Genomic DNA, 57,671 nt, shown 5'->3' with positions numbered 1-57,671 from the left:
GTCCGATCCCGGCGATCTTCGCGGAGCACGGCGAGGAGCACTTCCGCGACCTGGAGCGTGCGGCCGTGGCTGCCGCTCTGGCGGAGGGCGGCGTGATCTCGCTCGGCGGGGGAGCAGTCACCGATGCGGGCACGCGCGAACTGCTGCGCGCGCACCCCGTCGTGTTCCTGACCGTCTCCGCCGACGCGGTCGCGGATCGGATCCGTGGCAGCAGCCGGCCGTTGCTCGCGGGTGAGGACCCGCTGGCGCGCTGGCAGGCGATCTTCGAGGAGCGTCGCGGCTGGTACGACGAGGTCTCGTCGACGACATTCGACACGTCCCGCAGACCGATGCAGAGGATCGCGGACGAGATCGTGGCATGGAGGAGAGAGCAGCGATGAGCACGACGACCATCAGTGTCACCGGGAACGATCCCTACGACATCACCATCGGACGGGACATCCTGGACCGCGTCTCCGCGGCGCTCTCGCCGACGGTGCGCAAGATCCTGGTCGTGCACCCGCCGACCCTGGCGGCGCGCGCCGGCGAGCTGCGCGATCGTCTGCTCGCCGACACGGCGAACGGCCCCCGCGAGGTGCTGCTCGCCGAGATCCCCGACGCCGAGCAGGGCAAGCGCATCGAGGTCGCCGCGTTCTGCTGGCAGGTCATGGGGCAGGCCGACTTCACCCGCACCGACGCGGTCATCGGCTACGGAGGAGGCGCGGTCACGGACCTCGCCGGCTTCGTCGCGGCGACCTGGCTGCGCGGCATCGAGGTCGTGCAGGTGCCCACCACGGTCCTCGGACTCGTCGACGCGTCCGTCGGCGGCAAGACCGGTGTGAACACGGCCGAAGGGAAGAACCTCGTCGGTGCCTTCTGGGCTCCGCGCGCCGTGATCGGCGACCTCGACGAGCTCGCCAGCCTGAGCCCGAACGAGGCCACCGCCGGATTCGCCGAGGTGGTCAAGGCCGGGTTCATCTGGGCGCCGGAGATCCTCGACATCATCGAGGCCGACCCGGCGCGCGCGATCGACACGACGACCGACGAGTTCCGCCGCGCGGTCGAGCTCGCGATCGACATGAAGGCACGTGTCGTCTCCGACGACTTCCGCGAGGCCGGCCAGCGCGAGATCCTCAACTACGGACACACGCTCGGGCACGCGATCGAGCACTCCGAGCGCTACAAGTGGCGTCACGGCGCGGCGATCTCCGTCGGCATGCTGTTCGCCGCCGAGCTCTCGCGCCTCGCCGGAAGGCTTCCGGATGAGGCGGCCCTCCGACACCGCTCGATCCTCGAATCGCTCGGACTGCCCACCTCGTACCGGGCGGGGGCATGGCCGGCGCTGCTGGCCACGATGCAGCGAGACAAGAAGAGCCGCGGCGGCATGCTGCGATTCATCCTGCTCGATGACATCGCCAAGCCGACCGTGCTGCAGGCGCCGGACGAGTCCCTGTTGTTCGCGGCCTACCAGGAGGTCGGGGCATGACGCGCCGCCTCCTGCTCGTGAACGGCCCCAACCTCAACCTGCTCGGCACCAGGGAGCCGGACGTGTACGGCACGGCCACGCTGTCGGATGTCGAACGGATCACCGCGGACGCCGCGGTCGAAGGCGGCTTCGAGGTGCGTGCGGTGCAGAGCAACCACGAGGGGGTGCTGATCGACGCGATCCACGACGCCCGCGCGGACTGCGAGGGCATCGTGATCAACCCCGGCGGGCTCACGCACACCTCGGTCGTGCTGCGCGACGCACTCACCGGGGTGAGTCTGCCCTTCGCGGAGGTACACATCTCCGACGTCTACGCGCGCGAGGAGTTCCGGCACCATTCCTACCTGCACGACGTCGCCGCGGTGCGCGTGATCGGCGAGGGCGTGGACGGCTACGCGAACGCCGTGCGACAGCTGCTCGCGCTCATCCCGTAGAATCGACTGTCGGTCCACCCTGTCCTCGGGGAAGGGACGACCGAGAAAACCACACACGAACGGAACCCGCAGCGCATGGCATCTACCGCAGACATCAAGAACGGCGTCGTCCTCAGCATCGACGGTCAGCTCTGGAGCGTCATCGAGTTCCAGCACGTCAAGCCTGGCAAGGGCGGAGCCTTCGTGCGGACGAAGCTCAAGAACGTCGTCTCGGGCAAGGTCGTCGACCGCACCTACAACGCCGGTGCGAAGATCGATATCGAGAACGTCGACCGTCGTGACTACACCTACCTGTACACGGACGGCGACGGCTACGTCTTCATGGACGCCACGGACTTCGACCAGATCACGGTCGGCGCCGCCACCGTCGGCGACGCGAAGAACTTCCTCCTGGAGAACCAGCAGGTCACGATCGCGCTCAACAACGGCAACCCGCTGTACATCGACCTTCCTGCCTCCGTCGTGCTCGAGGTGACCTACACCGAGCCCGGTCTGCAGGGCGACCGCTCCTCCGCAGGAACGAAGCCTGCGACGCTGGAGACCGGCTACGAGATGCAGGTTCCGCTGTTCCTCGAGGCCGGCACCAAGGTCAAGGTCGACACGCGCACGGGTGGCTACCTCGGCCGCGAGAAGTAAGGCGTGGGCGCCCGCACGAAGGCGCGCAAGCGCGCTCTCGACATCCTGTTCTCCGCCGATGTCCGTGGCGACGAGGTCACTGTGGCCCTCGCGGCGGAGGCGAAGCGCGCCGCGAGTGAACCCGCCCGTGAGGCCTCCTGGCTGTATGCCCGCGAGGTCGTCGACGGCATCGTCGATCACCGCGACGAGATCGACGAGCAGATCACGACGCACAGTCGCGACTGGAAGCTCGAGCGCATGCCCGCCGTCGATCGTGCCCTGCTGCGCATCGGCGTGTGGGAGATCCTCTACAACGACGAGGTGCCCACGGCCGTAGCCATCGACGAGGCGGTCGAACTCGCCAAGGAGTTCTCGACCGACGATTCGGGCGCGTTCGTGCACGGCGTGCTCGCGCGCGTCTCCCGCTCCGCCTGACGCTTCTCGTGCGGGCCCTCGCGCCCATGTCGGACACCGCGGGAAGGATGGTGGCATGCCCGCACCCCACGTCGACCTCCGTCATCTCATGCAGATCACGGACGCCGGAGGCTACGCGCGCGGGCTGGCGTACTTCCGCGAAGGGAACGTTCTGGACATCGTCTGGGACGAGGAGCGGCACGAACTCGAAGCCCATGTCCGTGGCAGCCATGATGCGACCTACCTGGTCGAGGTCGGATTCGTGTCGTCGAACGGCAAGAGCCACGCACGCTCCACCCGGTGCACGTGCCCTGTGCGTTCCGGATGCAAACACGTCGTCGCGGCGCTCCTGGCCTCGAACGTGCAGGAGTATTCGCAGCAGAACGGCGCGGTGACGACGGCGCCCGTCACCGCGACTCCGCCGGCCGAGCCCCCCGCCGCGCCGTCGTGGCGGGCACTGGTCGATCAGACCGCCGCCGCCCAGACGCGCCCTCTGGCTCTGGGCGTCGAGCTGCGTCATCGCGAGCCACGCGGCGACAATCACTGGGGGCCCCGGGCGGTCCGACCGGCGACGCCCCGCGACCTGGCCAGAGCGTCGGGCGATCTCCTCCTGGCCATCCGTCCGCTGATGCGCAGCCATCAGAGCGGAGCGTGGATCCAGGGACACGCCACGTGGGATCTCGTGAGGCGGGACGCGTCGCAGTTCGGCCGCGTGCAGAACCGCTGGTTCGGCGACCTGCTCAGCATCTCGCGCGACTCGTTGCTCTCGGGCAACGCCGGCGACTGGCTGGTGCTCGACCAGATCGAGTCCGGGCTCCTGTGGGGGCATCTGCGCGCTGGGGCGGCTCTCGGCATCCCACTGGTGGCCAGTCAGAAGAGTTCCACCGTGCGCCTCGCCGACTCGGCGGAGATCTCCGCGCGCATCACCCGGGATGACGAGAGGGCGCTGGCTGTCGCCGCCACCGTGTCCATCGATGGCACGGAGGTGGCCGCGGCAGACGTGCATCCGATCGGTCGCTCCGGGGTGTACGCGGCCTCCCTGTTCGGCAGCAGGATCCAGATCACACTCGCAGAGGCACCGCTGAGTGCGCAGGTGCGGGCGCTGCTCGAGGCGCGGCGCCCGATCATCGTGCCGGCGCAGGAGGAGGAGGCCTTCGTCGCCGAGGCCTATCCGCTGCTCGCGCGCCGCACTGCCGTGCAGACGGTCGGCGATGTCGCTCTGCCTGCCATCCCGTCGCCGGAACCGGTGCTGAACGTCGCCTTCGAGCGTGGAGACGTGGTCAGCTATTCGTTCGTGTGGTCGTATCGCGGATTCGGCACGGTGCCGTTCCTGCCCAGCCAGGCCGCAGTGCGCGATCCTGAGGCCGAGGAGGTGCGCGGCGCGGAGCTCGAGACCGTGTGGCAGGAGCACATGTCGACCCGGTTCCGACCGTCCGGCTCGTTCCACGACATCGACGCGGCGGCCTTCATCGCCCAGGTCGTGCCCGCATTCGAACGCGTGGGCGTCGCGGTCGTCACGACCGGCACGCGCAAGGAGTACCGCGAGCTCACCGGAACGCCGGAGGTGGCCGTGACCACGGTCGAGACCACCGACGCGGACTGGTTCGATCTCGGCATCATCGTGAAGATCGACGGCAGGAGCATCCCCTTCGGGCCGCTGTTCTCCGCGCTCAGCAAGGGGAGGAAGAAGCTCCTGCTGTCCGATGGCGGGTACTTCACTCTGAACCACCCGGCGCTCGACCGGCTGCGGGAGCTGATCGACGAAGCGGGCGAACTCGACGAATGGGAGACCGGTCCGCGCATCAGCCGTTATCAGACCGATCTCTGGGAGGAGTTCGAGGACCTCGCGGATGAGGCGGAGCCCGCTGTGAGCTGGCGCTCGACCGCGGAAGGGCTCCGCGCGGCGACGGGGGTTCCGTCGACGCCCGTGCCGTCGGGGGTCCGCGCCGAGCTGCGTCCCTATCAGAAGACCGGATTCGACTGGCTCGCCTTCCTGTGGAGGCACCGGCTCGGAGGCATCCTGGCCGACGACATGGGGCTCGGCAAGACGCTGCAGCTTTTGACCTTCGTGCAGCACACGCGGGACGCGGGGGAGCAGCGACCGTTCCTGGTGCTCGCCCCGACCTCCGTGCTCAGCACGTGGCGCACCGAGGCTGCTCGATTCACCCCTGGGCTCCGGGTCGCGGTCGTCGAGAGCACGAGCGGCACGCGCCGCGGAACCATGGCGGATGCCGCGGCCGGCGCTGACATCGTCGTGAGCTCGTACACGGTGGCGCGACTCGACGAGAAGCAGTTCGCGGCCGTCGAGTGGGCGGGCCTCATCCTGGACGAGGCGCAGTTCGTGAAGAATCCGAAGACGAAGCTGCATCGCGCGATCTCCACGTTCCGCGCAGATGTGACGTACGCCGTGACCGGCACGCCGATGGAGAACAGCCTCTCGGAGCTGTGGTCGCTGCTGAAGCTGGCTGCTCCCGGACTGTTCCCCTCGGCGCGGAAGTTCCGTGATCGCTACATCCAGCCGATCGAGAAGGGCAAGGTCCCCGAGAACGAAGAGGGCGGGGAGTACCGCCAGCGCCGCCTCGCGCAGCTGCGGCGCCGCATCCGACCGCTCATGCTGCGTCGCACGAAGGAACTCGTCGCGCCGGAGCTGCCGCCCAAGCAGGAGCAGGTGCTCGAAGTCGAGCTGAGCACGGCCCATCGTGCGCTCTACGACGTGGTGCTCCAGCGCGAGCGGCAGAAGGTGCTCGGCCTGCTCGACGATCTCGATCGCAACCGCTTCATCGTGTTCCGCTCCCTGACCCTGCTGCGCATGCTGAGCCTGGCGCCGGGGCTCGTCGACGAGAACGACGCCGACATCGGCTCCAGCAAGCTCGACACGCTCCTCGAGCGGGTCGCGGAGCTGCAGGCCGAGGGACACCGCGCGCTGGTGTTCAGCCAGTTCACGTCGTTCCTCGACCTGGCTGCCGCGCGGCTCGAGGAGGCGGGGATTCCCTATGCCCACCTCGACGGCACGACGCGGCGTCGGCAGGACGTCGTCGAGGGGTTCCGTGCAGGGGAGCAGCCGGTGTTCCTCATCAGCCTGAAGGCGGGCGGGTTCGGACTCACCCTGACCGAGGCGGACTACGTCTTCCTGCTCGACCCCTGGTGGAACCCGGCCGCCGAGGCACAGGCGATCGACCGCACGCATCGCATCGGCCAGACCAGTCAGGTCTTCGTGTACCGCATGATCTCGGCGGGGACGATCGAGGAGAAGGTCCGCGAGCTGCAGCAGCGCAAGGCACGCCTGTTCACCGCCGTCATGGACGACGAGGCGCTGTTCGCGCAGTCGCTCACGGCCGACGACATCCGCGGACTGTTCGACGACTGAGCGTTTTTGTCACGGCCGGTCAGACGGCCCGTCCAGCGAGCCGCCGGTAGAATCGAGCGCGTCCAATCGAGGCATCCCCATCGGGTGCCGGGCATGCACAGGAGGAGCGCAATGCGGATCACGGGACTCGGCCACGCCGGGATGTTCATCGAGACGGTCGGCGGCAACATCATCTGCGACCCCGTGCTCGGCCCCTCCTTCTTCGGTTCCTGGTTCCCGTTCCCCGACAACCGCGGTCTCGACTGGGAGCGCTTCGGACGCGAGGCGGACTTCCTCTACATCTCGCATCGGCACCGCGACCACTTCGACCCGAAGCTCCTGGAGCGCCACATCTCGAAGGACATCGAGGTGCTGCTCCCCGAGTATCCGATCGACGATCTCGAGCGCGACATCAGGGCACTCGGATTCGAGAACATCACGTACGCCCCCGCCGGCGAGATCATCCAGCGCGGGGACCTCAAGATCATGATCACGCCGCTGCGCGCCCCCAGCGACGGACCGATCGGCGACTCGTCGCTCAGCGTCGACGACGGCACCGGTTCGATGTTGAACCAGAACGACTCGCACCCGCTCGACCTCGACACGCTGCTCCACTTCGGCAAGCCCGACGCGTACTTCACCCAGGTCTCCGGGGCCATCTGGTGGCCCATGGTCTACGACCTGCCCCTCGACGCGAAGCAGAACTTCGCTCAGCTCAAGCGCGACTCGCAGAACAAGCGCGCGATGTACTACATCGACAAGGTGGACGCGCCGCACGTCTTCCCGATGGCCGGGCCGCCGATGTTCCTCCGCGACGACCTGTTCGACTTCAACGGACTGGGCAGGAACGGCGAGTCGATCTTCACGGATCAGAAGCAGTTCCTCGCGCACATGAACGAGCTGTCTCCGCAGTACGACGGTCACCTGTTCGTCCCCGGCACGCTCGTCACCGTGGACGGCGGCGAGGTGACGACGGAGCAGACGCTGTACAGCGAGGCCGAGCTCGCCCACATCTTCGACGAGAAGTGGGACTACCTCGAGGAGCAGCGCGCCAGCCGGCAGCAGGAGATCCTCGACGAGGAGGCGTCGCGCGCGGAGATCATCCCCCCGGAGGAGATGCTCGCGGCGATCAAGGCCTGGTGGGAGCCGCTGCTCAAGAAGTCGCGGACCATCCGGCTCGGCGTCGGTGGCAATGTGCGCTTCCGCATCGGCGAACTCGACATGGTCGTGGACTTCCCGCGCGCGAAGGTGCGCGAGTACGCGGGGGAGGAGTGCGTCTACTGGTACACGATCCCCGCTGATCTGGTCTCGACCAACATCCGCGACCACGAGATCGACTGGTCGAACTCGATCTTCCTGTCGATGCAGTTCCAGGTGGGCCGCAGCGGCAAGTTCAACGAGTTCCTCACCACGTTCCTCAAGTGCCTGTCCGTGGACCGCATCGAGTACGTCGAGAACTGGTACCAGGAGCAGACCGACCAGACCGAGGACGCTGTGATCGGCGACTGGGTCGTGCAGCGCCGCTGCCCGCACCTGCGCGCCGACCTCACGAAGACCGGAAAGGTCGACGAGGACGGTGTGCTGACGTGCAGCATGCACGACTGGAAGTGGGACCTGAAGACGGGCAGCTGCCTGTCGACGAGCGGTCACCCGATCCGTGCGGCCAAGGCCGAGAACGTCGCGGATGAGCTGCTCGAGACGGCGCGCTGACAGACAGACGCCGAGGTCGTCGCCGACGCGGCGTCTCCGATAGACTCGATCTACAAGCAACCTTTAACACCGTCCTGTGAGGCGGAGAAGGGAGCGGCCGATGAGCACGCGCACTGTGCTGCACGAAGCCGATATCTCGCGGGGATTGACCCGCATCGCGCACGAGATCCTCGAATCGAATCGTGGCGCTGAGAACCTCGTCCTGCTGGGCATTCCGACCCGCGGCGTGACTCTCGCCCACCGGTTGGGCACATTGATCAGCGAGATCGCCCAGCAGTCCGTGCCCGTCGGAGCACTCGATGTCACGCTGTTCCGCGACGATCTCTCCAAGCACCCGACGCGCTCGCCTCGGCCGACCGAGATCCCGGTCGGCGGGATCGACGGCAAGACGGTGGTGCTGGTCGACGACGTGCTCTTCTCCGGACGCAGCATCCGTGCCGCCCTCGACGCGATCCAGTCGATCGGTCGCCCCGCGGTCGTGCGTCTCGCGATCCTGGTCGATCGCGGCCACCGTGAGCTGCCGATCCGGCCCGACTTCGTCGGCAAGAACATCCCCTCCGCCCGCACCGAACGGGTCAACGTGCGCCTCTTCGAGAACGACGGCGCCGAGGAGGTGACGATCGGCGCATGAGGCACCTTCTCGACACCCACACCCTCGACAAGGACACCGCCCTGCGCATCCTCGACGTCGCCGAGGACATGGCCGACACCCAGTCCCGCGAGGTCAAGAAACTCCCCACACTCCGGGGCAAGACCGTCGTCAACCTCTTCTTCGAGGACTCGACGCGCACGCGCATCTCCTTCGAGGCCGCTGCCAAGCGCCTCTCCGCCGACGTGATCAACTTCGCGGCGAAGGGATCCAGCGTCTCCAAGGGCGAGAGCCTGAAGGACACGGCTCAGACGCTCGAGGCGATCGGGGCCGACGCGGTCGTCGTCCGTCACCCGAGCTCCGGCGCCCCGCAGACGCTCGCGACGAGCGGTTGGATCTCGGCCGGCGTGGTCAACGCCGGAGACGGCACGCACGAGCACCCCACACAGGCGCTGCTCGACGCGTTCACGATCCGCAAGCGCCGTTTCGGAGCGGACAGCCGTGGCAAGGACCTCAGCGGCGTGCGCGTCGTGATCGTCGGCGATGTGCTGCACTCGCGGGTCGCGCGTTCCAATGTCTGGCTGCTGACGACGCTCGGCGCCGAGGTCACCCTCGTCTCCCCGCCCACGCTCGTGCCGCAGAACGTGTCGCAGTGGCCTGTGCGGGTGCTCTACGACCTCGATGTCGCCCTCGCGGACGAGCCCGACGCGGTGATGATGCTGCGCATCCAGCTCGAGCGGATGAACGCCGCGTATTTCCCGACTGAGCGGGAGTATTCGCGGCGCTGGGGTCTTGACGCACTGCGTGTGGCCGGTCTGCCGGACGGTAGCATTGTGATGCACCCCGGACCCATGAACCGCGGGCTGGAGATCTCCTCCGCAGCTGCCGATTCCGCCCGCTCCACGGTGCTGGAGCAGGTCGCGAACGGGGTCTCCGTCCGGATGGCGGTGCTGTACCTGCTGCTGGCGGGAGAACGAGACGACGAACGAGGGGGAGACCTGTGAGCGAGACCCTCGTGATCACCGGTGCACAGCTGGTGGGCGCGCACAGCGCCGACATCATCATCGAGAACGGTGTGATCGCCGAGATCGGCACCGGACTCGACAGGGCCGGAGCCCGTGTGATCGACGCGAACGGTCTGGTCGCCCTTCCCGGGCTCGTCGACCTGCACACGCACCTGCGTGAGCCCGGGTACGAGGCCTCCGAGACGATCCTCACCGGCACCAGGGCCGCCGCCGCCGGCGGGTTCACCGCCGTGTTCGCGATGCCGAACACCTCGCCCGTCGCCGACACGGCCGGTGTCGTGGAGCAGGAGCTCGCGCTCGGAGAGGCCGCGGGGTACGCGACCGTGCAGCCGATCGGCGCCGTGACCGTCGGACAGAAGGGCGAGCGTCTCGCCGAGCTGGGCGCGATGGCGTCGTCTCGGGCGAAAGTGCGCGTCTTCAGCGACGACGGCTTCTGCGTGTTCGACCCGCTGATCATGCGCCGGGCACTCGAATACGTGAAGTCGTTCGGCGGCGTGATCGCCCAGCATGCGCAGGACCCCCGTCTGACCGAGGGCGCCCAGATGAACGAGGGTATCGTGTCGGCCGAGCTCGGCCTCGCTGGCTGGCCGGCCGTCGCGGAGGAGTCGATCATCGCCCGCGACGTACTGCTCGCCGAGCACGTGGGCTCGAAGCTGCACGTGTGCCACCTGTCCACCGCCGGCTCGGTCGACATCATCCGCTGGGCGAAGAAGCGCGGTATCGCGGTCACGGCCGAAGTCACTCCGCACCACCTGCTGCTGACGGACGAGCTCGTGCGCGGCTACGACGCACGCTTCAAGGTGAATCCTCCGCTGCGCCGCGAGGAGGACGTGCTCGCCGTGCGCGAGGGCCTCGCCGACGGCACCATCGACATCGTCGCCACGGATCACGCCCCGCACCCCAGCGAGCACAAGGCCTGCGAGTGGCAGGCCGCGGCGAACGGCATGGTGGGCCTGGAGAGCGCGCTGCGGGTGGTGCACCAGTCGATGGTGCAGACCGGCCTGATCGGCTGGGAGGACGTCGCCCGCGTCATGAGCGCCGCTCCCGCCCGGATCGGTCAGCTCGCCGGGCACGGTACGCCGCTCGCGGTCGGACAGCCCGGCCACCTCGCGCTCTACGACGCCTCGGTCGACGGTGTCTTCACGGAGGCCGACCTGCACGGACGCAGCGTGAACTCGCCGTACCTCGGGCGCGCGCTGCCGGGGCGGGTGGAGTTCACCGTGCACGGCGGCGTCGTCACGGTCGACTCCGGTTCCGTCGTCGAGGAGCTGAACGCATGAGCACACGCGATCTCGCGATCGCGATCACTATCCTCGTGGCGCTCCTGGTGCTGCTGACGATGCTGTTCGCCTGGCGACGACGACTCCGACGCGACTCCGCGCTCAGCGCTCCGCTGGGAGTGCCCGAGCACGCCGAGGTCGCCCGCCGCGACGAGGTGCTCTACGTCTCGACCACCCGGCACGAGCAGCCGCTCGAGCGGGTGGCGGTGTCGCCGCTGGAGTACCGCGCCCGCGGTGAGCTGGCCGTGACGGACCGCGGCGTCGCGCTCTGCCTCGACGGCGCTCCCACCGTGTTCCTGGCCTCCTCGCGACTCGTCTCGGTGGATCGAGCCACGGTCACGATCGACCGGGTCGTCGAACCCGGCGGCCTCATCCGCATCGCCTGGAACGCGGACGACGAGACGATCGTCGACTCGTACCTCCGCCTCGCCACGGGCGATCCCCGAACCCTCATCTCTGATCTGCAGCGGCTCGTCCCCGCTGCCCCCGACACAGGAGCCACACGATGACCGCTCTGCCCGAACCCGCCGTACTCGTCCTCGAGGACGGCACCCGCCACGTCGGACGCGCCTACGGCGCCCGCGGAACCACCCTGGGCGAGGTCGTCTTCGCCACCGGCATGTCCGGCTATCAGGAGACGCTGACCGATCCGTCCTACGCCGGCCAGATCGTGCTGCAGACCGCACCGCACATCGGCAACACCGGTATGAACGACGAGGACACCGAGTCCCGACGCATCTGGGTCGCCGGCTACATCGTGCGCGATCCCTCACGCGTGGTGTCGAACTGGCGGGCGAACGCCTCGCTGGACGAGATCCTCGTGCAGGACGGCATCGTCGGCATCAGCGGCATCGACACCCGTGCCATCACGCGTCACATCCGCTCGGCCGGGTCGATGCGTGGCGGGATCTTCTCGGGCGACGCCGCGGCGCTCGACGCGGAGGAGCAGGTGCGCATCGTGCGCGAGGCCCCGCAGATGGCGGGTCGCAACCTGTCCTCCGAGGTCTCGGTGGACGTCGCCACCATCACCACCGGGATCGGCGAGCGCGTGGGCAACCTCGCGGTGCTGGATCTCGGCGTGAAGCAGGCGACCATCGACAACCTCGCCGCACGCGGGTTCGACGTGCACGTGCTGCCGCAGAACGTCACGATCGACGAGATCCGCGCGATCGACCCCGTCGCCGTCTTCTACTCCAACGGCCCCGGCGACCCCGCCGCGTCCGATGGGCACGTCGAGCTGCTGCGTGCGGTGCTCGACGACGGACTGCCTTTCTTCGGGATCTGCTTCGGAAACCAGCTGCTCGGTCGTGCGCTGGGCCTCGGCACGTACAAGCTGCCGTTCGGACACCGCGGGATCAACCAGCCGGTGCTCGACAAGACCACCGGCCGAGTCGAGATCACCGCGCACAACCACGGGTTCGCCGTCGAGGCTCCGCTCGAGGGGGCTTTCGACAGCCCGAACGGCTACGGCAAGGTCGAGGTGAGCCACGTCGGTCTGAACGACAACGTGGTGGAGGGACTGCGAGCCCTCGACATCCCCGCCTTCTCCGTGCAGTACCACCCCGAGGCCGCCGCAGGCCCCCACGACGCCAACTACCTCTTCGACCGGTTCCGTGACCTGGTCGTGGCCACCAAGAAGGACGCCAAGTAATGCCCAAGCGCGACGACATCCGCTCCGTCCTCGTCATCGGCTCCGGCCCGATCGTCATCGGTCAGGCCTGCGAGTTCGACTACTCCGGCACCCAGGCGTGCCGCGTCCTCCGTGAGGAGGGCGTGCGCGTGATCCTGGTGAACTCCAACCCCGCCACCATCATGACCGACCCCGATTTCGCCGACGCGACGTACGTGGAGCCGATCACCTGGCAGGTCATCGAGTCGATCATCGCGAAGGAGCGCCCCGACGCGATCCTTCCGACACTCGGTGGTCAGACGGCCCTGAACGCGGCTATCCAGCTGCACAACCACGGGATCCTCGAGAAGTACGATGTCGAGCTCATCGGCGCCAGCTTCGAGGCGATCAACAAGGGCGAGGACCGCCAGATCTTCAAGCAGCTGGTGCTCGACGCCGGCGCCGACGTGGCCGACTCGCGCATCGCGCACACCATGGACGAGGTGCTCGCCGCGGCGAGCGAACTCGGCTACCCGCTGGTGGTGCGCCCCAGCTTCACGATGGGCGGTCTGGGTTCAGGCTTCGCCTACGACGAGGAGGACCTGCGCCGTATCGCCGGCGCCGGCCTGCACGACTCGCCGACCAACGAGGTGCTCCTGGAGGAGTCGATCCTCGGATGGAAGGAATACGAGCTCGAGCTCATGCGCGACACCGCCGACAACACGGTCGTCGTCTGCTCGATCGAGAACGTCGACCCCGTGGGCGTGCACACGGGCGACTCGATCACCGTCGCCCCCGCACTGACGCTCACGGACCGCGAGTACCAGAAGCTGCGCGACATCGGCATCGACATCATCCGCGCCGTGGGCGTGGACACGGGTGGCTGCAACATCCAGTTCGCGGTCAACCCCGAGAACGGCCGCATCATCGTGATCGAGATGAACCCGCGCGTCTCGCGTTCGAGCGCCCTGGCCTCGAAGGCCACCGGCTTCCCGATCGCGAAGCTCGCGGCCAAGCTGGCGCTCGGTTACCGGCTCGACGAGATCCCCAACGACATCACGGGCGTCACCCCGGCGAGCTTCGAGCCCACGCTCGACTACGTCGTGGTGAAGGTTCCGCGCTTCGCGTTCGAGAAGTTCCCCGCCGCGGATCCGACCCTGACGACCACCATGAAGTCGGTCGGCGAGGCGATGGCGATCGGTCGCAACTACGCGACCGCGCTGCAGAAGGCGTTGCGTTCGCTGGAGAAGCGCGGATCGAGTTTCCACTGGGGTGCGGAGGAGCGCTCCGTGGAGGAGCTGCTCGAGGTGTCCAAGACCCCGACCGACGGCCGCATCGTGGTGCTGCAGCAGGCGCTGCGCAAGGGCGCGACCGTGGAGCAGGCGTTCGACGCCACCGCGATCGACCCGTGGTTCCTCGACCAGATCGTTCTGATCAACGAGGTGGCCGAGATCGTGCGCACCGCTCCCGAGCTGGATGCCGCGACGCTCCGCTACGCGAAGGAGCACGGTTTCTCCGATGCCCAGCTGGCCGAGATCCGCGGCATCAGCGAGGTCGAGGTCCGCGGTCTCCGCCACAGCCTGAGCATCCGTCCGGTCTACAAGACGGTCGACACCTGCGCAGGGGAGTTCCCCGCCCTCACGCCGTACCACTACTCGAGCTACGACTTCGAGACCGAGGTCACGCCGTCCGAGCGCACGAAGGTGGTCATCATCGGCTCCGGTCCGAACCGCATCGGCCAGGGTGTCGAGTTCGACTACTCGTGCGTGCACGCCTCGTTCGCGCTGTCGGATGCCGGGTTCGAGACCATCATGGTCAACTGCAACCCGGAGACGGTCTCGACCGACTACGACACCTCCGACCGGCTCTACTTCGAGCCGCTCACGCTGGAGGACGTGCTGGAGGTGCTCGATGCGGAGGCCGCGAGCGGCACCATCCTCGGCGTCGTCTGCCAGCTGGGCGGCCAGACGCCTCTCGGTCTCGCCAAGGGCATCCAGGACGCCGGCTACACGGTGCTCGGCACCAGCCCCGAGGCGATCGACCTCGCCGAGGAGCGCGAGCTCTTCAGCGGCATCCTCGACGCCGCCGGCCTCGTCGCCCCGCGCCACGGCACCGCGATCGACGTCGACGGCGCCGTGGGCATCGCCGAGGACATCGGGTACCCGGTGCTCGTGCGTCCGAGCTTCGTGCTCGGCGGACGCGGCATGGAGATCGTCTACGACTCGCCCAGCCTGCGCGACTACTTCGTGCGCACGGCCGGCGAGGTCATCATCGAGCCCGGCAAGCCGCTGCTGGTCGACCGCTTCCTCGACGACGCGATCGAGCTCGACGTCGACGCGCTCTACGACGGCAGCGAGCTCTACATCGGCGGCGTCATGGAGCACCTGGAGGAGGCGGGCATCCACTCCGGCGACTCCAGCTGCACGCTCCCTCCGATCTCGCTCGGACGTTCCGACATCGACCGGGTGCGCGTCGCGACTCTCGCGATCGCCGAGGGCGTCGGTGTGCGCGGACTGCTGAACGTGCAGTTCGCGATCAGCGCCGGAGTGCTCTACGTGATCGAGGCGAACCCGCGCGCGAGCCGCACGGTGCCGTTCGTCTCGAAGGCGTTGGGCATCCCGCTCGCGAAGGCCGCCAGCCGCATCATGGCGGGGTCCACGGTCGCCGAGCTGAAGGCCGAGGGCCTGCTCCCGGAGAACGACGGCTCGCGGGTGCCCCTGGGCGCACCGGTCGCCGTGAAGGAAGCCGTGCTCCCGTTCAAGCGGTTCCGCACGAAGGACGGCAAGATCGTCGACTCCGTGCTCGGACCGGAGATGCGCTCCACGGGCGAGGTCATGGGAATCGACAAGGACTTCCCGACTGCCTTCGCGAAGAGCCAGGCTGCAGCCTACGGCGGGATGCCCACCTCGGGCACCGTCTTCATCTCGGTCGCCGACTCGGACAAGCGTGCGGTCATCCTGCCCGCCCACCGTCTGCAGCAGCTCGGCTTCACGATCGTCGCGACCGAGGGGACGGCCGAGATCCTCTCGCGCAACGGCATCGCGGTCACGGTCGTCGAGAAGTACAGCGAGACGCAGGAGAGCGGCGCGCAGAACGTCGTGGATCTGATCAACGAGGGCGCGATCGACATCGTCGTGAACACGCCTTCGGGCGGTGCGGCGCGTGCGGACGGCTACGAGATCCGTGCCGCAGCGGTGGCGGCCGACAAGGCGCTGTTCACCACGATGGCGGTGCTCGGTGCAGCGGTCAGCGGTATGGATGCAGCCCACGAGGGCTTCGACGTCAAGAGCCTCCAGGAGTACGCGCTGGACCGGAAGGCGACGGTGTGAGCGCAGGTTTCGGTGAGCGCGTACGGGCGGCACTCCGCTCGTCCGGACCGCTCTGCGTCGGGATCGATCCGCATGCGGCTCTTCTCGATGCCTGGGGACTGACGCAGGACGCGGCAGGTGTGCGGGAGTTCGGGCTGCGCACCGTCGATGCGGCGGCCGGCCGGGTGGCGATCGTGAAGCCGCAGGTGTCGTTCTTCGAGCGCTTCGGGTCCGCGGGCTTCGTCGCACTCGAAGAGGTGCTCGCGGCCGCGCGTGCGGCCGAGCTGATCGTGATCGCCGACGCCAAGCGCGGCGACATCGGTTCGACGATGGACGCCTACGCCGCCGCCTGGCTCACTCCGGGTTCCGCGCTCGAAGCCGACGCTCTGACCGTCAGCCCGTATCTCGGCGTCGGCGCGCTCGACGGCGTCTTCTCGCTCGCGGCGCAGCACGGCAAGGGCGTCTTCGTGCTCGCCGCCACCAGCAACCCCGAGGCCGAGCCGCTGCAGCGCTCGCGCGGTGACGATCGCTCGGTCGCGGCGGGAGTGCTCGCCGAGGTGTCGCGCAGGAACGCGCAAGCGGTCGCCGCCGACGAATGGGGGAGCATCGGTGTGGTCATCGGGGCGACGGTCGACTGGTCGGCTGCCGGTATCGACGCCTTCGCTCCGGCCGCGCCCATCCTCGCCCCCGGGTTCGGCGCGCAGGGTGCGGAGCCCGCCGACCTCGCTCACCGTTTCGGCGCCATGGCGGCGTGCGTCATCGCCAGCGAGAGCCGCAGCATCCTCGGTGCCGGACCCGACGGCATCGCCGCAGCGATCGAAGCGCGCGTCGCGCAGTACCAGGAGGCCGCACGTGGCTGAGACACGAGTCATCCCCGAGGTCGATCGGGCGGCCGCCGCGCGCAAGGCGGTCGAGCGCCGACGCGCCCGCGCGTCGCTCAAGCGCGACCTGACCATGCGCGTCATCACGCCTCAGGCCGTGCTGCATCGCGCAATCGAGGACCCCGACTCCGTCGAGGGGTCCATGCGGATCACCGACTTCCTGCTGGCGCTGCCGGCGATCGGTGCGGGCAAGCGCGACCGAGTGCTGGAAGACCTCCAGATCTCTCCGGTCAAGCGGCTCGGCGGGCTCGGCGCGCGTCAGCGGGTCGTGCTCGAGCACTGGCTCGACGGACGCTTCCCTCCGCTGTCTCCGCGCGGTGCGCGCAGCCGGCTGCTCGTGCTCGCCGGACCCACCGCTGTGGGCAAGGGCACGGTGGCGGCGCACATCCGCGAGAACCACCCCGAGATCCACCTCTCGGTGTCGGCCACCACGCGGCCGCCACGCCCGGGCGAGATCGACGGCGTGCACTACTACTTCGTGGATGATGCCGAGTTCGACCGGCTCATCGCGGACGGCGAACTGCTCGAGTACGCGGTCGTTCACAACCGCTCGCGCTACGGCACGCCGCGTCCGCCGATCGACGCCGCGCTGGCCGAGGGCAAGACGGTGCTGCTCGAGATCGACCTGCAGGGTGCGCGCCAGGTGCGGGCGGCTGAACCGGCCGCCACACTGATCTTCCTGCTCCCGCCGAGCTGGGACGAACTGGTGCAGCGCTTGGTCGGCCGAGGCACCGAAGGGGCCGAGGAACGCGCCAGAAGACTGCGCACCGCGAAGGTCGAACTGGCCGCCCAGAACGAGTTCGATCACCTCATCGTGAACGAGAACGTCGCCGACGCCGCCGCCGAGGTCGTAGAATTGTCTTCAAGCTCTGCACGCTGACCCGCTGAGCGGGGTCCCTGAGCCTGTCGAAGGGCCACCTGGGTCCCTGAGCTTGTCCAAGGGTCGCGTGCCCGCAGCACCGTCTTCGCGACGATCCCGTCGCCTGATCAGGAGGTCCACCATGGCCGGACACCACAACAAGGGCATCATCGATCCCCCCATCGACAACCTGCTGGATCGAGTCGACTCCAAGTACGAGCTCGTGATCTACGCGTCCAAGCGCGCTCGTCAGATCAACGACTACTACTCCGACCTGCACGAGGGCAACCTCTTCGACAACGTGGGCCCGCTCGTCGACTCCTCGGTTGAGGACAAGCCGCTCACCATCGCTCTGCACGAGATCAACGAGGACAAGCTCCGCCTGCGTCACGCGGAGTGATATTCCAGACCGCGCCTCGCACTCTGTCCGAGGCGCGGTTCAGAATGGGTGTACCACCCCTTCTTCTCACCCACCCCGTTCTGGAGTATCGATGAGCGCCCTGCGTCTGTTCACGTCCGAGTCCGTCACCGAGGGACATCCGGACAAGATCTGCGACCAGATCTCGGACAGCATCCTCGACGGCCTCATCGCCAAGGACCCGGAGTCCCGCGTGGCGGTCGAGACGCTCGTCACCACCGGACTCGTCCATGTCGCGGGCGAGATCCGCACCGAAGCCTACGTCGACATCCCGACGATCGTCCGTCAGGTCGTGAACGGCATCGGCTACACATCCAGCGACACCGGCTTCGACGGTGACTCGTGCGGCGTGAGCGTCTCGGTGGGTGAGCAGTCCACAGACATCGCGCACGGCGTCGACAACGCCCAGGAGCACCGCGACGGATCGTCCGTCGACCCGCTCGACGGCCTCGGCGCCGGCGACCAGGGCATCATGTTCGGGTTCGCCACCAACGAGACCCCGCAGCTCATGCCGATGGCGGCCTGGACGGCGCATCGCATCGCCGAGCGCCTGACCGAGGTGCGGCGCAGTGGGCTCCTGCCCTTCCTCCGTCCCGACGGCAAGACCCAGGTCACGCTCGGCTACGACGGGTTCACCCCGAAGACGGTCGACGCTGTCGTGGTCTCCACGCAGCACAACCCCGACATCACGCAGGAAGACCTGCAGCAGCAGGTGCGCGAGCACGTCATCGCGCCGATCCTCGAGAGCACGGGACTCGACCTCGACGACGTCACGTTCTACATCAACCCGGCCGGCCCCTTCGTGACCGGCGGCCCCAAGGGCGACGCCGGACTCACCGGCCGCAAGATCATCATCGACACCTACGGGGGAGCGGCCCGACACGGCGGGGGCGCGTTCAGCGGCAAGGACCCGTCAAAGGTCGATCGCTCCGGTGCATACGCGACCCGCTGGGTCGCGAAGAACGCCGTCGCCGCAGGGCTCGCCGATCGGCTCGAGGTGCAGGTCGCCTACGCGATCGGCGTCGCCCGCCCGGTCGGGCTGTACGTCGAAACCTTCGGCACCGGCAAGGTGTCGGACGAGATCATCACGCACGCGATCAACGAGGTCTTCGATCTGCGACCCCAGGCGATCATCGATCAGCTCGACCTGCTGCGCCCGATCTACGCGCAGACCGCCGCCTACGGTCACTTCGGTCGCGAGCTCCCGGAGTTCACCTGGGAGCGCACCGACCGCGTCGAAGAGCTGCGCCGCGCTGCCGGTCTCTGATGGGGCTTCGGTTCCCATGACATCGGAGAGCCGCCGCATCGCGCGGGTGCTCCTCGACTCACCGCTGCCACAGCTCGATCGCCTCTTCGACTACGCGCTTCCCGCCGAGTTCGGCGAGGTCCCACGGGGAGCGCGGATCAAGGTCCCGCTGCGCACGGCGGGGCGCGTGATCGACGGCTACGTCGTCGAGCTCGGGGTGGAAGACGACGCGGACCGTCCTCTCTCCGAGGCAGACAGCGTCGTGTCGTCCGTGTCGGTGCTGCCGGAGCGGCTGTATCGGCTCGCCAGGCGCGTCGCCGACCGGGCAGCCGGGTCTGCGTCCGACATCCTCCGTCTCGTCATCCCCAAACGCCAGGTGCGCGTCGAGAAGGCCTGGACGGCGGATTCGCCCTCCGTCGCGCCGGATGACGCGGCACGGGAACGCGCCACGGCCCTGATCGATGGCTACGACGGCCTGCACGGCGTGCTCGAGAGCCATGGACGCGCCGCTGTGGAGGCGATCCCGGGGGTCCGCGACGACGGGCCGGCCTGGGCCGCGCTGCTCGCCGCCACCGCGGTGCGGCAGCTGGCAGCGGGAGAGTCATCGGTCCTGATCGTCCCCGACCATCGCGACCTCGATCGACTGCTCGCGGCGCTCACGCAGATCGCTCCCGAAGAGACGATCGTCCGCTTCGACTCACGGCAGACGAACCCTGCCCGCTACCGCTCCTTCCTGCGCACGCTCGAAGACGCGCCCTGCATCGTGGTCGGCAACCGGTCCGCGGTCTACGCGCCTGTCCGCGCCGGCCTCGTCGCGATCTGGGATGATGGCGACCCGCTGCTCGGCGAGCCGCTGGCGCCGTACGTCAACGCCCGCGATGCGGCGCTGCTGCGGCAGGAGCAGGAGGACAGCGCGCTGCTGTTCGTCGGACACACCCGCACCACCGATGTCGAGCGACTCGTCGCACACGGGTACCTGCAGGACGTGCGGGCGATCCGTCGCGTTCTCCCCAGAGTCGTGCTGAGCACTCCCCAGGAGATGGAGCAGCCGACTGCGCAGCGTCTGCCCTCGTCGGCGTTCCTCGCAGCGCGGTCCGCTGCTGCGGAGGGGCCGGTGCTCGTGCAGGTGTCGCGGCCGGGGTTCTCGCCGTCGCTGGTGTGCGCCGAGTGCCGTGCCCCGGCGCGGTGTGCGCACTGCGGCGGTCCGCTCGGGGCCACGCACCGCGGCGCGGTCCCGGTGTGCGGCTGGTGCGGCAGGGGAGCGCGAGCCTGGAGCTGCCCCTCCTGCTCCTCCACGCAGTTGCGGCTCGCCTCCTCGGGCAGCGAGCGCACGGCGGATGAGCTCGGGCGCGCGTTCCCCGGCGTACGAGTGATCGTCGCCGACAGCGCCCATCCCGTGGAGCGGGTCGACGCGAAGCCCGCGCTCGTGGTCGCCACCCGGGGGGCCGAACCGCTCGCTGACGGCGGATACCGCGCCGTCGTTCTCCTCGACGGACCGCGCATGCTGCAGGCCCCCGATCTGCGCGTGGGGGAATCCTGCCTGCGCTGGTGGTCGAACGCGGCCGCGCTCGCAGCTCCAGGAGCACCCGTGCATCTGGTGGGTGTCGACGGGGGCACGGCACGCGCTCTCGCGACCTGGAACCAGGCCGGCTACGCACGCAGCGAGCTCGAGAGCCGAGCCCCGCTGCACATGCCGCCCACCACACGTGTCGCCCTGGTCGAGGGGACGGCAGCGGCGGTCTCCCGTGCACTCGTCGCCTTGGGCGAGATCCCCCTGCCGCCGGACGCGGTCCTGGGGCCGGTCCCGGTCGACTCGGACGACGTGCCCGCGCGCGTGCGTGCGCTCGTGCGCTTCGAGTACGGGGCAGGAACCCGCGTGGCGACCGTGCTCCGCGCCGCCGTCGTGGCGGAAGCCGTGGCCAGCCGCCGGGGCCGCGGGCGCAATCCGAGGAGCGCTCTCTCGGTTCGCCTCGATATCCTCGATCCAGAGCTTTGATCCTTCCGGAGTACCTTCATGCGCCTCGTCTTCGCCGGCACGCCATCCGCGGCCGTTCCCACCCTGCACCGTCTGGCGCGCGACCACGACATCGTCGCGGTCGTCACCCGGCCCGATGCTCCGCTCGGACGCAAGAAGGTGCTCACGCCTTCTCCGGTGGCGCAGGCGGCCGTCGAGCTCGGCATCCCGGTCATCCGCGCCGCCCGCCTGGATGAGGAGGCGACGCAGCGCATCGCGGCCCTCCGTCCCGAACTGGGCGTGATCGTCGCTTACGGGGGACTGGTCCGAGAGCCGCTGCTGTCGACACCGGATGCCGGATGGATCAACCTGCACTTCTCGCTGCTTCCGCAGTGGCGCGGCGCGGCACCCGTGCAGCGTGCGCTGATCGCCGGTGATGCGGAACTCGGCGCGAGCGTCTTCCAGCTCGTCCCTGAGCTCGATGCGGGGGCGGTGTTCGCCTCGCGCGTGGTCGAGGTTCCCGCCGGCGCCACCGCCGACATCGCGCTGGAGGCTCTTGCGGTGGACGGTGCCGAGCTGACCGCCGAGGTCGTGGCCGGGATCGCCGCGGGTACCGCACGAGCCGTCCCGCAGCGGGGCGAGCCGACATTCGCGCCCAAGCTGACGCTGCCCGACGGCCTCCTGGACTGGGCGCTTCCCGTCGAGGAGGTGTACGCGCGGTTCCGCGGAGTGACTCCGGAACCCGGCGCGCACACCACGATCGACGGACAGCGCCTCAAGATCATCGAGGCCGCACCCGCGAGCGATACCGAGGCGATCGATCAGGGTGCCATCGTCGCCACCAAGACGGCAGTGCTGATCGGCACGGCGACCACGCCGCTCGCGGTCACCCGCGTGCAACCGGCGGGCAAGGGCGCGATGAACGCCACGGACTGGTGGCGCGGTCAGCGCGGAACTGAAGGGGTGCGTGCCGGCTCATGAGCGATGGCCAGCAGAATCGGTCGAACAGGCGTCCGCAGGGGCGCCCCGGCGGCAACCGGCGTCCCTCGTCGTCTCGGGGCCCGCGCGGTCCCGTGCGCACGGTGCAGGCCGCACGCCGCGTCGCCTTCGACGTGCTGCGGGCCGTCTCGGACTCCGACGCGTACGCGAACCTCGTGCTGCCCACCGCGATCGCGGACGCGGGTCTCGATCCCCAGGACGCGGCGCTCGCAACCGAGCTCACCTACGGCACGCTGCGCCGCCGGGGCACCTACGACGCGATCATCGCCGCGGCCGCCGACCGCAGCACGGACGACATCGACCCGGCCGTGCGGGATGCGCTGCGCCTCGGTGTGCATCAGCTGCTCGCGACGCGGGTCGCCTCGCACGCCGCAGTGAACGAGTCCGTGAACCTCGTCGCGCTGGAGGTCGGTCGTGGGGCGTCGAGCTTCGCGAACGCGGTGCTCCGGCGCGTCACCCGACAGAGTGCGGAGGAGTGGCAGGAGCAGATCGAACGTGAAGCTCGCTCCGACGACGAGAGGCTGGCGCTGCGGTCGGCGCACCCGGTCTGGATCATCCGCGCGCTCCGACGTGCCCTGGCCGCTGAGGACCGGGTCGATGAGCTCGACGCGCTCCTCGAGGCCGACAACGTCTCTCCCGAGGTCACGCTCGTTGCGCTGCCCGGTCTCGCGGAACCGGGAGAACCGCGACGCCCCTACGCCGCCACGGCGTACGGATCGCCCGGCGGAGACCCGCATCGCATCGTCGCCGGATCCGGTGGCGCGGTGCGGGTGCAGGACGAGGGGTCCCAGCTCGTGGCGCTCGCTCTCGCCGCCGCAGCCCCGATCGGCGAGGGCGAGCGCTGGCTCGACCTCTGCGCGGGGCCCGGCGGCAAGACCGCGCTGCTCGCGGCGATCGCACACCAGCACGGCGTGACCGTCGAGGCGAACGAGGTCGTCCCGACGCGTGCGCGACTGGTGCGCAATGCGCTGCGCGCGGTTCCGGGCGACGTGGTCGTGCACGAGCAGGACGGGCGGGAGCTCGCGGCGTCGCGACCGGGGGAGTTCGATCGCATCCTGGTCGATGCACCCTGCACGGGTCTCGGCGCGCTGCGTCGACGTCCGGAAGCCCGGTGGCGGAAGAGCCCGGCCGACGTCGCCGAGCTCGTGCCGTTGCAGGGGGAGCTCCTGTCCGCCGCGGTCGAGGCTCTCGCCCCTGGCGGCATCGTCGCCTACGTGACGTGCTCTCCTCATCTGGCGGAGACCGCGGGAGTGGTGCAGGACGTGCTCCGTTCCCGCGACGACCTGCGTGTCATCGACGCGCGCGCGGTCGTCTCCGAGGTGGCACTCGCCCCCATCGATCTGGCCGACGACGGCCGTTCCGAGTCCGGCACCGTGCAGCTCTGGCCGCACCGCCATGGCACCGACGCCATGTTCCTCGCGCTGCTGCAGCGCACACCACAGGGAGAGTAGAACCATGGATCTGCCCCGCGCGCCCCGCATCAACCCCAGCATCCTCGCTGCGGACTTCGTCAACATGCAGGCGGAACTCGCCCGCATCGCGACGGCGGACTTCGCTCACGTCGACGTCATGGACAACCACTTCGTGCCGAATCTGACCTTCGGGCCGCAGATGGTCGATCGCATCCAGGCGACCAGCCCTATCCCGCTCGACGTGCATCTGATGATCACCGATCCGGACCGCTGGGCACCGGAGTATGCGGAGATCGGTGCGGCGAGCGTGACCTTCCACCTCGAAGCCGCCGCGGACCCCGTGTCGCTCGCTCGTCGTCTGCGTGGCATCGGGGCGCGTGCGGGGGTCGCCATCAAGCCGGGCACCCCTGTCGAGGGACTGTACAGCGTGCTGGACGAGTTCGACCAGATCCTGGTGATGACGGTGGAACCGGGTTTCGGCGGGCAGGGTTTCATGCCCGAGACCATGCCGAAGCTGCGCGCCCTCGCCGACGAGGCTCGGCGCCGGGGATCGCAGGTCTGGCTGCAGGTCGACGGCGGCATCTCCGACGCCACGATCGAGCAGGCCGCCGCGGCAGGTGCCGACACGTTCGTCGCCGGATCCGCGATCTACGGCGCCGACGACATCGAGGCGGCCGTCACTCGGCTCAGGGACCTCGCCCGAGCCGCTAGCCTGGAGGGGTGAAGACTTTCGACGAGCTGTTCGCTGAGCTCAGCGTCAAGGCCGAGACCCGCCCCGAGGGATCCGGCACGGTCGCCGAGCTCGACGGCGGCGTGCACACGATCGGCAAGAAGATAGTCGAAGAGGCCGCCGAGGTCTGGATGGCATCCGAGTACGAGTCCGATGAGGCAGCCGCTGAGGAGATCTCCCAGCTGCTGTACCACCTGCAGGTGATGATGATCGCGAAGGGTCTCAGCCTGCAGGACGTCTACCGACATCTGTGACGCGCTCCGTTCCTTCTCCTTCGAACTGAAAGCTGTTCATGCTGCGCATCGCCGTTCCCAACAAGGGCTCTCTCTCCGAGACCGCCGCTGAGATGCTCGCGGAGGCCGGTTACGCCGGTCGACGCGATCCCAAGACCCTCCACGTCATCGACGCCGACAACGACGTCGAATTCTTCTTCCTGCGCCCCAAGGACATCGCGACCTACGTCGGCTCCGGCGCGATCGACGTCGGCATCACCGGTCGCGACCTGCTGCTGGACGCGCGGATGCCGGGAGCCCGCGAGATCGAGGCGCTGGGATTCGCCGGCTCGACCTTCCGCTTCGCCGCCCCATCCGGACGCTACACCGACGTGTCCGAGCTCGACGGGCTGCGCATCGCCACGTCCTACCCGGGTCTCGTCGACGCGTTCCTCGATGAACGCGGTATCGCGGTCGACCTGGTGCCGCTCGACGGCGCGGTCGAGTCGGCCGTGCGCCTCGGTGTGGCGGATGCCGTCGCCGACGTGGTCGAGACCGGCACCACGCTGCGTCAGGCAGGGCTCGACGTCTTCGGCCCCGTGATCCTGCAGTCCGAAGCCGTGCTCATCGCCGGTCCGGTGGATGCGGATGGCTCCGAGACGCTGCTGCGCCGTCTGCGCGGAGTCATGGTCGCCCGACGTTTCGTGATGATCGACTACGACCTCCCACTCGCCCTGCTCGACGACGCCGTGAAGATCGCGGGTGGCGTCGAGTCGCCGACCGTCTCTCCGCTGCGTGACCCCGACTGGGTCGCCGTGCGCGTCATGGTGGCGCGGGCACGCGTCAATCCGGTGATGGACGCGCTGTACGCGCTCGGCGCGCGGGCCATCCTGGTCACCGCCATCCACAACGCGAGGCTCTGATGACTCTCGCCAGCCGGGTCATCCCGTGCCTCGACGTGGCCGACGGCCGCGTGGTCAAGGGCGTCAACTTCGAGAACCTCCGTGACATGGGCGACCCCGTCGAGCTCGCCAGGCACTACGCCGCACAGGGCGCCGATGAGATCACGTTCCTCGATGTCACCGCCACGGTCGACGCCCGCGCCACGACCTACGACGTGGTGCAGCGCACCGCCGAGCAGGTCTTCGTGCCGCTGACCGTCGGCGGGGGAGTGCGCAGCGTCGACGACGTCGCCCGTCTGCTCGCGGTCGGTGCAGACAAGGTGGGCGTCAACTCCGCGGCGATCGCGCGCCCGGAGCTGATCGGAGAGATCGCCGATCGGTTCGGCGCGCAGGTGCTCGTGCTCTCACTCGACGTCAAGCGCGCGGACACGACACCGTCCGGGTTCGTCGTCACGACGCACGGCGGCCGCACGCAGACGACCTTGGACGCCGTGGAATGGGCGCGCGAGGCGACGGAGCGCGGGGCCGGAGAGCTCCTCGTGAACTCGATCGACGCGGACGGCACCCGTGACGGCTTCGACCTCGAGCTGGTCAGGCTCATGCGGGAAGCCGCATCGGTTCCGGTGATCGCCTCGGGCGGCGCAGGCGACGTCTCGCACTTCGCCCCGGCCATCAAGGCGGGTGCAGATGCCGTGCTCGCGGCCAGCGTGTTCCACACCGGCGCACTCACGGTCGGCGATGTCAAGAACGCGCTGCGCGCGGCGGGAGTGGTCGTCCGGGGCGGCGCACTGAGCGAGCGGAGCGAGACGAAGTGAGTGACATCGAGACGCGGATCGCACAGGTCGCGTGGAACTCCGACGGCCTGGCGCCGGTGATCGTGCAGCAGTGGGACACGCTCGAGGTGCTGATGCTGGCATGGGTCGACGCCGAAGCGCTGCGTCGAACGCTGACCACCGGCCGCGTCACGTACTGGTCGCGCTCGCGCCAGGAGTACTGGCGCAAGGGTGACACCTCCGGCAACATCCAGGTCGTGCACGACGCCCGACTCGACTGCGACGGAGACGCCATCCTGCTCCGCGTCGATCAGACCGGACCCGCCTGTCACACCGGCACGCGCACCTGCTTCGACACGACGGACCTCGAAGCCGTCGCCGGGAGCGCCACGGCATGAACATCGCGCGACGCGGCCGTTCGCTCTCGGTGTCCGGATTCCTGCTCGCCGGGGCGATCGGGATCATCTCGTCCACGCAGACCTGGGTCACAGTGGAGCGAGCGGATGCCGGCGAGGCGATCCTCGTCCCCGGCGCATCCGCCCTGGTGCTGCTCGCCCCGCTCAGTCTCGCGGTGCTCGCTCTCGGAGCGGCGTTGTCGATCGCGGGGCGCCCTGTGCGTCTGGTGTTCGGGGTGCTCGCCGCCGCGTGCGCGGTCTTCCTCGGCTGGACGACGCTGCAGCTGCTCATCTCCGTCCCGGAGTCCGCGATCGGCCCGACTGTCACCGAGGCGACAGGACTCGCCGGCAGCACCGCGCTGGCCGACATCGTGCAGTCCGCCGTGCCGACCGCATGGCCCGCGATCGCACTGGTCGGCTGGGCGATCCTGCTGTGCGCTTCGCTCCTGGTGCTCGCCACGTGGAGCAGGTGGAAGGCGGGCGGTCGGCGCTATCGCACGGCTTCCACGGATGCGCCGGCACACGATGGTCCGATCGACGCGGTCGATTCCTGGGACGACCTGTCCCGCGGAACCGATCCCACCCGTTGACACCGATAGACTGAACCCGATCCCGTAGTCGTCCCCGGAGGAGAACATGACCAACCCGATCGCCGACCCCGGCCACGGACACTCGCCGGCGGCCTGGACCGCCGTGATCATCATGCTCGTCGGCTTCACGGTCGGCACGCTGGCGTTCTGCCTGGCGGAGTTCAGCCCCGTCTGGGTCGCCCTCATCTGGGTCTCTGCTGCTCTCATCCCGATCGGAGCGCTCGTGGGCTGGGCGCTCGCGCGCGCCGGCTACGGCGTGAAGGGCCCCAAGTACTCGCCGAAGGCGCACTAGTGGTCCTCGCCGACCTGACGGCCGGCGCAGTCGCTGACGCCGAGCGTCGCGCTCAGTCGCGCCCGTTGGCGCAGGTCGAACGCGATGCTCTCGCGCGTCCTGCGGCCAAGGATGCCCTCTCGTACCTCGCGCCGGCGGACCGCGTGAAGATCATCGCCGAGGTGAAGCGGGCCAGCCCGTCTCGGGGTGCGCTCGCGTCCATCCCCGATCCGGCGCTCCAGGCCTCGCTGTACGAGACCGGCGGCGCTTCGGCGATCAGCGTCCTCACCGAGGAACGCCGGTTCGGCGGCAGCCTGGCCGATCTGGAAGCCGTGACGGCGCGGGTCTCTCTTCCCGTGCTGCGCAAGGACTTCATCGCGACCCGCTACCAGGTGCTCGAGGCGCGTGCCGCCGGCGCCGACCTCGTGCTGCTCATCGTCGCCGGCCTCGACCGGTCGGTGCTGCAGGAGCTGTTCGGCTTCATCACCGAGCTGGGCATGACCCCGCTGGTGGAGACCCACTCCGCAGAGGAGCTGGAGGTCGCGATCGACCTCGGGGCGCCTCTGATCGGCGTGAACGCCCGCGACCTCACGACGCTCGAGCTGGACCGCGACCTCTTCGGCCGTCTCTCCGACCGCATTCCCGAGACCGCGATCAAGATCGCCGAGTCCGCGGTGCTGAGCCCGGAAGACGTCACCCACTACCGTTCCGCCGGCGCCGACGTGGTGCTGATCGGCGAGGCCCTCGTCACGGGCGACCCGGTCGCCACGCTGGCGCGGTTCCTCGACGCCGGATCCGTTGCACTTCCCGGCAGGAAGAAGACCCCGTGAGCCTGCGCGATCAGCATGGTCCCTACTTCGGCGATTTCGGGGGCCGCTTCATGCCGGAATCCCTCATCGCCGCGATCGACGAGCTCACGGCGGCGTACACCGCAGCCGTCGCGGATCCCGAGTTCCGCGCGGAGCTCGCGCATCTGCTGAGCTCCTACGCGGGGCGACCCTCTGCGATCACCGAGGTTGTCCGGTTCGCCGAGCACGCCGGTGGCGCCCGGGTCTTCCTGAAGCGCGAGGACCTCAACCACACGGGCTCGCACAAGATCAACAACGTGCTCGGACAGGCCCTTCTCACCAAGCGGCTCGGCAAGACGCGTGTGATCGCCGAGACCGGCGCCGGTCAGCACGGAGTGGCCACGGCGACCGCCGCTGCGCTGTTCGGCCTCGACTGCACCATCTACATGGGCGAGGTCGACACCGAGCGCCAGGCGCTCAACGTCGCCCGGATGCGCCTGCTCGGCGCCGAGGTCGTGGCGGTGACGTCCGGCTCGCGCACGCTCAAGGACGCGATCAACGACGCCTACCGTGACTGGGTGGCCTCGGTCGAGACCACCAACTACATCTTCGGCACGGCCGCGGGCCCGCACCCGTTCCCCGCGATGGTGCGCGACTTCCAGAAGATCATCGGCGAGGAAGCGCGCGAGCAGCTCCTCGCAGAGGTCGGACGCCTTCCTGATGCCGTGATCGCCTGCGTCGGCGGCGGCTCCAACGCCATCGGCATGTTCGATGCGTTCCTCGACGATGAGGGCGTGAAGCTCTACGGCGTCGAGGCGGCAGGCGACGGTGTGGACACCCCGAAGCACGCTGCGTCGATCGAGCGCGGACGTCCGGGTGTGCTGCACGGCTCTCGCACCTACGTCCTGCAGGACGAGGACGGGCAGACCGTCGAGTCGCACTCGATCTCCGCAGGTCTCGACTACCCGGGAGTGGGGCCCGAGCATTCCTGGCTCGCCGATATCGGTCGCGCCGAGTACATCCCCGCGACCGACGACGAGGCCATGCAGGCCCTGCGTCTGCTCAGCCGCACCGAGGGGATCATCCCCGCCATCGAGTCGGCGCACGCCCTGGCCGGCGCGCTGCGCATCGGCCGTGAGCTCGGCCCTGACGCCGTGATCGCGGTCTGCCTCTCCGGCCGCGGTGACAAGGACATGGACACGGCAGCGAAGTACTTCGACCTGTACGACGCCACGACGACCGACGGCGGCAACGCATGAGCCGCGTCGAAGCCGCGATCCTCAAGGCCGAGGCTGAGGGCCGCAGCGTGTTCGTCGGCTACCTGCCCGTCGGTTTCCCCGACCTGCAGACGAGCATCGACGCCGCGATCGCCCTCGCGCAGAACGGCGTCGACATCATCGAGCTCGGCCCGCCCTACAGCGACCCGGTGATGGACGGCGCCGTGATCCAGGAGGCGACGACTCAGGCGCTGGCTGCCGGATTCAAGACCGCCGATCTCTTCACCGCGCTGCGCGCGATCACCGCAGCCGTGGATGCTCCCGTGCTCGTGATGACGTACTGGAACCCGGTGCTGCAGTACGGCATCGATCGCTACGCCGATGACCTTCTCGCCGCCGGAGGTGCCGGGCTCATCACGCCCGACATCACGCCGGAAGAAGCGGGGGAGTGGATCGCCGCCAGCGAGCGCACCGGCCTCGACCGCGTGTTCCTCGCCGCGCCCACCTCGTCGGATGCGCGTCTCGAGCTCGTCGTGAAGGCGTCGACCGGCTTCGTGTACACGGTTTCAACGATGGGCATCACGGGTGAGCGCGCCGAGCTCGACCGCGCCGCGCGCACCCTCGTCGGTCGTCTGCGCGCGCACGGGGCGACCCGCGCCTGCGTCGGCATCGGCATCTCGACGGCCGAGCAGATCGCCGGGGTGTCGGAGTATGCGGACGGCGCCATCGTCGGCACCGCGCTGGTCCGCGCCCTGCGCGACGGCGGAATCCCAGCCCTCGCAGAAGTCACCCGAAACCTGGCCTCCGGCACGTCGTCGGCACGGCCCGTACACGAGAACTAGAATCGCACTCATGTCCCTTGCGCTCCACACCGTCAACGGCGTGCTCGCCAGCATCCCGAGCCCTCCTGTGTCCTACATCGACCTGGGCCCGATCCGCGTTCACTTCTACGCGCTCTGCATCATCGCCGGCATCATCGCCGCCGCGCTGATCACGAACCGCCGTCTCACCAAACGGGGTGCCGAGCCGTGGGTCGTGATCGACATCTCGATCCTCGCGGTTCCGCTGGCGATCATCGGAGCGCGGATCTTCCACGTGCTCACCCACCCGAACTTCTACTTCGGCGAGGGCAAGAACACCTGGAACCCCTTCGAGTTCGGCTCGGTGTGGGCCATCTGGGAGGGCGGCATCGCGATCTTCGGCGCGCTCATCGGCGGCGCCGTCGGAGCCTACCTCGGCTGCAAGTGGACGGGCATCCGCTTCTGGACGTTCGCAGACGCACTCGCGCCCGGACTGCTCCTCGCGCAGGCGATGGGCCGCGTCGGCAACTGGTTCAACCACGAGCTCTTCGGTCTGCCGACCGACCTCCCGTGGGGCCTGGAGATCGAGTCGTCGAACTCGGCGTTCCCTCCCGGCCTGCCTGAAGGCACCCTGTTCCACCCGACGTTCCTCTACGAGGTGCTGTGGAACGGTCTGGGTGTGCTGGTGCTGCTGTGGCTCGGCCGCAAGCTGTTCTTCCAGTGGGGTCGCCTGTTCGCGATCTACCTGATCTGGTACAGCGCCGGACGCGTCGTCTGGGAGTCGATCCGCATCGATCCCAGCGAGATCATCCTCGGCCTGCGCAGCAACGTCTGGGCCGCCATCATCGGCATCATCGTGGGTCTCGCGATCCTCGTCGTGCAGACACGTCGTCACCCCGGACTGGAGCCTTCGCCGTACCAGCCGGGTCGCGGACGGAAGGATGTCGACGCTGATGTAGAATCACAGGACAATCCCTCCGATTTCGTGGACGTGAGCGAGCCTCCGTCCGAAGAAGTCACCGCTGGAGCCAGCGCCACAAGCACCGCTCCCTCGGACACGGAAGGCTCTCGATAGCCTCTGGTCCGCGAGGACCCCACTGCATTCACCCGGCCAATGACGTCCCCGGGTCATCTGAAGATCTGAGGACGGTACCGCATGGCATCGAGCGACCTCCGCTCACCTGTCGGGATGGAATATCCGGCGAAACAGGGCATGTACAACCCCGCGTTCGAGAAGGACGCCTGTGGCCTCGCCATGGTGGCGACGCTGCGCGGCACGGCCGGGCACGACATCATCGCTCTCGCCCTCGAGGCGCTGCGCAACCTGGAGCACCGCGGTGCGATCGGTTCGGATGCCGGCACCGGTGATGGTGCGGGCATCCTGACGCAGATGCCCGACGAGTTCCTGCGCGCGGTCACCGGCTTCGAGCTGCCACCGGTGGGGGAGTACGCCGCGGGTCTGGCTTTCCTTCCGCGTGATTCGAGTGAGCGCCGCCAGCAGAAGGCCGGCATCGAGAAGATCGCCCGCTCCGAGGGCCTGCGCGTCCTCGGCTGGCGCGAGGTCCCGACCGTCAACGAGCACCTCGGCAAGCTGGCCGATGAGGCACGCCCTGCGTTCGAGCAGCTTTTCGTCAGCGCCGGTGGCGCCACGCACTCCGACGCTCCGCTCACCGGCATCGCCCTCGACCGGGTCGCCTACCGCCTGCGCAAGCGCGCGGGTCACGAGCTCGGTGCCTACTTCGTCTCGTTGTCGAGCCGCACGCTCGGGTACAAGGGCATGGTCACGACCCTGCAGCTGGAGCCGTTCTACCCCGACCTGCAGGACGAGCGCTTCGCCTCCGAGCTCGCGGTCGTGCACTCGCGGTACTCGACCAACACCTTCCCGTCCTGGCCGCTGGCACAGCCGCTGCGCATGCTCGCCCACAACGGTGAGATCAACACGGTCGGCGGCAACCGCAACTGGATGCGTGCGCGCCAGTCGCAGCTCGAGTCCGAGCTGCTGGGCGATGTGGCCCCGCTGCTCCCGATCTGCACGGACGGCGCCAGCGACTCGGCATCGTTCGACGAGGTGCTGGAGCTGCTGACCCTCACCGGCCGCAGCCTGCCGCACGCCATCATGATGATGGTCCCCGAGGCCTACGAGAAGCAGTCCGACATCTCGCCGGAGCTGCGCTCGTTCTACGAGTACCACTCGAACCAGATGGAGCCGTGGGACGGTCCCGCCGCGCTGATCTTCACGGACGGCACCCTGGTCGGTGCGACGCTCGATCGCAACGGTCTGCGCCCCGGGCGCTGGACCGAGACGACCGACGGCCTGATCGTCATCGGCTCCGAGACCGGTGTGCTGAAGTTCGAGCCGGAGCGCATCAAGCGCCGCGGCCGCCTTCAGCCCGGCAAGATGTTCCTCGTCGACACGGCGCAGCGCCGCATCATCAGCGACCAGGAGCTCAAGCAGGACCTGGCCACCATGCACCCGTGGCAGGAGTGGCTGGATGCGGGCGCCGTGCGCCTCGCCGATCTGCCCGAGCGCGAGCACATCGTGCACCCGCCGGCATCGATCACCCGTCGTCAGCGCACGTTCGGCTACACCGAGGAGGAAGTGCGCATCCTGCTGACCCCGATGGGGCAGAACGGCGTCGAGCCGCTCGGCGCCATGGGGTCCGACACGCCGATCGCGGTGCTCAGCAAGCGACCCCGCCTGCTCTTCGACTACTTCACGCAGCAGTTCGCGCAGGTCACCAACCCGCCGCTGGATTCGATCCGCGAAGAGGTCGTGACCAGCCTCAAGCTCGGTCTGGGTCCGGAGAGCAACCTGCTGTCCTGGGGTCCGGAACACACCCGCACGGTGTCGCTCGACTTCCCGGTGATCGACAACGACGAACTCGCGAAGATCCGACACATCGACAAGGCGCTGCCTGACCGCTCCAGTGTCACGATCCGCGGTCTGTACCACTTCGATGCCGGCCCCGAGACGCTGCAGGACCGCCTCACCGAGATGTGCGCCGAGGTCGACGAGGCCATCGAGAGCGGTGCCGAGTTCATCATCCTGTCGGATCGTGACTCGAACAAGGATCTGACGCCGATCCCGTCGCTGCTCATGGTCTCCGCGATCCACCACCACCTGATCCGCCGCGAGAACCGCATGAAGGTCGGTCTGATCGTGGAGGCCGGCGACGTCCGCGAGGTGCACCATGTCGCCACGCTGATCGGCTACGGCGCCTCGGCGATCAACCCGTACCTGGCGATGGAGACCGTGGAGCACCTGGTGCGCACCGGCTACATCACCGGCATCTCGCCCGAGAAGGCCGTCCGCAACCTGATCTACGCGCTCGGCAAGGGCGTGCTCAAGATCATGTCGAAGATGGGCATCTCCACCGTCTCGTCCTACGCCGGTGCGCAGGTCTTCGAGGCTGTCGGACTCAGCCAGGAGTTCATCGACGCCTACTTCACCCGCACGGAGTCCAAGCTCGGCGGCATCGGCATCGAGGAGATCTTCGCCGAGAACCAGGCGCGGCACGACTACGCCTACCCCGAGGATGCTGCGGCGCGGGCACATGAACGCCTGTGGACCGGTGGTGAGTACCAGTGGCGGCGCGACGGCTCCCCGCACCTCTTCAGCCCGGAGACGGTGTTCAAGCTGCAGCACGCGACCCGCACCCGGCGCTACGACATCTTCCGCGAATACACCAAGCTCGTCGACGATCAGGCCGCGGAGCTCAAGACGCTGCGCGGACTCTTCACCCTGCGCACGGGGACGCGCAAGCCGGTTCCGCTCGACGAGGTCGAGTCGGTCTCCGACATCGTGAAGCGCTTCTCGACCGGTGCGATGAGCTACGGCTCGATCTCGCGCGAGGCGCACGAGACGCTGGCGATCGCGATGAACCGCATCGGCGGCAAGTCGAACACGGGGGAGGGCGGTGAGGACCCGGACCGTCTGGTCGACCCCGAGCGCCGCAGCTCGATCAAGCAGGTCGCCTCCGGTCGATTCGGTGTCACGAGCCTGTACCTCACCGAGGCGGACGACATCCAGATCAAGCTCGCGCAGGGCGCCAAGCCCGGTGAAGGCGGGCAGCTGCCGCCGACCAAGGTGTACCCGTGGGTGGCGCGCACACGTCACGCGACCGCCGGCGTCGGTCTCATCTCGCCGCCTCCGCACCACGACATCTACTCGATCGAAGACCTCAAGCAGCTCATCTTCGACCTGAAGCGGGCGAACCCCGAGGCACGCATCCACACCAAGCTGGTCAGCCAGTCCGGCATCGGTGCGGTCTCGGCCGGTGTGGCCAAGGCGCTCAGCGATGTCATCCTGGTCTCCGGCCACGATGGCGGAACCGGTGCCAGCCCGCTCAACTCGCTCAAGCACGCGGGCACGCCCTGGGAGCTCGGTCTCGCCGAGACCCAGCAGACCCTCATGCTCAACGGCATGCGCGACCGCGTGGTCGTGCAGGTCGACGGTCAGCTGAAGACCGGACGCGACGTGGTCATCGGTGCTCTGCTCGGTGCGGAGGAGTTCGGATTCGCCACGGCTCCGCTCGTGGTCAGCGGCTGCATCATGATGCGCGTGTGCCACCTCGACACCTGTCCGGTGGGCGTCGCCACGCAGAACCCTGCGCTGCGCGAGCGGTTCACCGGCAAGCCCGAGTTCGTCGTGAACTTCATGGAGTTCATCGCCGAAGAGGTGCGCGAACTGCTCGCGGAGCTCGGCTTCCGCTCGATCGACGAGATCGTCGGTCGAGCCGACCTGATCGAGGTCAACGCGGCGGTGGAGCACTGGAAGGCCGATGGACTCGACCTGAGCCCGATCCTCGACGGACCCGCGTTCCCGGCTGGCGAGCCCCGCCGAAGTGGACGTACGCAGGACCACGAGCTCGAGAAGCACTTCGACGTGCAGCTGATCGACATCGCGAAGGGTTCGCTCCTGAACGGAGAGCCCGTCGTCGTCGAGCTGCCGATCGCCAACACCGAGCGCGCCGTCGGCACGATGCTCGGCCATCAGGTGACCTCGCGTCATGGCGCCGAGGGGCTGCCGCGCGAGACCATCGATGTGACCCTGCACGGCACGGCAGGTCAGTCTCTCGGCGCGTTCCTGCCGCCGGGCATCATCCTGCGACTGGAAGGCGACGCCAACGACTACGTCGGCAAGGGGCTCTCCGGTGGCGACATCACGATCCGTCCGCCGCGTGGCTCCGCGATCACCCCGCAGGAGAACGTGATCGCGGGCAACGTGATCGGCTACGGCGCCACGTCGGGCACCATGTTCATCTCCGGTGTGGTCGGCGAGCGGTTCCTGGTGCGCAACTCCGGCGCCACCGCCGTGGTGGAGGGCGTGGGCGACCACGCGCTCGAGTACATGACCGGTGGTCTCGCCGTCATCCTCGGGTCGACAGGGCGCAACTTCGGCGCCGGCATGTCGGGGGGAGTGGCGTACGTGCACGCTCTCGACACCGCGAAGGTCAACTCCCAGTCTCTCGGCAGTGGAGAGCTTCTCCTCGAGCAGCTGGACCGCGCCGACCTCGAAGTGCTCCGCAGCCTTCTCGTCGAGCACGTCGAGCGCACCGCGTCTCCGCTGGCATCCGAACTGCTCTCGCGGTTCGACGTCGTGGCGACCGAGTTCGTGAAGGTACTCCCACGTGACTTCGCCGCCGTGCGCAGCATGCGGGAGGAAGCAGTCGCCGAGGGGATCGACCCGGATGGCGATATCGTCTGGAACCGCATCCTGGAGGTGACCGGTGGCTGATCCCAAAGGTTTTCTGAAGGTCACCGAGCGGGAGCTCCCCGCCCGGCGACCCGTCCCGGTCCGCATCATGGACTGGAAAGAGGTCTACGAACCCGGAGACCAGGCGGTGCTGCGCCGCCAGGCCAGCCGGTGCATGGACTGCGGCGTGCCGTTCTGCCATTCGGGGTGCCCCCTGGGGAACCTGATCCCGGAGTGGAACGACCTGACGTGGCGCGGCGAGGGACGTGCGGCGATCGATCGCCTGCACGCCACGAACAACTTCCCGGAGTTCACCGGACGTCTGTGCCCGGCGCCCTGCGAGAGCTCGTGCGTGCTCGGCATCAACCAGCCGGCGGTCACGATCAAGCAGATCGAGGTCTCGATCATCGACGAGGCCTTCGCCAAGGGATGGGTCGAGCCGCAGCCGCCGGCCCGCCTGACCGGCAAGACGGTCGCCGTGGTCGGATCGGGTCCTGCCGGACTCGCCGCGGCCCAGCAGCTGACGCGCGCTGGACACACGGTCGCGGTCTTCGAGCGCGACGACCGCATCGGCGGACTGCTGCGTTACGGCATCCCCGACTTCAAGATGGAGAAGGGACAGCTCGAGTCCCGTCTTCGCCAGATGCAGGAGGAGGGCACGCGCTTCCGCGCCGGAGTCGAGATCGGCAAGGACATCTCGTGGCCCGACCTGCGCGCCCGGTACGACGCGGTCGTCATCGCGACGGGTTCTACGGTGCCGCGCGACCTCGCCATCCCCGGCCGCGATCTCGATGGGGTGCACTTCGCCATGGAGTACCTGGTCGAGTCGAACCACGCCGTCGCCGGTGACAAGGTCACCGATCAGATCAGCGCCGAGGGCAAGCACGTCATCGTGATCGGTGGCGGTGACACCGGTGCGGACTGCATCGGCACCGCGCACCGCCAGGGCGCGCTGAGCGTCACCAACCTCGCGATCGGCAAGCAGCCGGGCACCGAGCGCCCCGACCACCAGCCGTGGCCGATGATGCCGACCGTGTTCGAGGTGTCCTCCGCACACGAAGAGGGCGGCGAGCGGGTCTTCCTGGCATCGACCGTCGAGTTCCTCTCGAACGAGGTCGGAGAGGTCCGGGCACTCCGGGTCGCCGAGACCGAGTACATCGACGGACGTCGTGTCCCCAAGAGCGGCACCGAGCGGGAGATCCCTGCGGATCTCGTCCTCATCGCGATGGGCTTCACCGGACCGGAGCAGGACGGCTACACCGAGGAGACCCGTCCGCAGACGACGGACCGCGGCGCCTTCGTGCGCGACTCGTCCTACGAGTCGACCGTCCCCGGTGTCTTCGTGGCAGGCGACGCCGGTCGCGGCCAGTCGCTGATCGTCTGGGCGATCGCCGAGGGCCGCGCAGCTGCAGCGAATGTCGATCGTTTCCTGATGGGCAGCACCGTGCTGCCGGAGCCCGTGCGCCCGAGTGATGTCGCGCTGGGCCTTCAGCCCGCGTAGGCTGAGCCGCGGCGCTTGCGCCGGTAGTACCTTCCCCCACCACAACCCTGGAGTATCTGTTGAGACGCGCGAAAATCGTCGCCACCCTGGGCCCTGCCACATCCACCTATGAGACCGTCCGCGCCCTGATCGATGCGGGTGTGGATGTCGCACGCCTGAACCTCAGCCACGGCGACTACTCCGTGCACGAGAACAACTACGCGAACGTCCGTCGCGCCGCCGACGACTCCGGCCGCGCCGTCGCCATCCTGGTCGACCTGCAGGGACCGAAGATCCGCCTCGGCAAGTTCGAGGACGGTCCTTACGAGCTCGCCGAGGGCGACGTCTTCAAGATCACGACCGAAGACATCATCGGCAACAAGGACATCTGCGGCACGACCTTCAAGGGTCTGCCTCAGGACGTCAAGCCCGGCGACTTCCTGCTGATCGACGACGGCAAGGTGCGCGTCGAGGTCGTCGAGTCCGACGGTGTCACCGTGACCACCAAGGTCATCGTCGCGGGAGCCGTCTCGAACAACAAGGGCATCAACCTGCCCGGCGTCGCCGTCAACGTCCCCGCACTCAGCGAGAAGGACGAGGAAGACCTCCGTTGGGGTCTGCGCATCGGCGCCGACCTGATCGCGCTGTCGTTCGTGCGCAACGCGCAGGACATCACCCGTGTGCACGAGATCATGGCCGAGGAGGGCGTCAAGCTCCCCGTCATCGCCAAGGTCGAGAAGCCGCAGGCCGTGGATGCCCTCGAGGGCATCGTCGACGCCTTCGACGCGATCATGGTGGCCCGTGGCGACCTGGGCGTCGAGCTGCCGCTCGAGGCGGTGCCGATCGTGCAGAAGCGCGCGGTCGAGCTCGCTCGTCGCAACGCCAAGCCCGTCATCGTCGCGACGCAGATGCTCGAGTCGATGATCAGCAGCCCCGTGCCCACGCGCGCCGAGACCTCGGACGTCGCGAACGCGGTGCTCGACGGCGCGGATGCCGTCATGCTCTCCGGCGAGACGAGTGTCGGCGACTACCCGGTCGTCGTCGTCGAGACGATGGCTCGCATCATCGAATCCACCGAGGAGCACGGCCTCGAGCGCATCGCGCCGCTCACCACCAAGCCGCGCACCCAGGGTGGAGCCATCACGCTGGCCGCACTGGAGGTCGCGGAGTTCGTCGACGCGAAGTTCCTCTGCGTGTTCACGCAGTCCGGCGACTCGGCGCGCCGCCTGTCGCGTCTGCGTTCGCGCATCCCGATGATCGCCTTCACGCCGGACCCCGACATCCGTCGCCGCATGGCGCTGACGTGGGGCGTCAGCTCCAAGCTTGTCGAGATGGTGCAGCACACCGACCTGATGTACCTGCAGGTGGATGACTACCTGCTCGGAAGCGGTCTGGCCAAGGAAGGCGACAAGGTCGTGGTGATCTCCGGTTCCCCTCCCGGAATCGTCGGCTCGACGAACGACATCCGCGTCCACAAGGTCGGAGACGCCGTCAACGGCGCCGCACCGATCTACAAGGAAGCGACCGTCTGATCTGACGGGACGACGAAGGGGCGGGGCCATGGGCTCCGCCCCTTCGCTGTGCGTGGGCACGGCGAACGCGATCGTCCTGCCGATATCGCGCGTTCGATGCCGGTCGCGTCGAGAGGAGCACGGGACCTTCGCCCCAGGAGGGTGACGGTGTGGTCGGGATCATTTCTCCATGACCGAAATGCGCGGGGCGTCCTCTCTGATCGCCGGGTACATCGAGTCCGTCGGCGTGCATTCCGAGGTCGGGACGCTTCGACAGGTCATCGTGCATCGCCCGGGCCGCGAACTCGATCGCCTCACGCCCGACAATTGCGAGGCGATGCTCTTCGACGACGTCCTCTGGGCCGCGCGAGCGCGCGCAGAGCATGATGTGTTCGTCGAAGTACTGCGCTCACATGGCGTCGTGGTGCACTACTTCGCCGATCTCCTGGCCGAGACGCTCGCGATTCCCGAGGCTCGCACGTTCGTCCTCGACCGCGTGTGTACCCGCGACGAATACGGTCCCGTTCTCGCCCCCGCTGTGCGGGGACTGCTCGATGAGAAGGAGCCCGCGGATCTCGCCGAGGCGCTGATCGCCGGCATCGCCGTGGATGAATTCCGCACTCCGTCGAGGGGCAGCCTGACGTGGCACACCCGCGATCCTGACAGTTTCGTGCTTCGTCCCCTCCCGAACACGCTGTTTCCGCGGGACAGCTCCGCCTGGGTGTTCGGCGGAGTCAACGTGAACGTGATGGCGAAGCATGCGCGGGTGCGGGAGACATCGCACGTGCGGGCGATCTACGATCATCACCCGTTGTTCGCGACGGCGAGGGTGGAGAGATACAACGCCGATGAGGATCGGCGATCGTCCGCGATCGAGGGGGGCGATATCCACGTTCTCGGGAGGGGAACGGTGCTGGTCGGAATGGGGGAGCGGACGACCGCGATGGCGATCGAGATCCTCGCTCAGACGCTGTTCCGCAGCGGGCAGGCCGAGCGCGTCGTCGCCGTCCCCCTCCCGCGTTCGCACGCGATGATGCATCTGGACACGGTGATGACGATGCTCGATCGCAAGACGTTCGTCCTCTCGCCCTCGCTGAAGGGCGCGCCGTTGCGTGCTCATGTGATCACGCCGAGTGAGGATGGGGACTCTCTCGCGATCAGTGACGCCGGAGACCTGGTGCCGGTCCTGGAAGAGGCTCTCGATATCGACGGCATCCGCATTCTGACGACCGTCGAGGATCGCCGCGCCGCAGCGCGCGAGCAATGGGACGACGCCAACAACTTCCTGGCTATCGCACCGGGCGTCGTCGTCGGATACGACCGCAACGTCGCGACGAACACCATGCTCCGCAAGAACGGGATCGAGGTCGTCACGATCGCGGGCAGCGAACTCGGGCGGGGTCGCGGCGGATCCCGATGCATGTCCTGTCCGATCCAGCGAGATCCGGCGTGACGGAGGAGGAACGATGACGCACGACACCTGGCTTCCGCATCTTCTGAAGGATGAGGATCTGACACGCGACCAGTTCGAGCGTCTCCTCGGCGTCGCCGCGGAGGTGAAGGCGGTGCGCCAGAGCGGGGTCGAGCGGCAACAGCTGACGGGCCGTCGTATCGCGGTGCTGTTCGAGAAGCCGTCGACCAGGACCCGTGCGGCGTTCGAGGTCGCGATCTATGAGCAGGGCGGACACCTCACATACATCGATCCTGCGTCGAGTCACGTGGGGACGACGGAGTCGATCGAGGACACGGCGATCGTCCTCGGACGTCTCTATGACGGCATCGCGTTCCGCGGGCACGCGCACGCCGATGTCGAAGCTCTCGCACGCCACGCGGACGTGCCGGTGTGGAACGGGTTGACCGACATGTGGCATCCCACGCAGGCGCTCGCGGACCTGCTGACCATGCGTGAGCACAGCAAAGCGCCCTTGAACGGCAGCAGCGTCTGCTTCCTCGGCGACGCGCGCGACAACGTCGCGAACAGCCTCCTGACCTCCGGGGCCATCATGGGCATGGACGTACGTGTCGCCTGTCCAGACTCGCTACGACCGGAGAGCGCCGTCATACATGCGGCGGAGCGGCTGGCCGCAGCATCCGGTGGCGCGCTCCTCGTCACAGACGACGTCGACCGTGCTGTGCGCGGGGCTGATTTCCTCTACACCGATGTCTGGGTGAGCATGGGCGAGCCGCGTGAGGCATGGGCCGCCCGCATCCCGTCGTTACTTCCGTATCGAGTGGATGCGACCATGATGCGACGGACCGGGAACCCTGCGGTGAAGCTGCTCCACTGCCTGCCGTCGATCCATGATCGACGATCGGCCATCGGTCGTGAGCTCTTCGACGGCTACGGGCTCGATGGTGCCGAGGTCGCCGATGACGTCTTCCGCTCCGAAGGCTCTCTCGTCTTCGACCAGGCCGAGAACAGGATGCACACCATCAAGGCCGTGCTCCTCGGCAGCCTCCGCGGCGATCCCGCCCCGGCTGGAGCACGGTGAGATGCGTCTGGTCATCGCGCTCGGTGGCAACGCGCTGCTGCATCGGGGAGAACGACCGGACGCTGCCATCCAGACGGCCAGGCTCTCCCTCGCCGCGCCGGGCCTCGCCCGTCTCGCCGACGAGCACGAGCTCGTGCTCGTCCACGGCAATGGCCCCCAGGTCGGGATGCTCGCCGAGGAGTCCGCGGCTGATGCCGCACTCTCTGCGCCCTATCCGCTGAGCGCGCTGGTCGCGGAGACGCAAGGTCTCATCGGGTCGCAGCTCTCGCTCGCCCTGCGCAACGCCGGCCTGGTCGGCATGGTCACGACCGTGATCACTCACACGGTGATCGATGCGCATGATCCGCGTCGTGACGTTCCCTCGAAGTTCATCGGTCCGTCCTATGACCGACGACGTGCGCGGCGCCTCGCTGCCGAGCACGGGTGGGAGGTCGCGGAGGACGGCGACTCATGGCGTCGCGTCGTACCCTCGCCGCTCCCACAGCGCATCCTGGAGATCGACGCCGCGACAGCTCTCCTGAAGTCCGGGATGACGGTCGTCCTGGCGGGGGGAGGGGGCGTGCCCGTCAGCGACCACGACGGGCTCCACACGCTCGACGCGGTCGTGGACAAAGACCACGCTGCGGCCCTCATCGCCCGCACAGTGAGTGCCGACAGACTGGTGATCCTCACCGATGTGCCCGGTGTCATCGCCGACTACGGAACGCCGGACGCCACAGTCATCGCGGCGAGCACCCCCGCAGCACTCCGGCAGTGGGACTTTCCCGACGGTTCCATGGGTCCGAAGGTGGCGGCAGTCTGCGACTTCGTATCGTCGACGAGGCGTACGGCGGCGATCGGCGCGCTGGAACACGCGGAGGAAGTGGTCATGGGGACGCTCGGGACTCAGATCACGCCGGACGTTCTCGGTCCCCGTTGACGCGCGGCCTCGGGGTCTGCGTCATCTGTCCTGGCTGACGGCGCCGCAGGAAACGGCGACGAGGGTCCGTTCAAGGCGCGCAGCGCGTACAGGATGGTGGCGAGATCGACGAGCTCCTGCACGAGTGCCCCGACCAGCGCGGGGATCAGCCCGGTCATCGCGACGAGCATGAGCCCCACGCTCAGGCCGATACCGATCCAGATCGCGGTGAGCGCCACACGCAGTGTGTGCCGCCCGATCGACACGGCCTCGACGAGCTTCTCCAGCGAATCGACGAGGATCACGACGTCGGCCGCGTCGCCTGCTGCCGTCGCACCCTTCGCGCCCATGGCGACCCCGATGTCGGCGGCGGCGAGCACCGGGGCATCGTTGACGCCATCACCCACCATCATGATCGGCCGCGGCTGCAATGCCGCGGCCAGGGCGACCTTCTCAGGCGGAAGCAGCTCGGCGTGCACCTCGGAGATGCCGACCTGATGAGCAACGGACTCCGCTGTCGGTCCGACGTCTCCGGTGAGCATGACCACGCGATCGACCTCGTGGGCGCGCAACCACGAGATGACAGCCGCAGCCTCGCGACGCGGGTGGTCGGCGAGCACGAGCACACCCGCGAAACGTCCATCGACCGCGACGTAGGCGGCGGCCTGGCTCGTGTCGAGGGTCGCCCTCACGGTGTCGGGCGCGAGAGCGGCCACGTACGCGGGTTTGCCGACGACGACTTCTCGTCCGTCGATATCGGCCACGACGCCGTTCGTCGCCTCCTCGCGCGCCTCCGTCGCGCCGTGGAGCTCAAGTCCACGCGACTCCGCAGCGCGGCGGATGCCCTCGGCGAGCACGTGCGTCGAGTACTGCTCGGCTGACGCGGCGAGTTGCAGGAGTTCATCGGGGTCGAAGGCGTTCGCGGTGCGGATGCCGACGAGTTCCGGCCGCCCTTGGGTGAGAGTTCCCGTCTTGTCGAATGCCGCCGCCCGCACTCGCGCGATCTGCTCGATGACCGCCCCTCCCTTCATGATCACGCCCGCCTTCGCCGCACGCGAGAGACCGCCGAGGAAGGCGACGGGTGCCGCGATCAGGAGCGGGCAGGGCGTGGCGAGGACGAGGACCTCCGCGAAGCGTGTCGCTTCACCGGAGATCGCCCAGGCGGCGCTCGCCAGCACGAGCGACACCGCGGTGAACGGCACCGCGAAGCGATCGGCGAGCCGCACCACCGGGGCATGGGAGTCTTCAGCGGCGTGGACGAGGGCGACGATCTGCTGGTACTGACTCTCGGAGCTCTTGCGAACCGCTCGGATCCGCACGGCACGACTGCCGTTGATCGCCCCGGAGAGAACCTCGCCGCCGGCCTCACGAGTGACGGGCATGCTCTCGCCGGTGAGGGAGGACTCGTCGAACGTGCCGGTCTCGGTGAGCAGCACGCCGTCGACGGGCACTATCTCCGCGGGGCGGATGAGCAGCACGTCTCCGACCGCGACCTCATCCACGGGAAGGTCCGTGACCTCGTCCGAATCCGCGATCTGTGCGGGCATGAGCACGTGTGCGATGCGTGGTGAGCGATCGAGCAGGGCCGACAGGTCGCGTCTCGCGCGGCGACCGGCGAAGTCCTCGAGAGCTTCTCCGCCCGAGAGCATCAGCACGATGATGACGGAGGCGATGTATTCGCCGACGGCCAGCGTCGCCACCATCGCGACAACCGCGAGGATGTCGAGACCCACATGGCCCCTGAGCACATCCCGCACCATCCGCACGAGGGTCCACGTGACGAACACCGTCACGTAGCCGGTGGCGACGACTCGCCCGACGACCGGAGCGCCGAGGACGAGAAGCAGCAGCACGCCGCTGAGCACCACGACGGTGGTCGTGATCGCCGGATAGCGCCACAGCACGCGGAGATACCTCATACCTCAGCTTCTCGCGTACGGGGTCGGTCCGCCACCGCGATCGTTCGACCCTCCGGGATGCACCCGCGAGTGCGACTCAGGCATCGGGAGGGTTTCCGGCGCCGTGCTGGCGTCTGGAGTGGTGGACGATCAGCACAGGGCAGTGCGCATGCTCCGCGCAGGCGGCGCTCACCGAGCCCAGGAGCATTCCGACGAAGCCTCCGTGCCCGCGACTGCCGAGGACGAGCATGAAACAGTTCTCGCTCAGCCCGATGAGGGTGCGCGCAGCGGGTCCGAGGAGCGTGCGGCTGATCAGCCCCTCGGGCGGCGCCTCTCCGAAGGCCCTCCGGATGCTGTCATCGAGAATCTCCTCGGCATCCTCTTCGGGCGACCATTCGATGGCGACATACGGATCGACAGGCGGCGCCGTCCACGTCGTCACGACCTCGAGCGGATTACCGAATGCGGCGGCGATACGCGCGGCCTGGCGCAGCGCGTCGACGGACGACGCCGATCCATCCACGCCGACGATGATGCGGTCACTCTGTGTGTGCTCCATGCCGCCACGATGCCGGATTCCGTGCGTGATCCTCGGGACGAAGGTCACACGGTTCGTCGGGCGGGTTCAGCGGTCGCCCGCCTCTGGCTGATGCGGAGGTTCATGCTGTGTCCGTCGCGGAGGTGAGCGTGAACGCTCTGCCCTGGATGGATTCGGGCACGATTCGTACCCAGCGGTCCTTCTCCTCCGGAGCCCACGGCTGAACTCCGAGACTTTCGGCTTCGCGCACGTCGTCGTCTCGGTCGAACTCCTCTGCCGTTCCCTTCACGACCACGCTGAAAGCTTCATCTGCCTCGAGGCCATCGACCTCGAACGCGATGCCGTTGTGGATCGTCAGCTCCAGGAGCTTCGTACCGGCTGCGGTTCGGAACACGATGATGCCATCGTCGACCTTGTGATTGACGGGGAAGATGTCCACCTGCCCCGCCGCAGCAGCGGCGATGCGACCGTAGGGTGCGCGGGTCAGGCGCTCCCAGCATTCGCCGGGTGTCAGCAGTCGCGTCGGTGAACGGTCGATGTCGTCCATGGCGAGTTCCTCCCGATGGTGGTCTACGTCACGTTTCCGTGGGGGACGGGTTCGGACGGGGTGATCGAGGTGGCCGCGCCGACTACGGGCTCGACGTCCCAGGGCGTGCGCGCCGGGAGGCCATGACGCCGGTTCGACGCCTTCATCCAGACGTAGAGCGGGACACCGAGCAGGAAGGCGATCGCGCCGTAGAAGGCGGCTTCCGCTCCGGTGCCGATGAGAGCCCAGAAGCTGAAGACCAGAGCGAGTGCGGCGACGACGATGTCGCGGGCGAAATGCGGCCAGGACGTGGGACGACTACGGCTGACGAGCCAATAGATCTGTGCGGCAGCCGAGAACAGGAACGGGATGACCGATGTGAACACGGTGAGCAGCACCACCATCGTGAAGACCTGCTCGAAGCTCGTGTAGGCGAGCACTGTCAGCAAGGTGGCGAGGATCGTCGAGGCGAGCATCCCGACGATCGGCATGCCCCTCGACTCACGTGCGAACGCACGCGGGAACATGCCGTCCTTGGCGGCAGCCTGCGGCATCTCACCCACGATGAAGGTCCACCCGACGAGGCAACCAAGGCCCGAGATCACGGCGACGACGGCGACGACCTGCCCAGCCCAGGTTCCGGAGAACATCGCGTTCGCCGCATCACTGAACGGTGCGGTGGACGATCGCAGGTCGGTGTTGCTCACCGTGCCGAAGACGGCGAGCGTGCCGAGGATGTACACCGCGCCGCACGCGATCGTTCCATAGACGGTGGCGCGGGAGACGTTTCGTTCCGCGTCGCGAACCCTCCCGGCAGCAACGGAAGCGGTCTCGATGCCCAGATAGGCGAACAGAGCCACAGCACCGGCACCGGCCAGAGCGGTCCATCCGTCGGTTCCCGAAGAGTTGAAGGGACCGAAGTTCGCGGGGTTCACGAAGAACAGACCGATGATGGCGATGGCCGCGAGCGGGACGATCTTCAGAACCGTGAAGACCACCTGGGCGCCACCCATGCTGCGCAGACCGAGCACGTTGATCAGGACGGGGATCCAGAGACAGGCGATGGCGATGATGATCGAGCCGACCACGTTGTGGTCGGTGTTGATGAACACCTCGACGTAGCCGGTGAGCGCGACCACGATCGCCGCGTTGCCTGCCCAGGCCGTGAGCCAGTACGACCACGCATTGAGGAATCCGGGGAACTCCCCGAACGCGTCGCGCGCGTAGAGATACGGTCCTCCCGAGCCCGGCACGCGCGCGGCGAGCGCACCGAACACGATCGCGAGCGCCACGGCTCCGACGGTGACGAGCAGGAACGCGACCAGGCTGATCGGACCGAACGCCGCGAGCGCTGAGGGCAGCCCGAAGACGCCGGTGCCGATCACGGAGCCGATGACGAGCGCGGATGCTGCGGGCAGACCGAGAGTGCTTCCTTGGGGTTTCATGGATGCGGACATGGTGACATCGTGCGCGCTGACGGTGCAGTGGTTCAGGTCGAAGGTCCCGCCGCACACACCGCATGCGCGCGGTCCGGATTCGGTGCACACCGCGATGGGTCAGCGGTCACTTCGGTCCGAGCGGAGTGAAGGCCGCCGACCTGCGGTGCACACGATGAGGGTATCCGCGGGTGCGAACCGGCGGCGCGGTGCGATGCTGCGTCGCCGACCTTCGGAAGAACCAGGCCTTGGCGACCTCGATGCACAGCAGGTGGCTGATGTCCGCCCCCTCGATCGGCGGCGATATCGGACGTTCAGCTCGATTGCGCGGGTTCACGGGCTTGTCCACACGACCTCGCGCGCTAGCGAGCAGGCGGCGCACCCGGAGAGCCGAGGTGGGCTGCCCGCTCCGCTTCGAGTACTGCCGCCTGTGTCCTGCGTTCGAGCCCGAGCTTGCTCAGAAGCGAGGAGACGTAGTTCTTCACGGTCTTCTCCGCAAGTCCCAACCGTTCCCCGATCTGACTGTTCGTCAGGCCTTCGGCGATCAGCGCGAGTGTCTGCTTCTCCCGCATGTTCAAGGATCCGTATCGAGGGTCGTCGGCCGGGGCTTCTCGAACCCGGTGGGTGATCTGCCGGACCATCGACGGATTCAGAAGCGACCGGCCTTCGCCAACGGCGCGCACCGAGCGGACGATCTCGTCGGTGTGCAGTTCTTTCAGAAGGTAGCCCGCAGCATCACCCATCATCGCCGCGACGAGTGCGTCGTCATCGTCGAACGCGGTCAGGATCAGGCAGCGCACGCCCGGATGAGCCTGGCGGATCCGACGGCACAGATCGATTCCGCTGCCGTCGGGGAGGTGGACGTCCAGCACGGCGATATCCGGGAGGGTCTCGGCGATTCCGATCGCCGCCTCGCCGGATGTCGAGGCCTCTCCGACCACTGTCATATCGGCCTGCGCCTCGAGCAGCCCCGCGATACCACGGCGCACGATCTCGTGGTCATCGACCAGGAACACTCGATGCATTCGTTCTCTCTTCGCTCACCGACAGTGCAGGGATCGGACCGTCAGACGGTCGTCGATGGAAGACACGGTACAGGCCGAGGGGAGGGCGCTGTGCCGTGTTCACGCGCTGGCACGGCCGGTCAGCTCGTGGAGGCCGCGCCGACGTCTGGCCCGCGGCTCCGTCCGGTGGCAGGGACCGGCTGTGTCGAGCTGTGCACGACGAGGACGGGGCAGTGCGCGTGGGCAGCGCACGCCGCGCTGACCGATCCGAGGAGCAGCCCGGCGAATCCACCATGTCCGCGACTGCCGACGACGAGCATCGACGCGTGCTCGCTGCGCTCGATCAGCACTTCTGCCGCACGGCCGGGCATGGTCGCGGAAGTGAATCTCGCCGGCGGCGATCCTTGGAACGCTTCGAGCACGGCATCGTCGAGGCACTTCTGTGCTTCCTTCTGCGGTGACCATTCGGTTCCAGGATCGAACGGCACCGCCATGACCGGGTACGTCCATGTCGTCACCGCGGCGAGGGCGGCGTCGAACGCGAGGGCGAGTCTGGCTGCGAAAGCCAGCGCCTCGACGGACGCAGGCGACCCATCGACGCCGACGATGATGGGAAGGGATTCCACGTTGTCTGTCATGCATCCAGGATTCTCTCGCCCGTCCCACTGCGCAGAGTCGAACGTCCCATGCCGCGGCTGAGCTTCATCACGACGATTCGCTCGACCGTGCGGGCACGATGATGACCGGCGCATTGATGTTCAGCAGGATGTCCTGGACCACGGATCCGAGTCCGTGCCCGCTTCGATGCCCCCGGCCCGCACCGACCACGAGCAGCGCGGCGTTCCGTGAAGCATCGAGCAATGCCTCCGCCGGCGGCCGTGCGGACTGCCTGGTCCGCGGCGTGGTCTCCGGGGCAAGTCGCTCCATGAGTGCCCGCGCCTGCTCCATCGCGGTGGGCCGGGTGTCCGCAGGAGCGGGAACGAATCCGGAGAACGACGAGTGCACGAGGTGAAGAGGCTCACCGGTGCGGCTCGCCTCCTCCGATGCGACACGGATGACGGATTCGAGCAGGTCGTCATTCTTCACGCCCGCGATGATCCCGGATCTGAAACGCAGGTCCACTTGCGGGATCACGGCGACCGGGCACCGTACGGCCGCCGCGATCCTGAGCCCCGTGGTTCCGAAGACACGGCTGTGGATGAACCCCGTCTTGCCCGTGCTGATGACGAGGACGTCGTCATCATCCACGAAGCGTGCCAGTTCCTCGGCCACCGACCCCGGGGGGAGCACGGCATCGATCCTCGTCGCCGGGTTCAGCCGGTCTCGAGCAGCATCGTCTCCCGCCGTCACGTGCACATGGACGACGGGCACCCCGGCCTCGGCACCGCGAGAATCGGCCCAGGTGGTGGCAGCGTCTTCGGCATCGGTTCCTTTGAGTCCCAGGACATATCGAGCGGGCATCGGCGGGCCATCCTCTCTCGGGCGGATTGTCATCGTCCGGTCGCAGCGGCCCGGGGTGAAGAGTCGAAGGTCCCATGCGTATGCCTTCGGGAGTATTCTCGGCACCAACTGCCGCGGAAGGTGTGGGTGATGACCGAAGAGGAACTTCGATTCCCCGACCAGCGCCGCTCCGAGCTGGAGAGCACGATCGGTGAACTCGTGGATCGAGCTCACCGTGTGCTCAAGGCTCAGGGGCGTCTGAGAAGTCTGCTGCGCGCAAGCCAGATGGTGGTGGAGGACCTCGAGCTCGGACAGGTTCTCCGTCACATCGCCGAAGCGGCGTTGGAGCTGGTGGACGCAGAGTTCGGGGCCCTCGGCGTGATCGACCGTGCAGGCGGTCTGGAGCAGTTCATCCACGTGGGGATGCCGGATGAGGTGGCCGCACGGATCGGTCATCTTCCGGAAGGGCACGGAATCCTGGGCGCCGTCATCGAGAGCGAGCACCCGATCCGATTGGATGATCTCCGCGCCGATCCACGCTCGGTGGGCTTTCCTGCGCATCATCCGGCCATGCGGACCTTCCTCGGGGTTCCGATCCGGGTGAGGGGCGAGATCTTCGGGAATCTGTATCTCACCAACCGTGCCGGCGGGGCGTTCACGGCTGAGGACGAGGAACTGGTGCTCGCGCTTGCGACGACAGCCGGGATCGCGATCGACAATGCCCGCCGCTACGAGCAATCCCGACGTCTTCAGCGCCTCAGCCGAGCGCTTGCCGAGATCTCCGCCGCGCTGCTCGCTCCGGACGCCGGCGATGTGTTCGGCGTCGTGGCGGAGAAGGTCGCCAGCGTGATCGATGCCGATCTGGTGATGATCGCGGCTCCGGCGCGCGGCGGAGGGCGGTACCGTGTGCAGACAGCTCGTGGAGTCGGCGCCGAGCGGATCGAGGGCACGGACATCCCGGACGGCGACTCGCTGATCTCGCAAGCGAGGAAGGGCGCGAGCGTCATCTCACAAGCGGACCCGGCTGAGGCACCGTCGTTCGAGGGACATGTCTCCGGAGGATCGTCGATCGCCGTCCCCCTTCTGGTCGCGGGAACGCCCGCGGGAGTGCTGTGCGTGGTCAGGCACGCTGCAGATCCACGATTCTCGCCAGAGGATCTGTCGATGCTCTCGGAGTTCGCCGCGCAAGCCGGGATCGCCGTTGCGCTCGCGCGGGCGCGCGCTGACCGTCAGCGCCTCGACCTGGTCGAGGAGCGTGCCCGTATCGCACGAGATCTTCATGACAACGTCATACAGCGGCTCTTCGGAACCGGGCTGGGCCTGCAGGCCCTCGCCGCCGCGGTCCCCGCTCATGCGGCGACCATCTCTGCCCATGTCGGCGAGATCGATGCGGCCATCTCCGACTTCCGCACCGCGATCTTCGCGCTCCAGACCGGCGATCCCGAATCGGTCCGTCACCGGCTGTTGGACGTGGTGACCGAGTTCACTCCGTCGCTCGCCCAGGCTCCGCGGCTGTCGTTCTCCGGGCCCGTCGATCTGCTCGTCACCCAGGCGCTCGGCGATGACGTCGTCGCGGTGGTCCGTGAGTCGCTCAGCAACGTCGCACGTCATGCCCACGCCACGACGGCCGAGGTCAACGTCTCGGTGACCGAGTCCCACGTCACGGTCGTCGTCGACGACGACGGAGTGGGAATGCCCACGGAGCCCGTTCGTCTCAGCGGCACGGCGAATCTCGAGATGCGCGCGAGGGCGCGCGGTGGCGCATCGTCCATCTCGGTACGGGACGAAGGCGGAACACGGGTCCACTGGCGCGCACCGCTGGAGACCGAGACAGCGGTCTCACCATGATCCGGGTGTTTCTCGTCGACGATCACAGCGTCGTTCGTCGCGGGATCGCGCAGATCCTGGATGCCGAAGACGGATTCGAGGTGGTCGGAGAATCGGGCGCGGTGCGCGGCACGCTGGGAAGAGTCGCCGCGACCAGACCGGATGTCGTCATCCTGGACATCCGCCTCCCCGACGGCAGCGGCGTGGATCTCTGTCGGAGCATCCGATCGGAGTCCCCTGGCATCCGCTGCCTGATGCTGACGGCGTTCGATGATGACGCTGCCAGTGCCGCCTCGGTGCTTGCGGGGGCTTCGGGCTACGTGCTGAAGACGATTCGAGGGACTTCTCTCATCGATGCGATCCACCAGGTCGCGAGCGGGGCAGACGTGATGCCGCAGGCGGTCACGGATCGGGTCCGAGCCGGTCTCTCTGATCGAGCATCGCGCGTCCCCGCGCGGGAGGAGCCTCTGACGTTGCGTGAGCGCCAGATCCTGCAGCTCATCTCTGAGGGACTCACCAACCGTCAGATCGGTGACCGCCTCGGCCTGGCCGAGAAGACGGTCAAGAACTACGTGTCGGGTCTTCTCGCGAAGCTCGGCATGCAGCGACGCACGCAAGCGGCCGTCTACGGCGCCGCAGGTCGAGCCGGCGCCGCAGGTTGATCCGGCGCCGCGCTCGATCATGACGGCACGTGAGCAACCGACCCTGCGCGCGTGATCATCTCGCGGTTCGTGGTGCCGTCGTCGCGGACCGGCACGGCTGCGGCGGGGTTGCACGGGACGTTCGTCCCTGACGACACCGGCAACAGCGTGGAGCATTCTTCTCCGGGGAGAATCCACGACAACCAGAGGAGCATCATGACCGACTCGATCTTCGCCGGGCCCGCATCGCCGGCTCTCCGTGTCAGCATCGTCTTCGAGTCGTTCTTCGGGAACACCCATGCCGTCGCCGAGGCGATCGCCGACGGCATGCGGGAGCACCTCCCCATCGTTCCCGCACCTGTCCGCGTGAGCGAGGCACTGTCCTCAGCCGCGTGTGACGTGCTGGTGCTCGGAGCGCCCACCCATGCGCACTCGTTGAGTCGATCCAGTTCGCGGCGAGAGGCCGAGGCCTGGGCGAAGGACGTCGGGAAGCACCTGACCCTCGAGCGCGAGAGCCTCGGAACCGGTATCCGGGAGTGGCTTCAGACCGAACCGACACCGGCGTGGGGCTATGCGTCGTTCGACACTCGGGTCGATATGCCGAAGATCTTCACCGGCTCCGCCGCGGCCACGATCAGCCGACAGCTCCGGAAGCGGGGGATTCGCGAGCTCGTCGGTCCGGAGAGCTTCCTCGTCGACAAGGACAGCCGTCTGATTCCCGGTGAGCTGGAACGGGCTCGGGCATGGGGCGCCGCGCTTGCGCGTGCGGTTGCCTCGGTGCTCCCTGCGGGCGGTCGTGAGCCACGATGACGACCACCGCGATACGACTGGGGGCAGCGGCGCTGAGATTCCTCGGGGCTGCTGACACCGTGACGGGCTCCCGCTATCTGATCACCACATCGTCCGCACGGATACTGGTCGATTGCGGACTCTTCCAGGGAGACAAGGTGCTTCGTGAACGGAACCGCTCGCCGTTCGCGGTTCCTCCCGAACCGATCGACGCCGTCGTCCTGACGCACGCGCACCTGGACCACTCCGGTTACCTCCCTGCGCTCGTCGGAGCGGGTTTCCGGGGCCGCGTGCACGCGAGCGAAGGCGCGTCGTCCTCCACATAGAGGAGAGAGCTGCGTCGTCCACCTGGGAGGGCATTGGTGGAGCTCATCATCGGATCGCCTCCGTCTTCGAGTGATCAGCGTACGCTCCTCCGGATTCGACGCACGGGCCGTCGCAGGAGGCAACGGCAGCGGGAGGACCTTCGGCCCGCGGGGGAGGTCCTCGCGGAGTCAGACTTCACAGACCAACCAATCCCGTCGAGGAGGAATGATGCGAGCAGCAGTCGTGACAGAGTTCGGTGCGCAGGCGCAGGTGGAGGAGCGTGCTGTCCCGCAGCCCGGCCCCGGGCAGGTGCTGGTCCGCCTGGAGACGTGCGGACTGTGTCACACCGATATCCACGCGATGCGCGGGGACTGGCCTGTCAAAGCACATCTCCCGCTGGTCCCCGGGCACGAAGGCGTGGGGATCGTGGAGCAACTCGGCGACGGCGTCACCAACCGCAGCATCGGGCAGCGCGTCGCGATGCCCTGGCTCGGCTACGCGTGTGGGGAGTGCCGGTACTGCGTGGACGGTCGGGAGAACCTCTGCGAGGAGCAGTACAACAACGGCTACGCGGTCGACGGCGGCTACGCCGAGTACATGCTGTCCGATTCGCGATTCGCCGTCCCCGTCCCGGACGGGATCACCGCGATGGACGCCGCGCCGCTCACGTGCGCGGGTGTCACGACGTACGCGGCCGTGAAGAATGCGCGTGTCACTCCGGGGGAGACGGTCGCGGTGTTCGGCATCGGAGGGCTCGGACATCTCGCTGTGCAGTATGCACGTCTGGTCGGGGCCAAAGTCATCGCCGTGGATGTGACCGTTGACAAGCTCGAGCTGGCGAAGGAACTGGGGGCAGACCACGTCGTCAACGCCGCCGACACGGACCCCGTCGCCGCGATCGGAGCGCTCGGCGGCGCAGACGTGGTCATCGTGCTCGCCGTAGCGCCCAGCGTGTTCCACCAGGCGTTCGCTTCGCTGAATCGCGGAGGCAGACTGATCCTCGTGTCGCTGCCCGCCGGAGGGGAGCTGACGGTGCCGATCTTCGACACGGTGCTGAAAGGCATCAGCATCATCGGCTCCATCGTCGGCACCCGACAGGATCTCGCCGAGGTCTTCTCCCTGCACGCGGCAGGACGCACCAAGGTCGTCACAGAACCCAGAGAACTGGGTCAGATCAACACGTCCGTCGACGAAGTGCTCGCCGGGAGTGTCCCGGCTCGTCTCGTCTTCCAGTACCACACCGCCGACGTCGTGCCGGTCCGAGGCGGGTCCTCCGCGTCGCGGTGACCGGCGCGTGGCCGCGAAGGGACGCGATGAGAGTGCCGGCGGTGGGACTCGAACCCACACGCCCTTTCGGACAAAGCATTTTGAGTGCTCCGCGTCTGCCATTCCGCCACGCCGGCTCGTGTGTCGCGTCTACGACCTTATCGCAGGCAGGCGATCGTCGACCCCGCGGCGCGGTGCGTGGCCGCTCGTGGGAGGCACTCGACTAGGATGGGGCTGTGACCGAGGAAGAAATGGCAGAACAGCCCACGGCATCCGCCCCGCGACGCGTCGTCGTCGCCGAAGACGAATCGCTGATCCGTCTCGACATCGTCGAGATCCTCCGCGACAACGGATTCGACGTCGTCGGAGAGGCCGGTGACGGTGAGACGGCCGTCGCACTCGCCACGGAGCTGCGCCCGGACCTCGTCATCATGGACGTGAAGATGCCCCAGCTCGACGGCATCAGCGCCGCCGAGAAGCTCCACAAGGGCAACATCGCCCCCGTCGTGCTGCTCACCGCATTCAGCCAGAAGGAGCTCGTCGAGCGGGCGAGCGAAGCCGGCGCGCTGGCCTATGTCGTCAAGCCGTTCACTCCGAACGACCTGCTTCCCGCGATCGAGATCGCGCTGGCCCGCCACGAGCAGATCATCACGCTCGAGGCCGAGGTCGCCGACATGGTCGAGCGTTTCGAGACCCGCAAGCTCGTCGATCGGGCCAAGGGTCTGCTCAACGAGAAGATGGGCCTGAGCGAGCCAGAGGCGTTCCGCTGGATCCAGAAGGCATCGATGGATCGTCGCCTGACGATGCAGGATGTCGCCAAGGCGATCATCGAGCAGCTCGCGCCCAAGAAATAGTGGATCGTCTCGACGCGGCACACACGCTGCGTCCGGTCGGCATCGGCGACGGCGCGCTCCTCGCACGCGCCTATCTCCGCAATCGCGCGCACCTGGCACCCTGGGAGCCGCTGCGCGATGACGACTTCTTCAGCGAGGCCTGGCATGAGCGGGACATCGCCCACTACGTCGAGGATGCCTCACGAGGTCGCAACGTCCGGTTCGTGATCACGTCGGACGACGGCGAGATCCGCGGGCGGGTGAACTTGAACAACATCGTGCGCGGAGCGTTCTGCAGTGCCGACCTCGGCTACTGGGTCGACAGCATCGCGCAGGGGCGGGGAGTGGCCACGCGCGCGGTGGAGTGGGTGCTGCGTCACGCGCAGGAGGCACTGTCGCTGCATCGGGTGCAAGCGGCCACGCTGGTGCACAACGTCGCGTCGCAGCGCGTGCTCGACGCGAACGGCTTCGAGCGGATCGGCCTCGCCCCGCGGTATCTGCGGATCGCCGGCGCATGGCAGGACCACGTGCTGTTCCAGCGTCTGCTGGAGGAGCAGGTCACTGTGCGGGCGGAGCGTCCTTGATCATGTTCGTGATGCGGATCGTGGAGCAGCGCCTGCCCTGATCGTCGGTCACCACGATCTCATGCACCGTGATGCTGCGGCCGAGATGCACGGGCGTGCAGACACCGGTGACCACGCCAGAGGTGGCGGATCGGGTATGCGTCGCATTGATGTCGACACCGACCGCGAGACGGCCGGGCCCGGCGTGCAGGTTTGCGGCCATCGACCCGAGCGACTCTCCGAGCACGACGTAGGCGCCGCCGTGCATGAGCCCCACCGGCTGCGTGTTGCCCTCCACCGGAAGCGTCGCTACGCAGCGCTCGAGGCTGAACTCGAGGAACTCCATGCCCATCTTCTGGGCCAGAGCACCCATTCCGCGGGCGGTGGCCCAGTCGAGTCCTTCGCTCGTGGCGACATCGCTCATGAATCCTCCTCAGCGGGTGTCTGTCGTCCTCGTTAGGCTGACAGGGTGACGGACTCCGCAAAGCCTACCCTCATGGTCGTCGACGGCCATTCGCTCGCCTATCGTGCCTTCTTCGCCCTTCCGGTGGAGAACTTCACGACGAAGGACAACCAGCACACGAACGCCATCTACGGTTTCCTGTCGATGCTGGTGAACCTGATCAAGGCAGAGCAGCCCACCCACCTCGCGATCGCGTTCGACACCTCTCGCCACTCGTTCCGCACCGATGTGTACCCCGAGTACAAGGCGACCCGTTCGGAGACACCCCAGGAGTTCCGCGGACAGATCCCGCTGCTCCAGGACTGCCTCGCCGCGATGTCGATCCCGGTGCTCACGAAGGAGGGCATCGAGGCAGACGACATCCTCGCGACGCTCGCCTCCCAGGGGGCGCAGCAGGGCTACGACGTGCTCGTCGTCTCCGGAGACCGCGACACGATCCAGCTCGTGACCGACGACGTCACGCTGCTCTACCCCTCGGTGCAGGGCGTCTCCCAGTTGAAGCGATACGACCCCGTCACGGTCCAGGAGCGCTACGGCGTGCGCCCAGAGCAGTACCCCGACATCGCCGCCCTCGTCGGCGAGACCAGCGACAACCTCCCCGGCGTGCCGAAGGTCGGCGAGAAGACCGCGGTGAAGTGGCTGACGCAGTTCGGCTCGCTCGACGACCTGCTCGAGCGTGCGGAGGAGATCAAGGGCGTGGTCGGCGGCAATCTGCGCGAGCATATGGACGATGTCCGTCGCAACCGTCAGCTCAACCGGCTGCTGACGGATGTCGAGCTTCCGGTCGCGCCCGACGATCTCGCCGTCACCCCGATCGATGCGCAGGCGGTGCGCGACATCTTCGCGCGGCTCGAGTTCCGTACCCTGTTGCCCCGCGTGTTCGAGGCCGTGGGCGCGGGCGAGGTCGCGGACGACCCGGCCTCTGTGGTCGTGCTTCCCGAACCCGTTCAGACGACTCCCGCGGAGTTCGTCGCGTGGGCCGACGCGCAGCAGCAGGAGCTCGCGGTCCGCCTCGTGACGCAGGGCGGTGCCCCTGTGCGTCTCGGAGCCTCGTCGGCCACCGAGCTGCGCGAAGTCGACTGGACCGCGGAGGGTGGCGACACGCTGCGCGCGTGGCTCGAGTCGGACAGCCCCAAGGTGCTCCACGACGCGAAGCCCCAGGTCAAGGCGCTGCTGCGCCAGGGCGTCCGGTTGGGAGGTCTCGCCTACGACACCAGCCTGGCGGGCTGGCTGCTGCGCCCGAGCTTCCCCGACAAGACGCTCGGCGATCTGGTCGAGCGCTACCTGGGCGAGAAGCTCCCCGAGGCCGACCCTTCGCAGCTCGTCCCCGAGACGGAAGGCGCAACGCCGTCTCAGGAGGCCTGGTTCGCTCGCCGGGTGGCCGAGGCGCTGCGGGAGGACATCCCGGAGCCGGTGGCGAAGGTGCTCGTCGACATCGAGCTCCCCACCCTGCTGACCCTGGCCGACATGGAGGTCGCCGGTGTGGCGGTCTCGCATGACGTGCTGTCGACGTTCTCGGGCGAGCTCGCCACACGTGCGGAGGGCATCGCCCAGGAGGCGTTCACGTTGGTCGGACGTGAGTTCAACCTCGGATCGCCCAAGCAGCTGCAGGAGGTGCTGTTCGAAGACCTCCAATTGCCCAAGACGCGCAAGACCAAGACCGGGTACTCGACGGATGCCGCGGTGCTCGCCGACCTGCAGGAGACGAACCCGCATCCCTTCCTGAACCTGCTGCTGCAGCACCGGGAGGCGACGAAGCTCCGCCAGATCATCGAGTCGCTCGACACCGCGATCGGCGACGACCACCGCGTGCACACCACATA

The 57,671-nt window shown here is 68.2% G+C and carries 52 protein-coding genes, 1 tRNA gene and 1 pseudogene (2 of these 54 running past the window's edge); 45 read left to right on the top strand and 9 right to left on the bottom strand.

Annotation, left to right across the window (positions count from 1 at the left end):
* The 37 genes from ACIOVG_RS12200 to ACIOVG_RS12020 all read left to right on the top strand — a co-directional run.
* Positions 1-380: the 3' portion of a shikimate kinase gene (locus ACIOVG_RS12200; RefSeq protein WP_400873598.1), read on the top strand. It extends 139 nt beyond the left edge of the window; the window shows 380 of its 519 coding nt (coding positions 140-519); the start codon falls outside the window, past its left edge; it ends in the stop codon at positions 378-380.
* Positions 377-1,465, top strand: coding sequence for a 3-dehydroquinate synthase (gene aroB, locus ACIOVG_RS12195; RefSeq protein ID WP_400873595.1), 1,089 nt, complete (start codon positions 377-379; stop codon positions 1,463-1,465). The genes ACIOVG_RS12200 and aroB overlap by 4 nt, the downstream gene beginning before the upstream one ends.
* Complete coding sequence (gene aroQ / locus ACIOVG_RS12190) at positions 1,462-1,899, top strand: type II 3-dehydroquinate dehydratase (RefSeq protein ID WP_400873592.1); 438 nt, start codon at positions 1,462-1,464, stop codon at positions 1,897-1,899. Before aroB ends, aroQ begins: the two co-directional genes overlap by 4 nt.
* 75 nt (positions 1,900-1,974) lie before the next feature.
* Positions 1,975-2,535 (top strand): elongation factor P, encoded by a 561-nt coding sequence (gene efp / locus ACIOVG_RS12185; RefSeq protein WP_363553689.1) that lies wholly within the window; start codon positions 1,975-1,977, stop codon positions 2,533-2,535.
* A 3-nt stretch (positions 2,536-2,538) separates the two neighbouring features.
* On the top strand, positions 2,539-2,949 hold the full coding sequence (gene nusB / locus ACIOVG_RS12180) for a transcription antitermination factor NusB (RefSeq protein WP_141871983.1): 411 nt from the start codon (positions 2,539-2,541) through the stop codon (positions 2,947-2,949).
* Between the two features lie 55 nt (positions 2,950-3,004).
* Positions 3,005-6,295 (top strand): SNF2-related protein, encoded by a 3,291-nt coding sequence (locus ACIOVG_RS12175; RefSeq protein WP_400873587.1) that lies wholly within the window; start codon positions 3,005-3,007, stop codon positions 6,293-6,295.
* Positions 6,296-6,406: 111 nt separating this feature from the next.
* Entirely contained in the window at positions 6,407-7,984 is a 1,578-nt protein-coding gene (locus ACIOVG_RS12170; RefSeq protein WP_400873584.1) for a Rieske 2Fe-2S domain-containing protein, read from the top strand.
* Between the two features lie 100 nt (positions 7,985-8,084).
* Positions 8,085-8,615, top strand: coding sequence for a bifunctional pyr operon transcriptional regulator/uracil phosphoribosyltransferase PyrR (gene pyrR / locus ACIOVG_RS12165; RefSeq protein ID WP_400873581.1), 531 nt, complete (start codon positions 8,085-8,087; stop codon positions 8,613-8,615).
* Positions 8,612-9,577, top strand: coding sequence for an aspartate carbamoyltransferase catalytic subunit (locus tag ACIOVG_RS12160; protein ID WP_400873578.1), 966 nt, complete (start codon positions 8,612-8,614; stop codon positions 9,575-9,577). Before pyrR ends, ACIOVG_RS12160 begins: the two co-directional genes overlap by 4 nt.
* Positions 9,574-10,878: a dihydroorotase gene (locus ACIOVG_RS12155; protein WP_400873575.1), complete on the top strand. Its 1,305-nt coding sequence runs from the start codon at positions 9,574-9,576 to the stop codon at positions 10,876-10,878. Before ACIOVG_RS12160 ends, ACIOVG_RS12155 begins: the two co-directional genes overlap by 4 nt.
* Entirely contained in the window at positions 10,875-11,387 is a 513-nt protein-coding gene (locus ACIOVG_RS12150) for a hypothetical protein (protein ID WP_400873573.1), read from the top strand. Before ACIOVG_RS12155 ends, ACIOVG_RS12150 begins: the two co-directional genes overlap by 4 nt.
* Positions 11,384-12,529 (top strand): glutamine-hydrolyzing carbamoyl-phosphate synthase small subunit, encoded by a 1,146-nt coding sequence (gene carA, locus ACIOVG_RS12145; protein ID WP_400873570.1) that lies wholly within the window; start codon positions 11,384-11,386, stop codon positions 12,527-12,529. The genes ACIOVG_RS12150 and carA overlap by 4 nt, the downstream gene beginning before the upstream one ends.
* Positions 12,529-15,816 carry a carbamoyl-phosphate synthase large subunit gene (carB, locus tag ACIOVG_RS12140; protein ID WP_400873567.1) on the top strand — a complete coding sequence of 1,096 codons (3,288 nt, stop codon included), beginning with the start codon at positions 12,529-12,531 and terminating at the stop codon, positions 15,814-15,816. Before carA ends, carB begins: the two co-directional genes overlap by 1 nt.
* A complete protein-coding gene (pyrF, locus tag ACIOVG_RS12135; RefSeq protein ID WP_400873564.1) occupies positions 15,813-16,655 on the top strand; it encodes an orotidine-5'-phosphate decarboxylase in 843 nt (280 codons plus the stop codon). The genes carB and pyrF overlap by 4 nt, the downstream gene beginning before the upstream one ends.
* Positions 16,648-17,556, top strand: coding sequence for a guanylate kinase (gene gmk / locus ACIOVG_RS12130; RefSeq protein ID WP_400873562.1), 909 nt, complete (start codon positions 16,648-16,650; stop codon positions 17,554-17,556). Before pyrF ends, gmk begins: the two co-directional genes overlap by 8 nt.
* 121 nt (positions 17,557-17,677) lie before the next feature.
* Positions 17,678-17,935, top strand: coding sequence for a DNA-directed RNA polymerase subunit omega (gene rpoZ, locus ACIOVG_RS12125; protein WP_045280265.1), 258 nt, complete (start codon positions 17,678-17,680; stop codon positions 17,933-17,935).
* 91 nt (positions 17,936-18,026) lie between these two features.
* Positions 18,027-19,220, top strand: coding sequence for a methionine adenosyltransferase (gene metK / locus ACIOVG_RS12120; protein WP_400873558.1), 1,194 nt, complete (start codon positions 18,027-18,029; stop codon positions 19,218-19,220).
* A gap of 16 nt (positions 19,221-19,236) precedes the next feature.
* Positions 19,237-21,195: a primosomal protein N' gene (locus tag ACIOVG_RS12115; protein ID WP_400873555.1), complete on the top strand. Its 1,959-nt coding sequence runs from the start codon at positions 19,237-19,239 to the stop codon at positions 21,193-21,195.
* 18 nt (positions 21,196-21,213) lie between these two features.
* Positions 21,214-22,134: a methionyl-tRNA formyltransferase gene (fmt, locus tag ACIOVG_RS12110; protein ID WP_400873552.1), complete on the top strand. Its 921-nt coding sequence runs from the start codon at positions 21,214-21,216 to the stop codon at positions 22,132-22,134.
* 101 nt (positions 22,135-22,235) lie between these two features.
* On the top strand, positions 22,236-23,603 hold the full coding sequence (locus ACIOVG_RS12105) for an RsmB/NOP family class I SAM-dependent RNA methyltransferase (RefSeq protein WP_400873549.1): 1,368 nt from the start codon (positions 22,236-22,238) through the stop codon (positions 23,601-23,603).
* Between the two features lie 4 nt (positions 23,604-23,607).
* Complete coding sequence (gene rpe, locus ACIOVG_RS12100; RefSeq protein WP_400873546.1) at positions 23,608-24,288, top strand: ribulose-phosphate 3-epimerase; 681 nt, start codon at positions 23,608-23,610, stop codon at positions 24,286-24,288.
* Entirely contained in the window at positions 24,285-24,548 is a 264-nt protein-coding gene (locus ACIOVG_RS12095; protein WP_207479216.1) for a phosphoribosyl-ATP diphosphatase, read from the top strand. The genes rpe and ACIOVG_RS12095 overlap by 4 nt, the downstream gene beginning before the upstream one ends.
* A gap of 38 nt (positions 24,549-24,586) precedes the next feature.
* Positions 24,587-25,429, top strand: a complete 843-nt coding sequence (gene hisG / locus ACIOVG_RS12090) for an ATP phosphoribosyltransferase (protein ID WP_400873543.1) — start codon at positions 24,587-24,589, stop codon at positions 25,427-25,429.
* Positions 25,429-26,223 carry an imidazole glycerol phosphate synthase subunit HisF gene (gene hisF, locus ACIOVG_RS12085; RefSeq protein ID WP_400873541.1) on the top strand — a complete coding sequence of 265 codons (795 nt, stop codon included), beginning with the start codon at positions 25,429-25,431 and terminating at the stop codon, positions 26,221-26,223. Before hisG ends, hisF begins: the two co-directional genes overlap by 1 nt.
* Positions 26,220-26,579 carry a phosphoribosyl-AMP cyclohydrolase gene (hisI, locus tag ACIOVG_RS12080; protein WP_400873538.1) on the top strand — a complete coding sequence of 120 codons (360 nt, stop codon included), beginning with the start codon at positions 26,220-26,222 and terminating at the stop codon, positions 26,577-26,579. The genes hisF and hisI overlap by 4 nt, the downstream gene beginning before the upstream one ends.
* On the top strand, positions 26,576-27,166 hold the full coding sequence (locus tag ACIOVG_RS12075) for a Trp biosynthesis-associated membrane protein (protein WP_400873535.1): 591 nt from the start codon (positions 26,576-26,578) through the stop codon (positions 27,164-27,166). The genes hisI and ACIOVG_RS12075 overlap by 4 nt, the downstream gene beginning before the upstream one ends.
* Before the next feature lie 46 nt (positions 27,167-27,212).
* The gene (locus tag ACIOVG_RS12070; RefSeq protein WP_400873532.1) at positions 27,213-27,458 is read left to right on the top strand and encodes a DUF6704 family protein; all 246 of its coding nucleotides are present in this window, start codon (positions 27,213-27,215) and stop codon (positions 27,456-27,458) included.
* Positions 27,458-28,267: an indole-3-glycerol phosphate synthase TrpC gene (trpC, locus tag ACIOVG_RS12065; protein WP_400873529.1), complete on the top strand. Its 810-nt coding sequence runs from the start codon at positions 27,458-27,460 to the stop codon at positions 28,265-28,267. Before ACIOVG_RS12070 ends, trpC begins: the two co-directional genes overlap by 1 nt.
* The gene (gene trpB, locus ACIOVG_RS12060; protein ID WP_400873526.1) at positions 28,264-29,484 is read left to right on the top strand and encodes a tryptophan synthase subunit beta; all 1,221 of its coding nucleotides are present in this window, start codon (positions 28,264-28,266) and stop codon (positions 29,482-29,484) included. The genes trpC and trpB overlap by 4 nt, the downstream gene beginning before the upstream one ends.
* Positions 29,481-30,284: a tryptophan synthase subunit alpha gene (trpA, locus tag ACIOVG_RS12055; RefSeq protein WP_400873523.1), complete on the top strand. Its 804-nt coding sequence runs from the start codon at positions 29,481-29,483 to the stop codon at positions 30,282-30,284. The genes trpB and trpA overlap by 4 nt, the downstream gene beginning before the upstream one ends.
* A gap of 10 nt (positions 30,285-30,294) precedes the next feature.
* Positions 30,295-31,317: a prolipoprotein diacylglyceryl transferase gene (lgt, locus tag ACIOVG_RS12050; RefSeq protein ID WP_400873521.1), complete on the top strand. Its 1,023-nt coding sequence runs from the start codon at positions 30,295-30,297 to the stop codon at positions 31,315-31,317.
* A gap of 114 nt (positions 31,318-31,431) precedes the next feature.
* Positions 31,432-35,979 (top strand): glutamate synthase large subunit, encoded by a 4,548-nt coding sequence (gene gltB / locus ACIOVG_RS12045; RefSeq protein ID WP_400873518.1) that lies wholly within the window; start codon positions 31,432-31,434, stop codon positions 35,977-35,979.
* Positions 35,972-37,438 (top strand): glutamate synthase subunit beta, encoded by a 1,467-nt coding sequence (locus ACIOVG_RS12040; RefSeq protein WP_400873516.1) that lies wholly within the window; start codon positions 35,972-35,974, stop codon positions 37,436-37,438. Before gltB ends, ACIOVG_RS12040 begins: the two co-directional genes overlap by 8 nt.
* A 59-nt stretch (positions 37,439-37,497) precedes the next feature.
* Positions 37,498-38,949 (top strand): pyruvate kinase, encoded by a 1,452-nt coding sequence (gene pyk, locus ACIOVG_RS12035; protein ID WP_400873513.1) that lies wholly within the window; start codon positions 37,498-37,500, stop codon positions 38,947-38,949.
* A gap of 169 nt (positions 38,950-39,118) precedes the next feature.
* The gene (locus ACIOVG_RS12030; protein ID WP_400873511.1) at positions 39,119-40,381 is read left to right on the top strand and encodes an arginine deiminase; all 1,263 of its coding nucleotides are present in this window, start codon (positions 39,119-39,121) and stop codon (positions 40,379-40,381) included.
* Positions 40,382-40,394: 13 nt separating this feature from the next.
* Positions 40,395-41,420, top strand: a complete 1,026-nt coding sequence (gene argF / locus ACIOVG_RS12025; protein WP_400873508.1) for an ornithine carbamoyltransferase — start codon at positions 40,395-40,397, stop codon at positions 41,418-41,420.
* A 1-nt stretch (position 41,421) separates the two neighbouring features.
* Positions 41,422-42,339, top strand: coding sequence for a carbamate kinase (locus ACIOVG_RS12020; protein ID WP_400873505.1), 918 nt, complete (start codon positions 41,422-41,424; stop codon positions 42,337-42,339).
* On the opposite strand, the gene ACIOVG_RS12015 is transcribed toward ACIOVG_RS12020, so the two are convergent.
* The 7 genes from ACIOVG_RS12015 to ACIOVG_RS11985 form a co-directional block, all read right to left on the bottom strand.
* Positions 42,306-44,237 (bottom strand): heavy metal translocating P-type ATPase, encoded by a 1,932-nt coding sequence (locus tag ACIOVG_RS12015; protein ID WP_400873502.1) that lies wholly within the window; start codon positions 44,235-44,237, stop codon positions 42,306-42,308. The genes ACIOVG_RS12020 and ACIOVG_RS12015 overlap by 34 nt on opposite strands.
* A 76-nt stretch (positions 44,238-44,313) precedes the next feature.
* Entirely contained in the window at positions 44,314-44,775 is a 462-nt protein-coding gene (locus tag ACIOVG_RS12010; RefSeq protein ID WP_400873499.1) for a universal stress protein, read from the bottom strand.
* Between the two features lie 100 nt (positions 44,776-44,875).
* A complete protein-coding gene (locus ACIOVG_RS12005) occupies positions 44,876-45,301 on the bottom strand; it encodes a pyridoxamine 5'-phosphate oxidase family protein (protein WP_400873496.1) in 426 nt (141 codons plus the stop codon).
* A gap of 23 nt (positions 45,302-45,324) precedes the next feature.
* Positions 45,325-46,737, bottom strand: a complete 1,413-nt coding sequence (locus ACIOVG_RS12000) for an amino acid permease (protein WP_400873493.1) — start codon at positions 46,735-46,737, stop codon at positions 45,325-45,327.
* Between the two features lie 341 nt (positions 46,738-47,078).
* Positions 47,079-47,741, bottom strand: a complete 663-nt coding sequence (locus ACIOVG_RS11995; RefSeq protein ID WP_400873490.1) for a response regulator — start codon at positions 47,739-47,741, stop codon at positions 47,079-47,081.
* Between the two features lie 119 nt (positions 47,742-47,860).
* The gene (locus tag ACIOVG_RS11990; RefSeq protein ID WP_400873487.1) at positions 47,861-48,358 is read right to left on the bottom strand and encodes a universal stress protein; all 498 of its coding nucleotides are present in this window, start codon (positions 48,356-48,358) and stop codon (positions 47,861-47,863) included.
* A gap of 67 nt (positions 48,359-48,425) precedes the next feature.
* The gene (locus ACIOVG_RS11985; RefSeq protein WP_400873484.1) at positions 48,426-49,181 is read right to left on the bottom strand and encodes a universal stress protein; all 756 of its coding nucleotides are present in this window, start codon (positions 49,179-49,181) and stop codon (positions 48,426-48,428) included.
* Between the two features lie 129 nt (positions 49,182-49,310).
* On the opposite strand from ACIOVG_RS11985, the gene ACIOVG_RS11980 reads away from it, so the two are divergent.
* The 5 genes and pseudogenes from ACIOVG_RS11980 to ACIOVG_RS11960 all read left to right on the top strand — a co-directional run bounded on the left by ACIOVG_RS11980 (position 49,311) and on the right by ACIOVG_RS11960 (position 54,010).
* Positions 49,311-51,008: a GAF domain-containing protein gene (locus ACIOVG_RS11980; protein WP_400873481.1), complete on the top strand. Its 1,698-nt coding sequence runs from the start codon at positions 49,311-49,313 to the stop codon at positions 51,006-51,008.
* Complete coding sequence (locus tag ACIOVG_RS11975; protein WP_400873478.1) at positions 51,005-51,649, top strand: response regulator; 645 nt, start codon at positions 51,005-51,007, stop codon at positions 51,647-51,649. The genes ACIOVG_RS11980 and ACIOVG_RS11975 overlap by 4 nt, the downstream gene beginning before the upstream one ends.
* A gap of 51 nt (positions 51,650-51,700) precedes the next feature.
* Entirely contained in the window at positions 51,701-52,438 is a 738-nt protein-coding gene (locus tag ACIOVG_RS11970; protein WP_400873475.1) for a hypothetical protein, read from the top strand.
* A pseudogene (locus tag ACIOVG_RS11965) lies at positions 52,435-52,725 on the top strand (MBL fold metallo-hydrolase); the annotation flags it as partial. The gene ACIOVG_RS11970 and the pseudogene ACIOVG_RS11965, both read left to right, overlap by 4 nt.
* A 226-nt stretch (positions 52,726-52,951) precedes the next feature.
* Positions 52,952-54,010 carry a zinc-dependent alcohol dehydrogenase gene (locus ACIOVG_RS11960; RefSeq protein ID WP_400874768.1) on the top strand — a complete coding sequence of 353 codons (1,059 nt, stop codon included), beginning with the start codon at positions 52,952-52,954 and terminating at the stop codon, positions 54,008-54,010.
* A gap of 33 nt (positions 54,011-54,043) precedes the next feature.
* On the opposite strand, the gene ACIOVG_RS11955 is transcribed toward ACIOVG_RS11960, so the two are convergent.
* Positions 54,044-54,126, bottom strand: a tRNA-Leu gene (locus ACIOVG_RS11955).
* A 114-nt stretch (positions 54,127-54,240) separates the two neighbouring features.
* Between ACIOVG_RS11955 and ACIOVG_RS11950 the strand changes: the two genes are divergently transcribed.
* Positions 54,241-54,843: an ANTAR domain-containing response regulator gene (locus ACIOVG_RS11950; protein WP_141873184.1), complete on the top strand. Its 603-nt coding sequence runs from the start codon at positions 54,241-54,243 to the stop codon at positions 54,841-54,843.
* Complete coding sequence (locus tag ACIOVG_RS11945; protein WP_400873473.1) at positions 54,843-55,406, top strand: GNAT family N-acetyltransferase; 564 nt, start codon at positions 54,843-54,845, stop codon at positions 55,404-55,406. Before ACIOVG_RS11950 ends, ACIOVG_RS11945 begins: the two co-directional genes overlap by 1 nt.
* On the opposite strand, the gene ACIOVG_RS11940 is transcribed toward ACIOVG_RS11945, so the two are convergent.
* The gene (locus tag ACIOVG_RS11940; RefSeq protein WP_400873470.1) at positions 55,381-55,809 is read right to left on the bottom strand and encodes a hotdog fold thioesterase; all 429 of its coding nucleotides are present in this window, start codon (positions 55,807-55,809) and stop codon (positions 55,381-55,383) included. The two genes, ACIOVG_RS11945 and ACIOVG_RS11940, sit on opposite strands and share 26 nt — an antisense overlap.
* 45 nt (positions 55,810-55,854) lie before the next feature.
* On the opposite strand from ACIOVG_RS11940, the gene polA reads away from it, so the two are divergent.
* Positions 55,855-57,671, top strand: the 5' portion of a protein-coding gene (polA, locus tag ACIOVG_RS11935; RefSeq protein ID WP_400873467.1) for a DNA polymerase I. 817 nt of this gene lie beyond the right edge of the window; only the first 1,817 of its 2,634 coding nucleotides appear in the window; it begins with the start codon at positions 55,855-55,857; its stop codon lies off the right edge, out of view.

Origin of the sequence: Microbacterium sp. NPDC087591 (assembly GCF_044743625.1) — a bacterium.
Classification (GTDB): domain Bacteria; phylum Actinomycetota; class Actinomycetes; order Actinomycetales; family Microbacteriaceae; genus Microbacterium.
The sequence above is the reverse complement of the archived record's forward strand: the minus strand, read 5'-3'. Positions and strand labels throughout refer to the sequence as shown.

What these genes read in the sequence shown, in the direction of transcription:
- ACIOVG_RS12115 (WP_400873555.1), top strand. Translation starts at nt 19,237, where the DNA reads ATGACATCGGAGAGCCGCCGCATCGCGCGGGTGCTCCTCGACTCACCG.
- lgt (WP_400873521.1), top strand. Translation starts at nt 30,295, where the DNA reads ATGTCCCTTGCGCTCCACACCGTCAACGGCGTGCTCGCCAGCATCCCG.
- ACIOVG_RS12020 (WP_400873505.1), top strand. Translation starts at nt 41,422, where the DNA reads ATGCGTCTGGTCATCGCGCTCGGTGGCAACGCGCTGCTGCATCGGGGA.
- aroB (WP_400873595.1), top strand. Translation starts at nt 377, where the DNA reads ATGAGCACGACGACCATCAGTGTCACCGGGAACGATCCCTACGACATC.
- ACIOVG_RS11960 (WP_400874768.1), top strand. Translation starts at nt 52,952, where the DNA reads ATGCGAGCAGCAGTCGTGACAGAGTTCGGTGCGCAGGCGCAGGTGGAG.
- ACIOVG_RS11940 (WP_400873470.1), bottom strand. Translation starts at nt 55,809, where the DNA reads ATGAGCGATGTCGCCACGAGCGAAGGACTCGACTGGGCCACCGCCCGC.
- ACIOVG_RS12000 (WP_400873493.1), bottom strand. Translation starts at nt 46,737, where the DNA reads ATGTCCGCATCCATGAAACCCCAAGGAAGCACTCTCGGTCTGCCCGCA.
- gltB (WP_400873518.1), top strand. Translation starts at nt 31,432, where the DNA reads ATGGAATATCCGGCGAAACAGGGCATGTACAACCCCGCGTTCGAGAAG.
- hisF (WP_400873541.1), top strand. Translation starts at nt 25,429, where the DNA reads ATGACTCTCGCCAGCCGGGTCATCCCGTGCCTCGACGTGGCCGACGGC.
- ACIOVG_RS11950 (WP_141873184.1), top strand. Translation starts at nt 54,241, where the DNA reads ATGGCAGAACAGCCCACGGCATCCGCCCCGCGACGCGTCGTCGTCGCC.
- ACIOVG_RS12175 (WP_400873587.1), top strand. Translation starts at nt 3,005, where the DNA reads ATGCCCGCACCCCACGTCGACCTCCGTCATCTCATGCAGATCACGGAC.
- fmt (WP_400873552.1), top strand. Translation starts at nt 21,214, where the DNA reads ATGCGCCTCGTCTTCGCCGGCACGCCATCCGCGGCCGTTCCCACCCTG.
- ACIOVG_RS12005 (WP_400873496.1), bottom strand. Translation starts at nt 45,301, where the DNA reads ATGGACGACATCGACCGTTCACCGACGCGACTGCTGACACCCGGCGAA.
- ACIOVG_RS12170 (WP_400873584.1), top strand. Translation starts at nt 6,407, where the DNA reads ATGCGGATCACGGGACTCGGCCACGCCGGGATGTTCATCGAGACGGTC.
- rpoZ (WP_045280265.1), top strand. Translation starts at nt 17,678, where the DNA reads ATGGCCGGACACCACAACAAGGGCATCATCGATCCCCCCATCGACAAC.
- ACIOVG_RS11985 (WP_400873484.1), bottom strand. Translation starts at nt 49,181, where the DNA reads ATGCCCGCTCGATATGTCCTGGGACTCAAAGGAACCGATGCCGAAGAC.
- ACIOVG_RS12015 (WP_400873502.1), bottom strand. Translation starts at nt 44,237, where the DNA reads ATGAGGTATCTCCGCGTGCTGTGGCGCTATCCGGCGATCACGACCACC.
- argF (WP_400873508.1), top strand. Translation starts at nt 40,395, where the DNA reads ATGACGCACGACACCTGGCTTCCGCATCTTCTGAAGGATGAGGATCTG.
- hisG (WP_400873543.1), top strand. Translation starts at nt 24,587, where the DNA reads ATGCTGCGCATCGCCGTTCCCAACAAGGGCTCTCTCTCCGAGACCGCC.
- ACIOVG_RS12070 (WP_400873532.1), top strand. Translation starts at nt 27,213, where the DNA reads ATGACCAACCCGATCGCCGACCCCGGCCACGGACACTCGCCGGCGGCC.
- efp (WP_363553689.1), top strand. Translation starts at nt 1,975, where the DNA reads ATGGCATCTACCGCAGACATCAAGAACGGCGTCGTCCTCAGCATCGAC.
- ACIOVG_RS12150 (WP_400873573.1), top strand. Translation starts at nt 10,875, where the DNA reads ATGAGCACACGCGATCTCGCGATCGCGATCACTATCCTCGTGGCGCTC.
- pyrR (WP_400873581.1), top strand. Translation starts at nt 8,085, where the DNA reads ATGAGCACGCGCACTGTGCTGCACGAAGCCGATATCTCGCGGGGATTG.
- carA (WP_400873570.1), top strand. Translation starts at nt 11,384, where the DNA reads ATGACCGCTCTGCCCGAACCCGCCGTACTCGTCCTCGAGGACGGCACC.
- ACIOVG_RS12075 (WP_400873535.1), top strand. Translation starts at nt 26,576, where the DNA reads ATGAACATCGCGCGACGCGGCCGTTCGCTCTCGGTGTCCGGATTCCTG.
- ACIOVG_RS11990 (WP_400873487.1), bottom strand. Translation starts at nt 48,358, where the DNA reads ATGACAGACAACGTGGAATCCCTTCCCATCATCGTCGGCGTCGATGGG.
- trpA (WP_400873523.1), top strand. Translation starts at nt 29,481, where the DNA reads ATGAGCCGCGTCGAAGCCGCGATCCTCAAGGCCGAGGCTGAGGGCCGC.
- metK (WP_400873558.1), top strand. Translation starts at nt 18,027, where the DNA reads ATGAGCGCCCTGCGTCTGTTCACGTCCGAGTCCGTCACCGAGGGACAT.
- carB (WP_400873567.1), top strand. Translation starts at nt 12,529, where the DNA reads ATGCCCAAGCGCGACGACATCCGCTCCGTCCTCGTCATCGGCTCCGGC.
- rpe (WP_400873546.1), top strand. Translation starts at nt 23,608, where the DNA reads ATGGATCTGCCCCGCGCGCCCCGCATCAACCCCAGCATCCTCGCTGCG.
- ACIOVG_RS12030 (WP_400873511.1), top strand. Translation starts at nt 39,119, where the DNA reads ATGACCGAAATGCGCGGGGCGTCCTCTCTGATCGCCGGGTACATCGAG.
- ACIOVG_RS11995 (WP_400873490.1), bottom strand. Translation starts at nt 47,741, where the DNA reads ATGCATCGAGTGTTCCTGGTCGATGACCACGAGATCGTGCGCCGTGGT.
- ACIOVG_RS12160 (WP_400873578.1), top strand. Translation starts at nt 8,612, where the DNA reads ATGAGGCACCTTCTCGACACCCACACCCTCGACAAGGACACCGCCCTG.
- aroQ (WP_400873592.1), top strand. Translation starts at nt 1,462, where the DNA reads ATGACGCGCCGCCTCCTGCTCGTGAACGGCCCCAACCTCAACCTGCTC.
- ACIOVG_RS11975 (WP_400873478.1), top strand. Translation starts at nt 51,005, where the DNA reads ATGATCCGGGTGTTTCTCGTCGACGATCACAGCGTCGTTCGTCGCGGG.
- ACIOVG_RS11980 (WP_400873481.1), top strand. Translation starts at nt 49,311, where the DNA reads ATGACCGAAGAGGAACTTCGATTCCCCGACCAGCGCCGCTCCGAGCTG.
- ACIOVG_RS12010 (WP_400873499.1), bottom strand. Translation starts at nt 44,775, where the DNA reads ATGGAGCACACACAGAGTGACCGCATCATCGTCGGCGTGGATGGATCG.